General features: G+C 60.3%; 52 protein-coding genes, 2 tRNA genes and 1 pseudogene (1 of these 55 running past the window's edge). 42 read left to right on the top strand and 13 right to left on the bottom strand.

Annotated features, from left to right (window positions below):
* Positions 1–14: 14 nt before the first annotated feature.
* From AC1DX3_RS00005 to AC1DX3_RS00055, 11 genes and pseudogenes are all read left to right on the top strand, one after another.
* Positions 15–395: pseudogene (locus AC1DX3_RS00005) on the top strand (EF-Tu C-terminal domain-related protein); the annotation flags it as partial.
* Between the two features lie 218 nt (positions 396–613).
* Positions 614–1006, top strand: coding sequence for a hypothetical protein (locus AC1DX3_RS00010; protein ID WP_476987174.1), 393 nt, complete (start codon positions 614–616; stop codon positions 1004–1006).
* 210 nt (positions 1007–1216) lie between these two features.
* Positions 1217–1465: a putative signal transducing protein gene (locus tag AC1DX3_RS00015; protein ID WP_476987175.1), complete on the top strand. Its 249-nt coding sequence runs from the start codon at positions 1217–1219 to the stop codon at positions 1463–1465.
* 78 nt (positions 1466–1543) lie between these two features.
* Positions 1544–3769, top strand: a complete 2226-nt coding sequence (locus AC1DX3_RS00020) for a S9 family peptidase (RefSeq protein WP_476987176.1) — start codon at positions 1544–1546, stop codon at positions 3767–3769.
* 229 nt (positions 3770–3998) lie between these two features.
* Entirely contained in the window at positions 3999–6914 is a 2916-nt protein-coding gene (locus AC1DX3_RS00025) for a transcriptional regulator (protein WP_476987177.1), read from the top strand.
* Between the two features lie 147 nt (positions 6915–7061).
* Positions 7062–7745 carry a hypothetical protein gene (locus AC1DX3_RS00030; protein WP_476987178.1) on the top strand — a complete coding sequence of 228 codons (684 nt, stop codon included), beginning with the start codon at positions 7062–7064 and terminating at the stop codon, positions 7743–7745.
* Between the two features lie 90 nt (positions 7746–7835).
* Entirely contained in the window at positions 7836–8282 is a 447-nt protein-coding gene (locus AC1DX3_RS00035) for a hypothetical protein (RefSeq protein WP_476987179.1), read from the top strand.
* 132 nt (positions 8283–8414) lie between these two features.
* On the top strand, positions 8415–8912 hold the full coding sequence (gene ssb / locus AC1DX3_RS00040; RefSeq protein WP_476987180.1) for a single-stranded DNA-binding protein: 498 nt from the start codon (positions 8415–8417) through the stop codon (positions 8910–8912).
* 208 nt (positions 8913–9120) lie between these two features.
* Complete coding sequence (gene gyrA / locus AC1DX3_RS00045) at positions 9121–11877, top strand: DNA gyrase subunit A (protein WP_476988017.1); 2757 nt, start codon at positions 9121–9123, stop codon at positions 11875–11877.
* A 48-nt stretch (positions 11878–11925) separates the two neighbouring features.
* The gene (gene coaD / locus AC1DX3_RS00050; RefSeq protein ID WP_476987181.1) at positions 11926–12411 is read left to right on the top strand and encodes a pantetheine-phosphate adenylyltransferase; all 486 of its coding nucleotides are present in this window, start codon (positions 11926–11928) and stop codon (positions 12409–12411) included.
* Positions 12412–12511: 100 nt separating this feature from the next.
* Positions 12512–13393 carry a peptidylprolyl isomerase gene (locus AC1DX3_RS00055; RefSeq protein WP_476987182.1) on the top strand — a complete coding sequence of 294 codons (882 nt, stop codon included), beginning with the start codon at positions 12512–12514 and terminating at the stop codon, positions 13391–13393.
* Between the two features lie 377 nt (positions 13394–13770).
* On the opposite strand, the gene AC1DX3_RS00060 is transcribed toward AC1DX3_RS00055, so the two are convergent.
* On the bottom strand, positions 13771–14262 hold the full coding sequence (locus AC1DX3_RS00060; RefSeq protein ID WP_476987183.1) for a hypothetical protein: 492 nt from the start codon (positions 14260–14262) through the stop codon (positions 13771–13773).
* A 105-nt stretch (positions 14263–14367) separates the two neighbouring features.
* Positions 14368–15558 carry a Ppx/GppA phosphatase family protein gene (locus AC1DX3_RS00065; RefSeq protein ID WP_476987184.1) on the bottom strand — a complete coding sequence of 397 codons (1191 nt, stop codon included), beginning with the start codon at positions 15556–15558 and terminating at the stop codon, positions 14368–14370.
* Positions 15559–15809: 251 nt separating this feature from the next.
* Here AC1DX3_RS00065 and hspQ point away from each other — a divergent pair, with 251 nt between their 5' ends.
* Entirely contained in the window at positions 15810–16142 is a 333-nt protein-coding gene (hspQ, locus tag AC1DX3_RS00070; RefSeq protein WP_476987185.1) for a heat shock protein HspQ, read from the top strand.
* 145 nt (positions 16143–16287) lie between these two features.
* Here hspQ and AC1DX3_RS00075 read toward each other — a convergent pair.
* Positions 16288–16364: transfer RNA gene (locus tag AC1DX3_RS00075), tRNA-Lys, on the bottom strand.
* A gap of 213 nt (positions 16365–16577) precedes the next feature.
* Between AC1DX3_RS00075 and AC1DX3_RS00080 the strand changes: the two genes are divergently transcribed.
* The 7 genes from AC1DX3_RS00080 to nusG all read left to right on the top strand — a co-directional run bounded on the left by AC1DX3_RS00080 (position 16578) and on the right by nusG (position 22946).
* Positions 16578–17327 carry a hypothetical protein gene (locus AC1DX3_RS00080; RefSeq protein ID WP_476987186.1) on the top strand — a complete coding sequence of 250 codons (750 nt, stop codon included), beginning with the start codon at positions 16578–16580 and terminating at the stop codon, positions 17325–17327.
* A 111-nt stretch (positions 17328–17438) separates the two neighbouring features.
* Positions 17439–18278, top strand: coding sequence for a GIN domain-containing protein (locus AC1DX3_RS00085; RefSeq protein ID WP_476987187.1), 840 nt, complete (start codon positions 17439–17441; stop codon positions 18276–18278).
* Between the two features lie 156 nt (positions 18279–18434).
* The gene (locus tag AC1DX3_RS00090; RefSeq protein WP_476987188.1) at positions 18435–20423 is read left to right on the top strand and encodes a DUF3857 domain-containing protein; all 1989 of its coding nucleotides are present in this window, start codon (positions 18435–18437) and stop codon (positions 20421–20423) included.
* Between the two features lie 119 nt (positions 20424–20542).
* Positions 20543–21745: an endo-1,4-beta-xylanase gene (locus AC1DX3_RS00095; protein ID WP_476987189.1), complete on the top strand. Its 1203-nt coding sequence runs from the start codon at positions 20543–20545 to the stop codon at positions 21743–21745.
* Positions 21746–21873: 128 nt separating this feature from the next.
* A tRNA-Trp gene (locus tag AC1DX3_RS00100) sits at positions 21874–21949 on the top strand.
* 96 nt (positions 21950–22045) lie between these two features.
* A complete protein-coding gene (gene secE, locus AC1DX3_RS00105) occupies positions 22046–22357 on the top strand; it encodes a preprotein translocase subunit SecE (protein ID WP_476987190.1) in 312 nt (103 codons plus the stop codon).
* A 10-nt stretch (positions 22358–22367) separates the two neighbouring features.
* The gene (gene nusG / locus AC1DX3_RS00110) at positions 22368–22946 is read left to right on the top strand and encodes a transcription termination/antitermination protein NusG (protein WP_476987191.1); all 579 of its coding nucleotides are present in this window, start codon (positions 22368–22370) and stop codon (positions 22944–22946) included.
* Between the two features lie 57 nt (positions 22947–23003).
* On the opposite strand, the gene AC1DX3_RS00115 is transcribed toward nusG, so the two are convergent.
* Positions 23004–25199 (bottom strand): copper-transporting P-type ATPase, encoded by a 2196-nt coding sequence (locus AC1DX3_RS00115; protein WP_476987192.1) that lies wholly within the window; start codon positions 25197–25199, stop codon positions 23004–23006.
* Between the two features lie 5 nt (positions 25200–25204).
* Positions 25205–25477 (bottom strand): metal-sensitive transcriptional regulator, encoded by a 273-nt coding sequence (locus tag AC1DX3_RS00120; RefSeq protein WP_476987193.1) that lies wholly within the window; start codon positions 25475–25477, stop codon positions 25205–25207.
* Positions 25478–25689: 212 nt separating this feature from the next.
* On the opposite strand from AC1DX3_RS00120, the gene rplK reads away from it, so the two are divergent.
* Entirely contained in the window at positions 25690–26118 is a 429-nt protein-coding gene (gene rplK, locus AC1DX3_RS00125) for a 50S ribosomal protein L11 (RefSeq protein ID WP_476987194.1), read from the top strand.
* A gap of 1 nt (position 26119) precedes the next feature.
* Positions 26120–26809 (top strand): 50S ribosomal protein L1, encoded by a 690-nt coding sequence (gene rplA / locus AC1DX3_RS00130; RefSeq protein WP_476987195.1) that lies wholly within the window; start codon positions 26120–26122, stop codon positions 26807–26809.
* A 100-nt stretch (positions 26810–26909) separates the two neighbouring features.
* On the opposite strand, the gene AC1DX3_RS00135 is transcribed toward rplA, so the two are convergent.
* Both AC1DX3_RS00135 and ftrA read right to left on the bottom strand, forming a co-directional pair.
* Entirely contained in the window at positions 26910–27509 is a 600-nt protein-coding gene (locus tag AC1DX3_RS00135; RefSeq protein ID WP_476987196.1) for a MiaE family protein, read from the bottom strand.
* Between the two features lie 551 nt (positions 27510–28060).
* A complete protein-coding gene (gene ftrA / locus AC1DX3_RS00140; RefSeq protein ID WP_476987197.1) occupies positions 28061–29041 on the bottom strand; it encodes a transcriptional regulator FtrA in 981 nt (326 codons plus the stop codon).
* Between the two features lie 90 nt (positions 29042–29131).
* Between ftrA and AC1DX3_RS00145 the strand changes: the two genes are divergently transcribed.
* The 14 genes from AC1DX3_RS00145 (at position 29132) to AC1DX3_RS00210 (ending at position 46293) form a co-directional block, all read left to right on the top strand.
* Complete coding sequence (locus AC1DX3_RS00145; protein ID WP_476987198.1) at positions 29132–29542, top strand: rhodanese-like domain-containing protein; 411 nt, start codon at positions 29132–29134, stop codon at positions 29540–29542.
* The gene (locus AC1DX3_RS00150; protein WP_476987199.1) at positions 29542–29778 is read left to right on the top strand and encodes a DUF1272 domain-containing protein; all 237 of its coding nucleotides are present in this window, start codon (positions 29542–29544) and stop codon (positions 29776–29778) included. Before AC1DX3_RS00145 ends, AC1DX3_RS00150 begins: the two co-directional genes overlap by 1 nt.
* 355 nt (positions 29779–30133) lie before the next feature.
* Positions 30134–30646, top strand: a complete 513-nt coding sequence (gene rplJ, locus AC1DX3_RS00155; RefSeq protein WP_476987200.1) for a 50S ribosomal protein L10 — start codon at positions 30134–30136, stop codon at positions 30644–30646.
* 49 nt (positions 30647–30695) lie between these two features.
* On the top strand, positions 30696–31079 hold the full coding sequence (rplL, locus tag AC1DX3_RS00160; RefSeq protein ID WP_476987201.1) for a 50S ribosomal protein L7/L12: 384 nt from the start codon (positions 30696–30698) through the stop codon (positions 31077–31079).
* 212 nt (positions 31080–31291) lie between these two features.
* Positions 31292–32077 (top strand): hypothetical protein, encoded by a 786-nt coding sequence (locus AC1DX3_RS00165; RefSeq protein ID WP_476987202.1) that lies wholly within the window; start codon positions 31292–31294, stop codon positions 32075–32077.
* A 7-nt stretch (positions 32078–32084) separates the two neighbouring features.
* The gene (locus AC1DX3_RS00170; RefSeq protein ID WP_476987203.1) at positions 32085–32969 is read left to right on the top strand and encodes a hypothetical protein; all 885 of its coding nucleotides are present in this window, start codon (positions 32085–32087) and stop codon (positions 32967–32969) included.
* Positions 32970–33072: 103 nt separating this feature from the next.
* Positions 33073–33813, top strand: a complete 741-nt coding sequence (locus AC1DX3_RS00175; protein WP_476987204.1) for a formylglycine-generating enzyme family protein — start codon at positions 33073–33075, stop codon at positions 33811–33813.
* A 49-nt stretch (positions 33814–33862) separates the two neighbouring features.
* Positions 33863–34624, top strand: a complete 762-nt coding sequence (locus tag AC1DX3_RS00180) for a rhomboid family intramembrane serine protease (RefSeq protein WP_476987205.1) — start codon at positions 33863–33865, stop codon at positions 34622–34624.
* Between the two features lie 100 nt (positions 34625–34724).
* On the top strand, positions 34725–35396 hold the full coding sequence (locus AC1DX3_RS00185) for a hypothetical protein (protein ID WP_476987206.1): 672 nt from the start codon (positions 34725–34727) through the stop codon (positions 35394–35396).
* 331 nt (positions 35397–35727) lie between these two features.
* A complete protein-coding gene (gene rpoB / locus AC1DX3_RS00190) occupies positions 35728–39804 on the top strand; it encodes a DNA-directed RNA polymerase subunit beta (protein ID WP_476987207.1) in 4077 nt (1358 codons plus the stop codon).
* 96 nt (positions 39805–39900) lie between these two features.
* A complete protein-coding gene (gene rpoC / locus AC1DX3_RS00195) occupies positions 39901–44088 on the top strand; it encodes a DNA-directed RNA polymerase subunit beta' (RefSeq protein WP_476987208.1) in 4188 nt (1395 codons plus the stop codon).
* A 217-nt stretch (positions 44089–44305) separates the two neighbouring features.
* A complete protein-coding gene (locus AC1DX3_RS00200) occupies positions 44306–45223 on the top strand; it encodes a hypothetical protein (RefSeq protein ID WP_476987209.1) in 918 nt (305 codons plus the stop codon).
* A gap of 90 nt (positions 45224–45313) precedes the next feature.
* Complete coding sequence (locus AC1DX3_RS00205) at positions 45314–45853, top strand: TetR/AcrR family transcriptional regulator (protein WP_476987210.1); 540 nt, start codon at positions 45314–45316, stop codon at positions 45851–45853.
* Positions 45854–45864: 11 nt separating this feature from the next.
* Entirely contained in the window at positions 45865–46293 is a 429-nt protein-coding gene (locus AC1DX3_RS00210; protein WP_476987211.1) for a GFA family protein, read from the top strand.
* A 24-nt stretch (positions 46294–46317) separates the two neighbouring features.
* Here AC1DX3_RS00210 and AC1DX3_RS00215 read toward each other — a convergent pair whose 3' ends face one another.
* Positions 46318–47538, bottom strand: coding sequence for a glycoside hydrolase family 172 protein (locus AC1DX3_RS00215; RefSeq protein WP_476987212.1), 1221 nt, complete (start codon positions 47536–47538; stop codon positions 46318–46320).
* Positions 47539–47664: 126 nt separating this feature from the next.
* On the opposite strand from AC1DX3_RS00215, the gene AC1DX3_RS00220 reads away from it, so the two are divergent.
* The 3 genes from AC1DX3_RS00220 to AC1DX3_RS00230 are packed head-to-tail and all read left to right on the top strand — an operon-like array spanning position 47665 to position 48452.
* Positions 47665–48114, top strand: coding sequence for a hypothetical protein (locus AC1DX3_RS00220; RefSeq protein WP_476987213.1), 450 nt, complete (start codon positions 47665–47667; stop codon positions 48112–48114).
* Complete coding sequence (locus AC1DX3_RS00225; protein ID WP_476987214.1) at positions 48115–48324, top strand: helix-turn-helix transcriptional regulator; 210 nt, start codon at positions 48115–48117, stop codon at positions 48322–48324.
* Positions 48321–48452 (top strand): hypothetical protein, encoded by a 132-nt coding sequence (locus AC1DX3_RS00230; RefSeq protein ID WP_476987215.1) that lies wholly within the window; start codon positions 48321–48323, stop codon positions 48450–48452. The genes AC1DX3_RS00225 and AC1DX3_RS00230 overlap by 4 nt, the downstream gene beginning before the upstream one ends.
* Here the strand turns inward: AC1DX3_RS00230 and AC1DX3_RS00235 are convergent.
* On the bottom strand, positions 48449–49633 hold the full coding sequence (locus tag AC1DX3_RS00235; protein WP_476987216.1) for a BaiN/RdsA family NAD(P)/FAD-dependent oxidoreductase: 1185 nt from the start codon (positions 49631–49633) through the stop codon (positions 48449–48451). The two genes, AC1DX3_RS00230 and AC1DX3_RS00235, sit on opposite strands and share 4 nt — an antisense overlap.
* 84 nt (positions 49634–49717) lie before the next feature.
* Here AC1DX3_RS00235 and AC1DX3_RS00240 point away from each other — a divergent pair, with 84 nt between their 5' ends.
* A complete protein-coding gene (locus AC1DX3_RS00240; RefSeq protein WP_476987217.1) occupies positions 49718–50023 on the top strand; it encodes an SCP2 sterol-binding domain-containing protein in 306 nt (101 codons plus the stop codon).
* A gap of 102 nt (positions 50024–50125) precedes the next feature.
* Here the strand turns inward: AC1DX3_RS00240 and AC1DX3_RS00245 are convergent, their stop codons facing one another.
* Together AC1DX3_RS00245 and AC1DX3_RS00250 are read right to left on the bottom strand one after the other, a co-directional pair.
* Positions 50126–50812, bottom strand: a complete 687-nt coding sequence (locus AC1DX3_RS00245; RefSeq protein ID WP_476987218.1) for an MBL fold metallo-hydrolase — start codon at positions 50810–50812, stop codon at positions 50126–50128.
* Positions 50813–50903: 91 nt separating this feature from the next.
* On the bottom strand, positions 50904–52541 hold the full coding sequence (locus AC1DX3_RS00250) for an amino acid permease (RefSeq protein ID WP_476987219.1): 1638 nt from the start codon (positions 52539–52541) through the stop codon (positions 50904–50906).
* Positions 52542–52711: 170 nt separating this feature from the next.
* On the opposite strand from AC1DX3_RS00250, the gene AC1DX3_RS00255 reads away from it, so the two are divergent.
* The 3 genes from AC1DX3_RS00255 (at position 52712) to AC1DX3_RS00265 (ending at position 56491) form a co-directional block, all read left to right on the top strand.
* Positions 52712–53227 carry a hypothetical protein gene (locus AC1DX3_RS00255; RefSeq protein WP_476987220.1) on the top strand — a complete coding sequence of 172 codons (516 nt, stop codon included), beginning with the start codon at positions 52712–52714 and terminating at the stop codon, positions 53225–53227.
* A gap of 67 nt (positions 53228–53294) precedes the next feature.
* Entirely contained in the window at positions 53295–55754 is a 2460-nt protein-coding gene (hrpB, locus tag AC1DX3_RS00260) for an ATP-dependent helicase HrpB (RefSeq protein ID WP_476987221.1), read from the top strand.
* Positions 55755–55831: 77 nt separating this feature from the next.
* Entirely contained in the window at positions 55832–56491 is a 660-nt protein-coding gene (locus AC1DX3_RS00265) for a glutathione S-transferase (RefSeq protein WP_476987222.1), read from the top strand.
* 329 nt (positions 56492–56820) lie between these two features.
* Here AC1DX3_RS00265 and AC1DX3_RS00270 read toward each other — a convergent pair whose 3' ends face one another.
* The gene (locus AC1DX3_RS00270; protein WP_476987223.1) at positions 56821–56982 is read right to left on the bottom strand and encodes a hypothetical protein; all 162 of its coding nucleotides are present in this window, start codon (positions 56980–56982) and stop codon (positions 56821–56823) included.
* A 242-nt stretch (positions 56983–57224) separates the two neighbouring features.
* Positions 57225–57671 carry the 3' portion of a bile acid:sodium symporter family protein gene (locus tag AC1DX3_RS00275; RefSeq protein ID WP_476987224.1) on the bottom strand. It continues 534 nt past the right edge of the window, so only the last 447 of its 981 coding nucleotides appear in the window; its start codon lies off the right edge, out of view; the stop codon is at positions 57225–57227.

Below are 57671 nucleotides of genomic sequence, written 5' to 3' on the forward strand. Positions count from 1 at the left end.
GGTCAAGCCGGTGAGGTCAAGCCGGTGACAACGTCGGCGTTCTGCTGCGCGGCACCAAGCGTGAAGACGTCGAGCGCGGCCAAGTTCTGTGCAAGCCCGGCTCGATCACGCCGCACACCAAGTTCGTGGCCGAAGCCTACATCCTGACCAAGGAAGAAGGCGGCCGCCATACGCCGTTCTTCACCAACTACCGTCCGCAATTCTACTTCCGCACCACCGACGTGACAGGCATCATCCGCCTGCGCGAAGGCGTGGAAATGATCATGCCGGGCGATAACGCCGAGCTTGACGTGGAACTGATCACCCCGATCGCCATGGAAGAAAAGCTGCGTTTCGCTATTCGTGAAGGCGGCCGTACCGTCGGCGCCGGCGTTGTGGCCAAGATCGTCGAGTAGTTTGAAGGCGAGGGGCCTCGGGCCCCTCGACCCCGAAACGCGACGGTGTTTGAGACACAGTCTGAAATACTAAAAACCCTTCGGCCTTTTGGGGCCGAAGGGTTTTTAGTATTTCAGACTATTGCTTAATCGCCCTTCGGTTATGGGGTCCAGGGGTCTGCGACCCCTGGCCTTAGACCTTCTCGGTGACTTGTGTTAGGCTCACTCATGGAGGCACCATGAAACACGCGGCAACTATCTTGGCATCACTCATCGGTCTCATTTTCTGCCTGCCATCCCATGGGCAGGGCTCGTCATCTCTGTCGCAATACGAAGGCAAGGCCTTGAGCGATAGCGACATGGCTGACGCCGTAACCTATATCGAAGCGCACGCAAAAATGCCGGAAGGCGCGAGCGACATAGGCGCCTACGGGCGTTACTACGCTCAAGACAAAGGCATCGTATATGGTGAATATGTGAAGCTATGGCCGGGCGAACACTACGCGTCTGGGACTCATATCGTCGCCTATGACAAGCTACCCGGCATTTTAGACGGCGGCTGTGACGTCATCGACATCATTTATATCCCGTCAAATCACGCCATCGGTGCCGATTGTCATGGATACGGTTGACCTGGACCGATCGTGCGTGAGGATAATTGGGTCGCGATCCGGCCTATATAGGCAATAGACACCCGCCTTCGCGCCAATCAATATAGCCTTGTTTTCAAAGAGCTATACTGAAAGCCATACTGTAAACCTTTAACGCTACGCATTTCAGAAAAGGTCTCTTTTCCAACGGGGGACCTTTTTTATTGCCTGCCATCCGGCTAAGGTCCCGCCATGAAAGACCTGATCCGCACCAATAACCCGGCCCTGATCTCCTTCGTCGAATCCCTGCTCAAGGAGCTCGATATCCACTATTTCATCGCCGACCAGGCCATGAGCGCCGCCGAGGGCTCGATCGGCATGTTCCCCAAGCGCGTCATGGTCAGCGACGAACACTTCGCCAAGGCGCGCGAACTGCTGATCGACGCCGGCCTGGAAAACGAACTCCGTCCGTTGAAAAACGACGGCCTATGGGCAGATTGATGGTTACACGCGCAACAGGCTTGACGCGTAGCCAAGCCGCGGGCTAGCGTCCACTATATTATAACAGGGGCGCCCCTCATGAAATTCACTCGACTTCCTCTTATGCTGCTGGGCTCCTTCCTGATGACGACGATGGCTATTGCGCAAACGACTCCCCTCACGCCAGAGCGCGTTTTCGCCGACCCGGACCTGTCCGGCCCAAAGGCCGTCGGCGCCAAGCTGTCGCCTGACGGCACGCTCTTGACCTTCCTGAAGCCCAAGACCGACAATCACGACATCCAGGACCTGTGGGCCGTCCCGGTCAAGGGCGGCGAGCCTTATGTCCTGGTCGATGCCAACAGCCTGTCCTCGTCCGACAAGGCCCTGTCAGAAGCCGAAAAGTCGCGCCGCGAGCGCATGCGCGTCTCGGCCCGCGGCGTCGTCGACTATGGCTGGTCCGACAACAGCCAGTCGATCCTGGTGCCGCTGGACGGCGACGTCTATCTGGTCGACCGCACCACCAAGGCCATCAAGCGCATCACCGACACCCCGGGCGACGAGGTCGACGCCAAGCTGTCGCCATCCGGCGATGCCGTCGCCTATGTCCGCGACCAGACGCTCTATCTGCAGGACATCAAGTCCGGCAGCGAAACGCAATTGTCGCCAAAGGGCGCCGACACGGTCTCCTACGCCACCGCCGAATTCATCGCCCAGGAAGAGATGGACCGCTATACCGGCTATTGGTGGAACCCGAAGGGCGGCCAGATCGCCTACGAAAAGTTCGACGAAAGCAATGTCCCCATCGCCGAACGCGTCGAAATCGGCGGTGAGGGCGTCAATATCGTCCACCAACGCTATCCCTTCGCCGGTAAGGCCAATGCCGTCGTGGAGCTCTACGTCAAAAGCCTCGCCGGCGGAGATCCGGTTAAGGTCGATCTCGGCGCCAATCCCGACATCTACCTGGCTCGCGTCAACTGGTCGCCCGACGGCAAAACCCTTTACGTGCAACGCCTCAGCCGCGACCAAAAGACCCTCGACCTGTTGCAGGTCGATCCGGCCACCGGCGCATCGAAGATCCTGCTCAGCGAAACTTCGGACACCTGGGTCGAGCTCAACCTCGATTTCAAACTGCTCTCCGACGGCAGCTTCATCTGGTCGTCCGAACGCGACGGCAACAAGCACTTCTATTATTACGGCGCCGACGGCAAGCTGATCCGCCAGGTGACGCACGGGGACTGGCCGGTCGATGCCTTGAAGGATGTCAACGAAAAGACCGGCGAACTCTATTTCGAAGCCTCCAAGGACACCCCGCTCGAGCACAACCTTTACAAGGTCAGCTTCAAGACGGCCGGCGAACCCGTCGCCTTGACGCCTGCCGGCGGCTGGTGGACGACGGCCGTTTCCGGCGGCGGCAGCGCCTTTATCGGCAGCTATTCCGACCCGGCGACACCGCCGCAAACCGCGCTGTACGACGGCAAGGGCCAACGCCTGCGCTGGATCGAGGAAAACAAGCTCGACGCCTCGCACCCTTATTTCCCGTATAAGGACGAATACAGCGCGCCGGAATTCGGCGAATTGACCGCGGCCGACGGCGAAAAACTCGAATACTTCATGCTCAAGCCGAGGGGCTTCGATCCGGCCAAAAAATACCCCGTCATCGTCTCCATTTATGGCGGGCCGGCCTCGGCGACCGTCAAGCGCAACTGGGTGACGCCAGCGACGCGCCTGTGGCAGGAAGCCGGCTATATCGTCTTTTCGCTCGACAACCGCGGCACGCCCGGCCGCAGCGTCAAATTCAGCCGCGCCATCTACAAACAATTCGGCGGTCCCGACATCGACGACCAGGTCATGGCCGGCAAGTGGCTGCAAACCTTGCCCTATGTCGACGCAGCCCATATCGGCATGATGGGCTGGAGCCAGGGCGGCTTTGTTACTTTGATGTCGCTGACAGCCAAGGATTCACCGTTTGCCGCCGGTAACGCCGGCGCGCCGCCGACCCAATGGGCGCTTTACGATACGGCCTATACCGAACGCTACATGTCGACCCCGGACGGCAACCCGACCGGTTACGCCAATTCCGACGTGCTCAACCGCCTCGACAATCTGAAGCCTGGCTCCCTGCTGCTGATGCAGGGCATGGCCGACGACAACGTCCAGTTGGCCAATTCGACGCGCGTCATGCTGGCCCTGCAGAAGAAGTCGATACCGTTTGAACTGATGCTCTATCCCGGCGAGCGCCACGGTCTGAAGGGCAATGAGCGCGGCCTGCAACGGTTCCGCATGCAACTCGACTTCTTCAACCGGAAACTCAAGCCCCAGGGCTAAATAGAACAAGGCTAAACCAACGGCCGATGAGATATCATGGGCCGTTGGCAGCGGGCAAGTGCCCGCCCGAGCTGTTGCGAGGAGCCATGCGGCGATTGAGCTGGAGAAGGCAAACCTTGCCGTGCGCGGCCTTAACAGCCGTAAACCTATAAAAGTTTACGCTTCTTAAGGATTGTTGCGCCATACTGAGAGACGATAACTGTCATCACTCAGAAGAGTTCCCGTTCACTTGATCTCGTTCGATTCATCATTGCTGACGAGCTACTATAATTCGAAGCTGGGTATCAGCTCGGGTTCGGGGACGGATTCCGGCTCGTCGGCCCTGGCGGCCGCGACCAAAACCTACTCGCCCACCGGCGCCACGGTCGCCCCCAAAGCGCCCTGGGGTTACAGTTCCGGCATGTTGCAGGAAAACGACCTGGTCACCAAGGTCCTGGGCGGTCAGCACTTCATCAATCCCAACGCCATTGTCTCCAATGTCACCGGGGCTTCGCCCGACTACACCAAGCTGTTCACCCTGTATCAGGGCCTCAACGCCCTGGAAGGCCTGGCGACCAAGGCCCAGGACACGCACCTCAGCGACATTGCCATGGCCGCCGTCAAACGCCGCTTTGCCGCGGGCATGGCCGAGGTAGGCTCCTATATCAGTGACACTAAATTCGATCACGTCTCGCTGACCGAAGGCACCCTGACCCAGGAACTGAAGAACACGGTCGGCGTCGCCCGCACGGACACCACCTATACCGGCCCCGCCATCCATACCGGCACGGCCGACACCTCGGTCAAGGCCTTCGAAGGCGACGTGAAATTCGCCGTTTCGGTCAAGAAGATCGGTACCGCCACGCCGTTCAATGTCGATATCGACCTGTCGCAAATGGGCACCCAGACCCGCAGCATGTCCAATGTCGTCAGCTTCATCAATTCGAAGCTGAAAGAGCAGGGGCTGCAGTCGAAATTCGTTGTCAACCGCACGCCGGCCGTTCCCACGACCATGGTCGCCGGCGGCAAGACCATCACCACCTCGAAGGGCGTCGACAGCTTCGGCCTGCAAATCAAAGGCGTCACTACCGAATCCCTGACCTTCAGCGCGCCGTCGACCGCCGACGCCGTCTTTGTCGTGCAAACGACCGGCGATCCGGACAAGAAGGTCACCACCCGCGATCCGAAAGACAAGACCAAGACGGTCACGACCACCGGCGCCGGCGTGTCGTCGCAACTGATGAAGTTCCAGACCGACGTCACCGCCACGGGCACGGCGCTCGATCCCGCCATTTCCAAGGTCGGCGACAAATATTGGGCAGCCGGCGAATCCCAACAGGAAGCCCTGCCGGATACTGTGAAAAATGTCCGCCAGACGGTGTCCGGTCCAGACGGCTCGGTCTATGTCCTGGCCGATATCGAAGGGTCGACCTCGGGCCAGGATATCAAGGGCAGTCAGGACGTCGCCCTGATGAAGTACGACTCCGCCGGCAAACTGGTCTTTACCCGTACGCTCGGCGCCGCCGACACCGCTTCCGGCTACAATATGGCCGTGTCGAGCGACGGCAAGGTCGCCATCACCGGTTCCGTCACCGGCGCCCTGGATATCAGCAAGACCACGGTCAAGACGATCGGCACCGGCGTCAATGCCACGACGACGACCTCGACCGAGACGACCAATCTCAACGGTGTCGATAACGCGAAGTCCGACAGCTTCGTCACCGTCTTCGATTCCGCCGGCGTCGAACAATGGACGCAACGCCGCGGCGGTTCCCTGGCCGACGAAGCGACCTCCGTCACATTCGGCACCGATGGCTCTGTCTATGTTGGCGGCCGCACCATGTCGCAAATGACCGGCGCGACCGACAAACAGGTCGGCGGCTGGGACAGCTATGTCATGGGCTTCGACGCCACCGGCAAGTCGACCTTTACCCAGCAGGGCGGCACGGCTCAAACCGACGCGACGTCGCAAATGGCGGTCAGCGGCAACACGCTTTACGTCGCCTCGATCGAAAACAACGAAGCCGTCCTGAAATCCTACGATGTCAGCTCCGGCAAACCCGTCCTGTCGGCCAGCCGTAACCTGGGTGGGATCGGCGGCGGTAATATCAGCGGTCTCGAAGTCTATAACGGCAAGGTCTATGTCGGCGGCAGCAGCGGTTCGGGCAATCTGCTCAGCGCCGGCGCGGTCACCCATGCCTATTCCGGCGCCTATGACGCCTTTGCCATGTCGGTCGATACCGACCTGACCAAGACGGCCAGCGACAAGGTCGCCTATTACGGTGGCACCGGTATCGAAAAGAACGCCCAGGTGAAATTCTCCGACGGCAAAGCATGGATATCCGGTCAAACCACCGGCGACATCACGGGCACGACCAAGCTGCAAAAGGACGACGCCTTCCTGGCGCGTGTCAATATCGATACCGGCGCGACGGAATATCAGACGCGCTATACCGGCACGGACGGCGTGGTGTCGCCCAACGCCATTGCCGTGTCGAAAGGTTCGTCCAGCGTCCTCGACCGTCTCGGCCTGCCGCAAGGCAAGATCATGACGACCGATTCGAACCTCCTGACCTCGGGCACCAGCGTCCGTGTCGGCGACCAGTTCTCCTTGGTTGACCCCGGCACCGGCGCGAAAAAGACCATCACCATCGAAGCCACCGACACCATGGACAGCCTGGCCAAGAAGATCGTCCGCGCGTCGAGCTACAAGCTGAAGGTCGACGTCAGCAAGGTCCTGGGTAAACAACTGAATCAGCTGGACATCAAGCCATCCAACGGCACCAGCAAGATGGAATTCGTCGCCGGTCCGGCCGGCAAGGACGCCTTGGCTGGACTGGGCCTCGACGCCGGCCTGGTATCGTCGGACGCCACCAAGATCATCGACGCCTCGACATCCAACTATCAAAAGACGCAAAAGCCGATGGGTTTGAGCTTCGATCCGGCGCTGAATCTCAATTCCGACGCCAATATCAAATCGGCCATGGATTCGCTGCAAAAGACGATGAAGAACGTCCAGAAGGTCTATAACTACCTGAAATACGGCGATCCGCAGGACACGTCCAAGGACAAAAAGGGTAACACGTCCGGCCAGGCGCCGGCCTATCTCACCGACCAGATCGCCAATTACCAGGCGGCGCTCAGTCGTCTGACGGGCGGCGCATAAGGCCAGCTTTGGGCTTTCCGGGTAACGGCGCCTAAAAAACCGCATCGCCACAATCTGAGGCCTTTGCATGGCCACGATTTGTGGTTAAGACTTCCCCACAAGACTTGAGCCCGTCGCCAAGACTTGAGCCCGTCGAAGGGGGAAACCATGGCCGTAAAAGACAACAAGCGCTGGATCGGCGTCGCCATCGGGGCGGCTGTCGCAATCGGTGTTGGGATCGCATTGGCGGTCTTCATGTCGCGCGGCCACAAAGACGAAAAGAAGATGAACGACCTGCCGACCGGCCTGACCTTCAATGTCAGCGAGTCGGTGTCGTCGCTCGACGCCAAGAAGCCTTTGCGTTGCTATGTCGATGGAGCCTATGTCGGCGACCTGACCCTGGGCGATTGCGCCAAGAAAAACGGCGTCGCGGCGCAAAAACTCGATGTCGGCGTCGACGACAGCGGTAATCTGACCGCGGCGCCGACGGCGTCACTCGTGCCCGTGCCCGGCGCTCCGGCCAGCACGGTGGCGCCCGACACCAAAGCGCCCGTGCCGGATCAAACCGCCGAAATCGTCCCTGACGCCCGCCCGGTCTCCGGCCCGACCGCGGCCTGCCTGCGCTACAACAGCAATACCTGGAACAAGCTGTCGGACAGCCTGACGCTCGGCCAGTGCGTCGTGCTGCTGTACGATGGCCGTTGTGTCTCGCCCGGCTCGGCCTCCTACGGCCGCTGGGGTGGCAAGACCCTGCGCCTGGTGCCGCGCCGGGTCGAACAATCGGACGATAACACCAATTTCCGTCCGCTGGTCGATCAGGGCCAGGGCTGTTCCGTGCCTTTGGTGCGTTAAAAACCGAAGCCAGCCTTTCTGCCTTCCCCCCGCACACGGTTCATGATTAAATCCCGTTCCAAACAGGGCGGCTGCAATAAGGATATGACCATGCGTTTGAACGCACTCTTGCTGATGGGACTGGCCGGAACGGCCGTGGCGCTGGGCGGTTGCGTCAAGCACGTCAAGCCGCCGATGGAGCCCAATGTCTGCTATTTTATCGGCCATCCCGCCGGCGGTGAACTCAAGTTCAACGTCGTCGCCAAGGACGATCCGGACATCGAACATTGCGCCGTTCACCTCTATAATCTGCGCATGGACATGCTCAAGACCGGTACGGCCGGCGAGCAGACGGAAGGCAGCTATGGCGGCAGCTTCCTGTTCGTCGAAAATACCGAAGTCTATTTCGCCCAGCGCTACGAGGATCCGCCATTCCCGTTGTTGGTAAAAGCGCCGGACGGCCGTCTGGTGGCGCCGGGCTCGATCGTCCAGGAAGACGACGCACCGACCGGCCCGCAGACCGTCGAGATCCCCAAGAACCTGCCCACCAAGCCCTAAAGCGTTAACAAACTGTGGACGAGCGGGGCGCTAAGCTTGGCTTGCGCGCGTAAAGCTTCTAAAGTCGTTTCTTTAGATTCGCGCGCGCACGCGTGAGAGCGATCGTGCGACAGAAAAACAAAAGGTGTTTCGATGGCAGGCAGTGTCAATAAGGTCATTCTGGTCGGTAATCTCGGCAAGGACCCGGAAATCCGTACGCTCGCCTCGGGCGACCGCGTCGCCAACCTGACGATCGCGACGTCAGAATCATGGCGCGACAAGATGAGCGGCGAACGCAAGGAAAAGACCGAGTGGCACCGCGTCGTCATCTTCAACGACAATCTGGCCAAGATCGCCGAGCAGTATCTGAAGAAGGGCTCTTCGGTCTATCTCGAAGGCAGCCTGCAAACGCGCAAGTGGACCGACAATGCCGGCGTCGAAAAGTATTCGACCGAAGTCGTGCTGCAAAAGTTCAACGGTAACCTGACCCTGCTGGGCGGTCGCGGCGATGGCGGCGGTGCCTCGTCGGGCGGCGGCGGTTACGACCAATATGAAGATTCCTACGGCGGCGCTCCGGCCTCCAGCGGCCCCAAGGCCAAGCCGCAGGGCGCGCCGCAAAACTTCGACCTGGACGATGAAATCCCGTTCTAAGACTATCCGAGCTTTGGCGGGGGCGGCGGACTTAAGTCCCGCCACCCGGCAGGCCACCCTTCGCGGGCTTTGGTCTGCCACTCTCTGCCCAAGCCGGGTCAGAGGGGAAAACAGGTAAAACGGTAACAAGTAGACATAGATGAGCGATATCACTTCGGACGACGATTTGGGTAATGACGGCGAAGCCCCGCGCGGTGGCGGCGGGGGTATGCTGCCCGGCATCAGTACCGTCACCATCGAAGACGAACTGAAGCGTTCCTATCTCGACTACGCCATGAGCGTCATCGTCTCGCGCGCCTTGCCGGACGCCCGCGACGGCCTGAAGCCCGTTCACCGCCGCATCATGTATTCGATGCATAAGGAAGGGCATACGCCCGACCGGTCCTACGTCAAATGTTCGCGTATCGTCGGCGACGTCATGGGTAAGTATCACCCGCACGGCGATCTGGCGATCTATAACTCCCTTGTCCGTATGGCGCAGCCCTTCTCGATGGGTATGCTGCTGGTCGACGGCCAGGGCAATTTCGGTTCGGTCGACGGCGACGCTCCGGCCGCCATGCGTTATACCGAATCGCGTCTCTCGAAGCCGGCCATGTCGCTGCTGGCCGATATCGACAAGAACACGGTCGACTTCCAGCCCAACTACGACGGCAAGGAAGACGAACCGACCGTCCTGCCGTCGCGTATTCCGAACCTCTTGGTCAATGGCGCCGGCGGTATCGCCGTCGGCATGGCGACCAATATTCCGCCGCATAATCTCGGCGAAGTCATCGATGCCTGCGTCGCCCTGCTCGACAATCCGCATGTGACCTTGGAAGAACTGCTCGATATCGTCCCCGGGCCGGATTATCCAACCGGCGGCGAGATCCTCGGCCGTTCCGGCGCCCGTCAAGCCTTGCTGACCGGCCGCGGCTCGGTCGTGACGCGCGGCAAGGCCAGCGTCGAAACCATCCGCAAGGACCGCGAAGCCATCGTCATCACCGAGATCCCGTATCAGGTGAACAAGGTCTCGCTGATCGAATATATTGCCGACATGGTGCGCGAGAAGCGCATCGAAGGCATTTCCGACATCCGAGACGAATCCGACCGCCAGGGCATGCGCATCGTCGTTGAGCTCAAGCGCGAAGCCTCGGGCGACGTCCTCCTGAACCAGCTCTATCGTTACACGGCCCTGCAATCCAGCTTCGGCGTTAACATGCTGGCCCTCAACCACGGCCGGCCGCAGCAGATGGGCCTGCGCAAGCTGCTCGACATCTTCCTCGATTTCCGCGAAGAAGTCGTCGTCCGCCGCACGCGATTCGAACTGAACAAGGCGCGCGACCGCGGCCACGTCCTGGTCGGCCTGACCATTGCCGTCGCCAATATCGACGAAGTCATCCATATTATCCGCTCCTCGGCCGACCCGGCGGAAGCGCGCGAACGTTTGTGCGGCCGCGTTTGGCCGTCGGGCGACATGGCGCCCCTGATCGACCTGATCGCCGACCCGCGTTCGATCGTCCTCGAAGACGCCAATGTCCGCCTGACCGACGAACAGGCCCGCGCCATCCTTGCGCTCACCCTGTCCCGTTTGACCGGCCTCGGTCGCGACGAAATCGGCAGCGAAGCCCGCGCCCTGGCTGACGCCATCGCCGGCTATCTCGCCATCCTCGGTTCGCGCGAACGCATCATGGCGATCGTGCGCGAGGAACTGGTCGAAGTCCGCGACCTCTATGCCGTTCCACGGCGCACCACCATTGTCGATGGCGAAGGCGACCTCGAAGACGAGGACCTGATCCCGCGCGAAGACATGATCATCACGGTCACCCATTCGGGCTACGTCAAGCGCACGGCGCTGGCTGCCTATCGCGAGCAGCATCGTGGCGGCAAGGGCCGTTCCGGTATGGCGATGAAGGACGAGGATGCCATTATCGGCGTCTATTCGGCTACGACGCACCAGCCGATGCTGTTCTTCTCGTCGACCGGCAAGGCTTATAAACTCAAGGTTTGGCGCCTGCCGCTCGGCAATCCGCAATCCAAGGGCAAGGCCTTCGTTAACCTGCTGCCGCTCGATGGCGGCGAAACCATCACCAATATCCTGGCCCTGCCGGAGGACGAAGCCGCCTGGGAACGTCAGGACATCATCTTCGCCACGCGCTCGGGCGATATTCGCCGCAACAAGCTGAGCGACTTCGTCAATGTTAACCGCGCCGGCAAGATCGCCATGAAGCTGGAAGACGGCGACGCCATTGTCGGCGTGGCCATCTGCACCGACGACCAGGACGTCCTGCTGTCGACCGCCGGCGGTCGTTCGATCCGCTTTGCCGTCGACGAGGTCCGCGTCTTCAAGGGCCGCGACTCGACCGGCGTTCGCGGTGTTCGGTTGAACGGTGACGACAAGGTTATCTCCATGGCCATCCTGCGCCGCGTCGCCGCGTCGCCGGCCGAACGTGCCGCCTATCTAAAGGAAGCGTCCAAACGCCGCGCCGCAGCGTCCGCCGACGAGTCCGAGGACGCGACCGTTGCCGTCGAAGAGGATGCCGAAGAGGCCGTGGGCGACATCGAAGCCTTGAGCGAAGAGCGCATCACCGAACTGGCTGCGGCTGAAGAGTTCATTCTGACGGTCGCCGATACCGGCTTCGGCAAGCGCACCTCGTCCTACGACTACCGCCGAACCGGACGGGGCGGGCAGGGGATTGTCGCCATCGACCTGTCGAAGCGCGGCGGGCAGTTAGTCGCCTCCTTCCCGATCGACATCAATGACGGCCTGCTGCTGGTCACCTCGGGCGGGCAACTGATCCGCACCAATGTCACGACGGTCCGTGTCGCCAGCCGCAACACGCAAGGCGTCACCATCTTCCGTACCTCGGGCGGTGAAAAGGTCGTCTCGGTCGAACGCATCATCGACTCCGGCGATGACGACACCGACACACCAACGCCCGATACCTCGGTCGTCGACACGGCGCCTTCGGGCGGCGACGAAACCTGATCCACCTCACAGGGGGCGCTGGCCATGATGACTGGCATGACAACTGGTATGAGAATAGGCCTGTATCCGGGGACGTTCGATCCCATCACCAATGGCCACAGCGACATCATCGGCCGCGCCGTCAAACTGGTCGATAAACTTGTGATCGGCGTGGCGCGCAATATCGGCAAGTCACCGATGTTCACCATCGATGAGCGCGTCGACATGGTCCGCGAACAGGTCGCCTATCTTGGCGATCGCGTCGAGGTCCTGCCGTTTTCCAGCCTCCTGATGCACTTCGCCCAGGAGGTCGGCGCCGGGGTCATTATCCGCGGTTTGCGCGCCGTCGCCGACTTCGAATACGAATTTCAGATGACAGCGATGAATCAACAGCTTAATCGTGATCTGGAGACGGTGTTTTTGATGGCCGACCCGCGTCATCAGGCGATAGCGTCGCGTTTGGTCAAAGAAATAGCCCAATTGGGCGGCAATATCGCGCCGTTTGTGGCTCCCAGTGTGGCGGAACGCTTACTGGCAAAAGTAAAAATCGTTTAAAAAACGCTTTTCACTTTTGATGATTGCGGTGTCGCGCAATTTAACCGAAAAGTGGGGGCCACTTTTCGGATTGCGCTTAGGTTAGGGATTAGGACGGACTATGTCAGGATTGAAGAAACAAGCGCTGTTCGCAGGCGCCATGGCGGCCCTTTTGGCCGCGACCTCTGCATTTGCGCTTGATCCTGGCTATCGCGCCCCAGACCCCAACAACACCATCGTGGTCGACACCACCAAGGGCCGGATCGTGTTCGAGCTCTACCCGGTGATGGCGCCGGCCAACGCCGAACGCCTCCTCACCCTGACGCATCAACATTTCTATGACGGCCTGATTTTCCATCGCGTCATCGAAGATTTCATGGATCAGACTGGCGACCCCAAGGGTACCGGTGAAGGCGGTTCAGACCTGCCCAATGTCAAGGGCGAGTTCACCATGCGCCATGACGCCAGCTTCCCGATGACGGTGGCATCGCGTCCCAAGGGCTCTTTGATCGGTTTCGTCGGCGCCATGCCAGTGCAAAGCCAGGTCAACGAACTGCTGCCCATGTCGGTCGACGGCAAGATCAGCGCCTGGCCGCTCTACTGCCAGGGCGTGATCGGCATTGCCCGCGACAGCGATCCGGACTCGGCCAACAGTCAGTTCTTCTTCATGCGCGGCGCCAATGCGAACCTCGAAAAGCGCTATACCGCCGTCGGCGTGGTCATCAGCGGCCTCGATGTCGTGCGCAAGATCAAGATCGGCGAGCCCGCGGTCAATCCCGATAAGATGCTGAAGGTCCAGGTCCTGGCCGATATGCCCGAAGCCGATCGGCCGCAGATCGAGGTCATGGATACGGCTTCGACGCAGTTCCAGGCCATTATCGATCAGACCCGCAAGGACAAGGGCGCTGACTTCTCGGCCTGCGACATCACGGTACCGAGCAAGAACCTCGCCGCTCCGGTGGCGTCCGTCGACCCGACGGCCCCGGCCGCGCCAGCGAAATAGGCATAGAACGTCGAGGCCGGTGGATACCGGTATAATGCCTCCGAAACCTGTCAACAGCGCACGCGTAGAGGTCGTCGCCGTCAGCCCCGGTATGGCTGCGCGCGTGATTCGGAGTAGCCGTGGCCCTATTCCAGGAAAACCGACACTCCGAATGGAGAACGGCTGATTGTTAGCAGTAACTAATTACCGTTTAAATTTAGAGTGGGGAGATGCTGGCTGCCTGCGAAATCGCTATTTTGCTACCATTTAAAGTTGACCATCCGAGATTCGGAGCGTCGGTTTACCGTTAATAGCGCCACAGCCACTCCGAATCTCGCCAGCCGCTGTTTTTGTGCATGAAGGCGATGCGCCAAATTCATGTGAAAGCCTTGGATGCTCTACGGTATCTTCATCACGTCCGGCTTGGCGCCATCGGTGATAAATTCGCCCGTCCAGGCGGCTGTGTCGGTCTTGGCGATGCAGGATATCTTCGCCACCCCGGCCGCCGGATCGAAGAAGGTGCAGGTGCCGGTCGCCGGATGATCGGTCATGTTTTGCGGCGTACTGCCCGAGATCAGCAAGTCTATGGTCCTGGTGACCGAACCGTCCGGCTGAGTCACGTCGTCATGGCTGTTACCCGAAAAGGTAACCGTCATCTGGGTGTCCTGGCTCGTCAGACTGCCATTGGAGAAGATGAAACTCTGACGGCCGTCGTCATAGGTAAAACTGGCCACAACATTCTTGCACGGTTTCAATTCTTCGCCGTTCATCGTCATATGCCGGCACACACCCTTCATGAAGGTCATGGCGGTCATGCGGCGCGGCGCGTCCTCCGCGTGGGCGCCTGTACCGGCCGCCATCAGCAACACTGCGGGAATTAGATATTTCATCGGCGGCGCCTCTAATGCGGGGTGACGGAGTTTTACGCGAAATTGCAGTCACCGTCGCCTTACATTTGCGGTTAGGCGGAAGTTGGGCCGCTACGAGACGTAGCACTATTCCGCCGGACTGGCCGCCATGGCCGGCCTGGGTCCGCCGCGGCGCCGCCGGCGCCGGGTCTTCTTCTTGGCCATCGACAATAACAGGCCTTCGCGCAGGCCGCGGTCGGCGACACGCAATCTATGGCACGGCCACAGTTTTTGCACGGCTTCCAGGATGGCCGCGCCCGCCAGCACCAGGTCGGCGCGGTCGCGGCCGATGCACGGCTCCAACTCACGGCCCGAACGGCCGAGGTCGAGCAGACGGCGGATCACGGTCCGGCAATGATCCTGGTTCATCCACAGACCGTCGACCTGCGAGCGATCATAGCGTTCGAGCCCCAGATGCATGCCGGCCAGCGAGGTGATGGCGCCGGATGTGCCGACAATATAGGCCTCGCCGGAGTCGAAATGCGGCCGCAGCGGTTCGGGATCGGCAAAGCCGCGGATCTTGTGAGCGACGTCCTCGACCATGGAATCGAACCAGGCCTGGGTGTCGCCGTTCTCCGGCTCCGGGAAGCGTTCAGCCAGGTTGACGACGCCGACCGGCAGCGAAATCCAGTAACGCGGGCGCGGCATGCGCCGGCCCATATGCAGGGCGGTGCGCTGGGCGCTGGCCTGAACATCGGCCAAGGTCCCGGCCGTCTCGGTACCGGACGGGGCGCCTCCGAGATCGACCCAGCTCAATTCGGTCGACCCGCCGCCGACATCCATGACCAGGGCGGTGCGTGCCGATGGCGTCACCTCGCGTCCGTCCAGCAGCGAAGCGCACCCCATAACCGACAGGTGGGCTTCTTCTTCCGGCGTGATGATGGTCAGTTTCAGGCCCGTCTCGCGTTCGACCCGGGCGATGAAGGCGCGGCCATTACCGGCGATGCGGCAGGCCTGGGTCGCCACGGCGCGAACCCTTACCGCGCCGCGCTTTTCGATCTTTTCGGCGCAAATTTTCAGCGCCTTCAGGGCGCGTTCCATGGCGCGTTCATGCAATTGCCCGGAATGACTGAGGCCTTCCCCCAGGCGAACGATGCGCGAAAAGGCTTCGATGATCTTGAATTGCGAATTGGCGTAGGTGGCGATCATCAATCGGCAATTATTGGTGCCGAGATCCAGCGCCGCATAGACATATGTGGAATCGCGACCGGAATCGCGCCCAGAGTCACGTCTTGTTGCGCCTTGCGGGCGCCGGTCGTCTGAGGGAGCCCGTTGCATCGGCTCATACCCCGCTAATGTCAGTGGACGCCCGAACAGGGTATCCTTTCGCCGATACCTTAGGATGTGATCACGGCCCTGCCAACTGCTTTCTTTGTTTCCCGATAAGTTTCAAACCTGTAGGTGCCGCCACAAAAATGCACCAGAATCGCCGCTCGTGAAAAAGCAGGAAATTCGACAACCGCATGGGGAAGGGCGGTGCCTTCGCTACGGCACCCGGTGCATGATGCGATTCAGAGGAATACCGAGTCATGCCGCAACACAGATCCGCCAAGTTCGATATCGGTCAGGTCGTCAAACATAACCTGTTTGACTTCCGCGGCGTCGTCTTCGACGTCGATCCCGAGTTTTCCAATACCGAGGAGTGGTGGCAGGCCATCCCCGAAGCCGTACGCCCGGATAAACATCAGCCATTTTACCATCTGTTGGCGGTCAATGGCGAAAGCCACTATGTCGCCTATGCCTCCGAAGGCAATCTGTGCGCGGACGATACCGGTGAGCCCCTGCGTCATCCGCAGACCGGTCTGTTGTTCGACAAGTTCGAGAACGGTCGCTACTTGCCCAAGCCGCGCATGGCAAACTGAACCGGACCAGTCAAGCCGCCGGCAAACTTCATTCTATTTTTGTGAGTGGACGGCAATCTATTGACGTCACGCGCGTCACATTTGCCGCAATAAAACTCTATCTGTCGCCATGATATGGTCACGCAAGCCCTGCAAGATGAGGACTTGGTAAGCGCGCTGGGACTCGAACCCAGGACCCCCTGATTAAAAGTCAGGTGCTCTAGCCGGCTGAGCTACGCGCTCACGAAGACAGATAGCTTGACCCGGAAGCAAAAAGGGTGGATCAAACGTGCAGACGACATAGAGGGGATTTTTTGATTTCGCAAGCGCGCCTTGGCGAATTCAAGGGGTTATTTTGTATATTGTTTTTTTATGCCGCGGAAATGCAGTTAAAAATGATGAGTGGGTGGAGGCTGGTGTATGAGCTTATGGCCTGAGGCGACAAGGGGGACATGCGTGACGATAAGGCGAAAACGCTCGGTCGCAGTGGGTATCCTCTATGCCGGTCTGAGCCTGACGGCCCTGACCCTGACCGGCTGCGCGCACGATTCGCCGCAATATTCCATCGATGCCGGCGCTGCGCCCAAGGACAATCGCGCCAGCCGCGAACCGGAACGCGACGATCAGGAAATGCGTTCCAGCACCGACAAGAACAACAGCTGGGGTGACGCTTTTACGGCCCCGCTGGAAGACTTCAACCTGAAGCGTCAGGAAATTCCGGATATCCTCGAGTCCGCCATTACCAAGCCCTATGACCTGACCGGCCTCGACCACTGCGAATCTATCGCTGCCGAAGTCAGTCAGCTGGATAGTCTTTTGGGCAAGGATTTCGACGAGCCACCGCCACCGCCTGACCAACGCACCAATACCGAAAAGGGGCGGCAGTTCGCCAACAATTCCGCCGTCGGCGCCGTCCGCAACGCCACCCGCAGCATCATTCCGTTCCGCGGCCTGGTCCGTCAGGTCACCGGTGCCGATCGCCATCAGAAGGAAATGGATAACGCTATTCAGGCCGGCAAGGTGCGCCGCGCCTATCTGAAAGGCGTCGGCATGAACAAGAACTGTGCCCCCCCGGCGGCGCCCTCCTGGTTCAAGCCGCGTGTCTATGTTGAAAACTATGTGCAACAGCCGGCGGTGCCGCCTCCGGCCAGCAATAACAAAACACCGCCCCCGCCGCGCGGCCGCACGGGCAACAAGCACCGGTAACCAGCGTTACAAACACTTCATGACAGAAACTTAAGTTGCCATACCAAGGCCACACGGCCAAACTGCACCCATGGTCCCGGACTAAGGGACGGCAAAATGGGAATATGCGCCATGAAGAATATGCTTTTGATCGCCTCGGTATCGGCTATCGCCCTGGCCTTGATCGGCGCCTCGGCTGCCTCGGCCGCCACGGAAGTCGAACTGAAGGACGTCGCTGCCAAGGTCATTGTCAGCCCTGAAAACCGCAGCGATGTCGAGCTGAAGGTCGCCTATGCCAATGGCAACAAGCTGCCGGTCATTATGGTTCACACCGAAGGCAGCCGCTTCGTCGCCGATGGCAAGCTGCGCGGCAAGCACCTGAATTGCCAGGATGGCAATGGCGTCAGCGTCATGGGCATCGGCAATCTCGGCAATGCCGACCTGCCGACCATCTATATCCGCGTGCCGATGGACGCCAAGGTATCAGCCGGCGGCGCCACCTTCGGCCAGTTGGGCGCCAGCAGCAGCCTGGAATTGAACCACGGCGGTTGCGGCAGCTGGACGGTCGGCAACGTCGCCGGCAAGGCGGAAATCAACATCGGCGGCTCCGGCGATGTCGTCGCCGCCAATACGGGCGACGCCGAGGTCAATATCGGCGGTTCCGGCAATTTCAAGGGCGGCACGGTCAATCACCTCGAAGCCAATATCGGCGGTAACGGCGACGTCTCGGTCGATCAGGTCACCGGCCCGATCGAAGTCAATATCGGCGGCTCCGGCAATGTTGCCGTCGCCGGCGGCAATTCCGATAATCTCGAGGTCAATATCGCTGGCTCCGGCGACGTCCGTCACGGCGGCGGCGTCAAGAACCTGGAAGTCAACATCGTCGGCTCGGGCGATGTCCGCGTCAAATCGGTGTCCGGCAATATCAGTAAGTCGGTCATGGGCTCCGGCCACATCATCGTCGGCGAATAAACCCGAAACATACTGTAAGCTTAAGGCCCGCCGGCCCATACCGGCGGTCCTTGTCGTGTCCGCATCATTCCGTCTTCACCTGTGGCGCTTTCGCCCTTTTGCGCCGCGAAACCTTATGTTAACGATTAGGGTCAGGTAACGGTCGAGGGGTGGGACGTGTTCGAAGAAGAGGTCAGACGGCATATTTCCTTCGCGCCGGCCCCGGCGTGGGTCAAGGAACAACCGTTTCAGCGTCCCGATCTGCTCGATCAATCCAAAGCGCCGTGGGGGCTATACACCTGGCTGGTCGACGACCAGGCCAAGCTCGATAACAGGCCCCAGCGTTATAACCGCACGGTCGAGGAAGTCGTCAATCTGTCGGCGCTCGACTATCTGGCCAATGTCACCCTGCCGTTCAATCCGTTCTTTGACGACCTCTGCATCCACCATATCCGCATCCTGCGCGGCGTTGAGGTCATCGAGGTCGACGTCGAGAAGCGTTATTTCGTCATGCGCCGCGAACGCAGCTTCGAGCGCTTGGTCCTCGACGGCCGCTGGACCCTGGCCGTGACCTTGCCGGACGTCCGCGTCGGCGACATTATCGACACGGCCATGACCATGACCGGCGACCCGGCCTGTTTCCAGGGCGAAGTCACCATGCCGATGCCGCTGCAAAGCTACATCTATTGGGACAAGCGCCACGTCCGCCTGCTGGTGCCGCCGGAGCGCAAGCTGACCATGCAGCCGTTTCCCATGGGTTGGTATGAACCTCGCGTCACCAAGCTCGATGACGGCTATAACGAGATCGAATTCAATGCCGCCAAGGTCGGCGAATGCGACTACGAAAGCGATATGCCGGGCTGGGTCATTCCCTCCAAAGGTTTTTTCGCCACCAGTATCGATAGTTGGGAGCGCGTCGGCGACCTGATGCGCGCCGGCTTCGAAGGCGATATCGACTACCCCCAAGGCTTGCTCGACGTCATTGCCGATATCGAGGCCGCCCACGACAACGCCCCAGACCGCATCGTCGCCACGGTGCGCTGGGTCCAGGAGCATATCCGTTATTTTGCCTTTTCTTTCGGCGAGGGCGGCTTCGTCCCGCGTTCCCTGAAAGAGATTTTCACCGACCGCATCGGCGACTGCAAGGACGTGTCGAAGATGATCGCGGCCATGCTGACGCGCATGGGTATTGAATCCTGGCCTGCCCTGGTCGACACCAAGCGCGGCCACGACCTGATGAACCAGCCGCCGCGGCTGGGCGCCTTCAACCACTGTATCGCCATGTGCCTCCACAATGGCAAGACCTACTGGTTCGAAGGTACGTCCGACGTGGCGCAAGGCGGGGATCTCGACCACCTGGCGCAGAACGACCTGGGTTATGCCCTGATCCTGAAGCCCGGCACCGACCTGGTCCGCATGATGGAGAAGGTACCGGAGCTCGATTACGAGGTTCGCGAAGTCATCCACCTGCCCAAGAAGGCTGGGCAGGAGACGCTGATCGAGATCGATTACATCTATCGTGGCGCCCGTGCCGACGGTGTCCGCCGTGAACTGCGCTACCAGAGCCTGACCGCCTATGTCGAGGATCGCTGCGCCTTGTTCAGCTATATCTACGGCATGAACATGTGCGCCATCCCGCAGATGATCGACAACCGGACGCTCAACGAAATCACCATCACCACCCATGTCACCACCGACAATCCATGGCATTCGGCCGGCGGCACGCGGATATTCTTCAGTCCGGAATCCGGTTTCGACTATGTGCTGGACGATCCGGAAGGCCGCCGCCGCTTCCCTTATAGCCTCGGCGATGTCCGCGAAGGCCGGATCACCACCCTGATCAAGACAGACTATCAGCTGGAATGGCCAACTAAGGCCAAGACATGGAACTTCGGTGGTCTGGTTCTGGGTTTCACCCCGCGTCAAACGGCCCAGGGCTATGAGGCCGTACGCGATTACAGCGTCAATCGTCCGTGGCTGACGGCGAATGAGAAAATGGACCTCGACCGCGCCTATAATGAGATCAGTTCATACGATCGCTTGAATGTCCGTGTCACCGGCCAGCCGAAGGCCAAATGGCTGCCGTCCTTTATAACACGCGCCGTCATCTGGGGCGGTTTGCCGGTCATAGGTTTTGTCGCCTGGTGGCTCATGGGCCACCACTGAGCGCCCTTCCTCCGACATCGCCAACAAAGCCCCTCGCTTGACCGAGGTCAAAAAACGCCGTTAAATAAAACAAAGACGCGAATGCAATCGCGTCATAAAAAGTGTCTGGGAGTAACGTCATGTCCAATCTCAACCGTCGTAACCTGCTGCTCGCAGCAGGTGCATCCTCGCTGGTGGCCGCTTGTGGCGGCGGAGGCGGGGGAAGCGGATCTTCGGGGGGAGGCGGTTCCTCATCCTCATCCAGCTCGTCATCGTCGTCCTCGTCGTCCAGCAGCACCTTGCCGGACCCGTCGACGGCGCCGGCGCTGAAGACCCATTTCGCCGCCAATTTCAAGATCGGCATGGCCGTCGATCCCGGCGTCGCGACCGAAGCGATCGCCAATGCCATCCTGTTGAAACACGTCAATTCCATCACCGCCGAGAGCGTGATGAAGGCCAATCCGATAGGTGTCAGCGAAGGCGTCTATGACTTTACCCAGGCCGACGCCCTGGTCACCTTCGCCCAGGCCAACGGCATTGAGGTACGCGGCCACGCCCTCAACTGGTATCAGACATCTCCGGCCTGGTTCTTCGCCGGCGATCAGACGGACATGACGGCCTATAAGGCCCTGGTGCGCGGCCGCCTGGAAACCTATGTCACCGACGTCGTCAACCATTTCAAGGGCAAGGTCTATGCCTGGGACGTTGTCAACGAGGTGACCAGTGACGACGCCTCCGTGACCTACCGCAATTCGCAGTGGTATCAGATATTCGGCCCCGACTTCATCGACTACGCCTTCAATGCCGCTCACGCCGCCGATCCCACCATTCCCCTGTTTATCAACGAATATGGCACCGAGGATCCGGGCAAGCGCGCCCGCCTCCTGACTATTCTCGACGGTATGATCGCGCGCGGCGTCCCGGTCGGCGGCGTCGGTCATCAGATGCACATCAATACCGGCTACCCGGCGGCCTCGGAGGTCGACGCGGCCCTGACCGCCGTTGAGGCGAGGGGGCTGATCAACCACATCACCGAGATGGACGTGTCGCTCTATGCCGATCCCGGCAGTTGCTTCAGCGGCACAGGCTGTCTGCCCGAAGCCACCGGCGCTGCCCTGACCACGGCCCTGCATGCCCAGGCGCTGAAATACCGCGAACTCTATGCCGTCTATGTCGCGCACGCTTCGGTCAAGTCGGTGACCACCTGGGGCATAGCCGACAATCATACCTGGCTCGACAGTTTCCCGGTGGTGCGCAAGAATCACCCGCTTCTGTTCGACGAGACCGGTAATCCGAAGTCGGCCTTCTGGGCGATCGTCGATCCGACCTTCGTCGTTCCATAGGATTCGCGCTGCGGACCAGGTCTTACAATTTTTTTTGGCCGATTAGCTGTTGCCCTTTGCCGAAAGCGCTGATAAACCGCACGGCTCCCACGACATGTCAGACTCAATCGACAGGCCGTGGGACCTACAGGGGTATAGCTCAGCTGGTAGAGCGCCGGTCTCCAAAACCGGAAGTCGTGGGTTCGAGTCCCTCTGCCCCTGCCATTCTTTCTGCAAAGGCTTGAAAATTCGTTTTCCAGCCTCATTTCTGTTGTTCGGAAGCCGCGACCCGCGGCACACACTTAGACAGGCGTTTTGACGGTGAAGAAACCCGATACGAAGACCAAGACCGTTGAACCGGGGCGCAAGCTGGCGCTCGGCAAGATCGAGCCCGTGAAGGCGCCCGCAGCGGCCGCCGCCGTGGCGAAAGCGCCGAAGAAGCCGTTCAACCCGATGAAGTTCTTCGCCGAAGTCCGTCAGGAAGCCAAGCGTATCACATGGACGACGCGCAAGGAAACCTGGATCACCACCGTCATGGTCCTGATCATGGTTGTCCTGGCCGGTATCTTCTTCTACGTCGTCGACGCCGGTCTCGGTTTCGTTGTCACCTATATTACCAAAATCGGCCAATAGGACTTCAATCATGGCTAATCCTGCAACCGCCGAATCCCCTGTCGTTTCCAACCCGAACCACAAGTGGTACATCGTCCACGCCTATTCGAACTTCGAAAAGAAGGTCGCCGAGGCTCTGCGCGATCAGGCCAAGAGCCAGGGTCTGGAAGACAAGTTCTCGGAAATCCTGGTGCCGACCGAAGAGGTCGTCGAAGTGCGCCGCGGCCGCAAGTTCAATTCGGAACGCAAATTCTTCCCCGGCTATGTCCTGGTGAAGATGGAACTGACTGACGACGCTTACCACCTGGTCAAGAACACGCCCAAGGTCACTGGTTTCCTCGGCTCGGCCTCCAAGCCCATGCCAGTGTCGGAAAAGGAAGTTCAGCGCATCGTCGGTAATGTCGACGCCGCGGTCGAACGTCCGAAGCCCGTCCTCAGCTTCGATATCGGTGAGAAGGTCAAGATCACGTCCGGACACTTTGCCTCCTTCGACGGCGTCGTCGAAAGCGTCGATCAGGATCACGCTCGCCTGCGCGTTTCGGTCTCGATCTTCGGCCGCGCCACGCCGGTCGAGTTGGAATATGCCCAGGTCGAAAAGACGGGCAGCTAAATTTTCCGATATTCTGGAATTAAAAAGCGCTTCGGGCAACCGGAGCGCTTTTTTGTCTTACAGTCTGGCCGATCGAATCCGCAGGGCGTTGGCGATCACCGAAACGGAACTCAGGGCCATGGCGGCCGACGCGATGATCGGTGACAGCAGCAGGCCGAACGCCGGATAAAGGACGCCGGCGGCTACCGGAATGCCCACGGCATTATAGGCAAAAGCAAAAACCAGGTTCTGGCGGATATTGCGCATGACCAGCTTGCTCAAGCCCCGGGCACGCAGCAATCCGGTCAGGTCGCCCTTGATCAGGGTGACGCCGGCGCTTTCCATGGCGATGTCGGTGCCGTTGCCCATGGCGATGCCGACGGTTGCGGCGGCTAGCGCTGGGGCGTCGTTGACGCCATCGCCGGCCATGGCGACCTTGCGGCCCTGGCGGATCAGCTCTTCGATGACGTCCGCCTTGCCGTCCGGAAGGATACCGGCGCGTACCTCATCCAGCCCGATCGATTTGGCGACGGCCCGGGCCGTCGCTTCATTGTCGCCGGTCAACATGACCAGCCGCAAACCATCGGCCTTGAGGCTTTTCAACACCGCCACGGTCGACTCCTTGACCGGATCGGCAACGACCAGGATACCGGCAGGCTTCCCGTCAAGCGTGGCATAGACTGCGGTCTGGCCCTGGTCGCGGAACGGCTGGGCCAGGGCCGCCAGCTCCGACACGTCACCCGTCAAGGCTTCATTGCCCAACACAACAGCAACGCCGTCGACGCGGCCGATGACCCCCTTGCCGGACGGTGCGGCAAAGTCGGCCACCGTGTAGGCGGGCAAGCCCTTGGCCTTGGCGCCCGCGACGATGGCGCTGGCGATCGGGTGTTCGCTGGCGGCCTCAAGCGCTGCCGCCAGGCTCAGCAGCCGGTCGCGGTCAACGCCGCCAACCGTCTGAACGTCGACCAACCGTGGCTTGCCTTCGGTCAGCGTGCCGGTCTTGTCGAAAACCAGAGTGTCGACGCTCTCGAAAGCTTCGAGTACGGCGGCGTCGCGCACCAATATGCCTTCGCGGGCGGCGCGCCCGGTACCGGCCATGATCGACATCGGCGTGGCGAGGCCGAGGGCGCACGGACAGGCGATAATCAGGACGGCAATGGCATTGAGCAGTGCGTGACCCAGATGCGGCGCCGGCCCCCAGATCATCCAGGCGGCGAAGGTGAGGGCGGCGCACACCATCACAGCCGGGACGAACCAGGCCGAGACCGTGTCCGCCACGCGTTGGATCGGCGCGCGCGAACGCTGGGCGCGGCCGACCCGAGCCACGATCTGAGCCAGGACGGTGTCATTGCCGACGCGGGTCGCCGTCATGACCAGCGCACCCGACTGATTGACCGTAGCGCCAGTGACCTTGTCGCCGGCGGCCTTGGCGACCGGCATGGCTTCGCCGGTCAGCATAGATTCATCGACATGGCTGGCGCCTTCGGTGACCTCGCCGTCCGTAGGTATTTTTTCGCCGGGACGGATGCGTAGGCTGTCGCCGACCCGGACTTGATCGAGCGGGATCGTTTCTTCCTCACCCTCATGCAGGCGATGTGCGGTCGCCGGCGCCAGCTTCAGCAGGGCGCGGATGGCGTTGCCGGTCTGGGCGCGCGCCGTCAGTTCAAGGACCTGGCCGACCAGGACCAGGGCGGTGATGACGGCGGCGGCTTCGAAATAGACGTCGGGCCCCATGCCGGCCATGTGCGGGAAGGCGTCAGGCACCACGACGGCGACCACAGAATAACCCCAGGCGATCAGAACACCCAGGGCAATCAGGGTGAACATGTTGAACCGGCGGGAAAGCAGCGACTCCCAGCCGCGCACCAGGAACGGCCAGCCGCACCACAGGGCGACCGGTGTCGCCAGGATCATCTGCAGCCAGATCGAGATGCGATCCGGCACCAGGGCTGACAATCCGACATGTGCCCCCATGACCAGGATCGCGACCGGGACAGACAGGACCACGGCGATCCACAGCCGGCGCGTCATCTCCTTCAATTCGTGATTTTCGGGCTCGTCCAGAGTGACGACTTCCGGCTCCAGCGCCATGCCGCAGATACGGCAGGCGCCCGGACCGTGCCGGCGGATCTCCGGATGCATGGGGCAGGTGTAGATAACGGATTCACCCGCCTTGGCGGTGGGAGCGGGCGGGTGCTCGTGATGACCCGAATGATCATGGGGCCCTGCCGAATGGCAACAGGCCTTGGTTTCGTCTGATGTGGGCTTGTCCATCTCGGCTACTCGTACTTCTTCAACAGGGCCATGATCTCGGCGATCTGGGCCTTCTGGCGCCCCTCGTCCTCGCGAGCTGAGCGTTTCAGGCACGACCCCATGTGGGTTTCCAGCACCCCGAGCTCGACAGCCTTCAAGGCGCTGCGGGCAGCCCGCAACTGGGTCAGGATATCGACGCAGTACTGGCCCTCGGATATCATGCGTTTGACTGCCTCGATCTGGCCGGTGGCGCGATTGAGGCGCGGCAATTGTTCGACATGGGAGGGGTGGTGGGACATCGTGACCTCTTATACCGGGGTGGGGTATAATGCCAATATACCCTATGGGGGTATACGTCAAGGCAATGCTTTATGGTGCCTCGGGGCTTGCCACCGAACGCCAAAACCGCTATAGCGCCCGCTCTTCGCTTTATTGCGTCGAAAATCCGTGGGAGGGGTGACCCAGACCACGGCTCACATTGTTCCCATTCGGGGAACTACAGGAGATATCAATGGCTAAAAAAATCCTGGGCTATATCAAGCTCCAGGTGAAGGCCGGCTCTGCCACGCCTTCGCCCCCCATCGGTCCTGCACTGGGCCAACGCGGCGTCAACATCATGGGTTTCTGTAAGGAATTCAACGCCCGTACCGAAAACGTCGAAAAAGGCACGCCGCTCCCGACCATCATCACGGTGTATCAGGACAAGTCGTTCACCTTCGTCACCAAGACGCCGCCGGCCACCTTCTTCATCAAGCAGGCGCTGAACCTGAAGTCCGGTTCGAAGCTGCCGGGCCGCGAGTCCGCCGGTTCGATCACCCGCGCCCAACTGCGCGGCATCGCCGAAAAGAAGATGAAGGATTTGAGCGCAATCGACCTGGACGCCGCCACCTTGATTATCGAGGGTTCCGCGCGTTCCATGGGCCTGAAGGTGGTGGACTAATATGACAATCGCAAAACGCATCAAGGCTTGGGACGTCGAAACGACCAAGCTGTACGGTCTGACCGAAGCCCTCGGCGTCGTGAAGGCCAATGCCAAGGCCAAGTTCGACGAAACCGTCGAAATCGCCATCAATCTGGGTGTTGACCCGCGTCACGCCGACCAACAGGTCCGCGGCGTCGTCAACCTTCCGTCCGGCACCGGTAAGGACGTTCGCGTCGCCGTTTTCGCCAAGGACAAGAAGGCTGAAGAAGCTCTCGCCGCCGGCGCTGAAGTCGTTGGTGCCGAAGACCTAGTCGAAAAGATCATGGGCGGCTTCATGGACTTCGATCGCGTCATTGCGTCTCCGGACATGATGGCCCTGGTCGGTCGCCTCGGTAAGGTCCTGGGCCCGCGCGGCCTGATGCCGAACCCGAAGGTCGGCACCGTGACTCCGAACGTCGCGCAAGCGGTTAAGGACGCCAAGGGCGGCGCGGTCGAGTTCCGCGTTGAAAAGTCCGGTATCGTCCATGTCGGCGTCGGCAAGATCTCGTTCACCACCGAAGCGTTGGAAATCAACGTCAAGGCTCTGGTCGACGCTCTGGTCAAGGCCCGTCCGTCCGGCGCCAAGGGTCTCTATGTCAAGAAGATCTCGTTGTCTTCGACCATGGGCCCGGGCGTGAAGGTCGATACCTCCAGCGCAACGGCTGCCTAAGCTACTCTGATCCATTGACGAAAAAGCCTTCCCGCCGTCTTGGTGGGAAGGCTTTTTTGTTATGGGTCAAGGGGCCTCGGCCCCTTGCCGCCGGAGGCCCTTACACCGGCACGCCCGAGTGAAACCGGAACTCCGTATCCGGGTCGCCGATCAGCGCCTGTTCGACCGGCCGGATGACCTCAATCCGCCGAGCGATATCGCCGGCATCGCCATAGAGATGCGCCAGCTTGATATAGCCCTGGAAATGCCGCGCCTCGCTTTTCAGCAGGCCGCTATAAAACGCCCCTAATTCCGCGTCGAGATGTGGCGCCACCGCGCCGAAGCGTTCGCATGACCGCGCCTCGATAAAGGCGCTGATCAGCAGGATATCGGTCATCATGCCGGGTTCGCTGCGGCGGACCAGTTTGCGCAGTCCGGCGGCATAGCGGCTGGCCGACAGCGGCAGCAGCGGGATATGCCGCTTCCTGATGATCTTCATGACGCGCTCGTAGTGCGCCAGTTCTTCGCGCGCCAGGCGCGACATGGCGTTGGCGATCGCCTCGCGGTCCTGGTACTTGGCCATCAGATTGATGGCGTTGCTGGCGGCTTTGTATTCGCAGTTCTTGTGGTCGATCAGGAGGATGTCCTGATGGCGCAGGGCGGCCGCGACCCAGGCATCGGGAGTCGTTGTTCCGAGAAAGGCGTGGATGGCGCTGAGCATGCTCCCTCCTTGACCAAAACCGTCGACAAAATCAAGGCCGCAACATTACGCCGAGTTCACTGGACAGGGCGCGCTGACAGGCGTTTTGTCCGATTATTCGAGGAGAGACTCGTGGCCGGAGCGGCGTGGCGCGTTATCCGACCATCAAAACCTTTTATGTGCCCCAAAATGAGGGCTCGCGGCCGGATCGATCATCGTATGAAAGCGATTACAGTGTAACGATAGTGTCAATTGTAATAAACTTTAGGACGAGGTTTCAATATTGCAGTTGTGTAATAAAACTAAACCTAACATTACTTATAATTCACTCGACATACGAAGGCTTTCGTTTATTGTGTCCCTAACGGTACTGAGTAGGGTCAGTGTTTTCGCGTTATAACGCGTGGCATTTTGAGAAATCTACTCAGGCTATCAAGTTAATATCGAAACCGTTTCTCGATATACCAATTTTATCTGAGTGAACTTCCTCTCCGGGTTGCCGCAGCTCAGGTAATAAGGGGGAGATGTAGGCGCGTCTCCCCCAACCCCACATCTCCAAAACATGAAGACGATCAGGCAGACGCGCGGCTGAAGGTCTGACGATAGGCGGTCGGCGTCGTGTTCAACTGTTCGCGGAAATGATGGCGCAGATTGGTCGTCGTGCCGAAACCGGTCCGCTCGGCAACCTGTTCGATACTGATATCGCTGGCTTCCAGATGATCGCGCGCCTCGTTCAAACGCATACGCAGCAACCATTTCGCCGGTGTCGTTCCGGTCGCTTCGGCGAAGCGGCGCAGAAAGGTGCGTTCGCTCATGCCGGCGCGGCGGGCCAGGTCGGGCACGCGATGTTCGGCATGCAGGGATTTTCTCATATGGTCGAGCAGGGGGCCTAACCGATCGCTCTCATAGTCGCTGGGCACGGCGCGTTCGATATATTGCGCCTGGCCGCCGTCGCGGTGTGGCGGAATGACCAGCCGACGTGCGACCTTGTTGGCGGCCTCGGGCCCGAAGTCGCGACGGATCAAATGCAGGCACAGATCGATGCCGGCGGCGCTACCGGCCGAGGTCAGGATCTGGCCCTCATCGACATAGAGGACATCGGGAACGATCTCGATGTCGGGATAATGGGCCAGCATATGGGCGGTATATTGCCAGTGCGTCGTGGCGCGCCGGCCCTTCAGCAGGCCCGAGGCTGCCAGGACCACAACCCCGGAGCAGATGGTCAGGATACGGGCGCCGCGGGCGTGGGCGCGCAGCAGTAATTCGGTCAAGCGAGGCGGCACCGGCTTCAATATAGGCCAGCCGGGAATGATGACCGTGCCGGCATCTTCCAGAGCCTCGATCGGGGCAGGGGCGATGATATGAATGCCCGCGGTCGACCGCGCCGGGCCGTCCTCAAAACGCGCCACCTGGAATTGATACCAGTCCGGACCCATTTCCGGCCGTTCCAGTCCGAACAACTCGACGGCGATGCTGAATTCGAACAAGGGCATGCCGTCGAAAGCGAGGACGCAGACCTTACGGTTGGGGAGGGGCTTGACGAGCTTTGGCATAATATCTTCTATATATGTCATTTCCGCCATCTACAAGGCGAAAACGGACGCGGTTATGGTTCGGATGTCTTCTTCGCAAAGGAACCCACCATGACGACCACTGCCTCGTACGTCACTGCCTATCCCGCCACCGCGCCGGAAACCGTCATCAGCCATTTCACCGCCAGGCTCTCGATGGAAACCGACTGCGCCGATGTCCACGACGCCCTGCAATCCGGCGAGCCCGATTTCGTGTTGCTCCATGCGGTCGGCAGCCCGGAAGCCTTTGCCCGCCGCCATATCCCCGGCGCCCATCATCTGCCGCATCGTCGCCTATCCGAGGACGCCCTTCAGGCCTGGCCGCGTGATGTCCTTTTCGTCGTCTATTGCGCCGGGCCGCACTGCAATGGCGCCGACCAGGCGGCTCTGAAGCTGGCACGGCTCGGCCGCAAGGTTAAGGTCATGATCGGCGGATTGACCGGCTGGGACGATGAAGGCTTCGCCTTTGCCGGAGAGGCCTGATGCTGGACCTGCGGCCCAACTGCGAATGTTGCGACAAGGATCTCCAGCCCGATGCTACCGACGCCATGATCTGCACCTTCGAATGTACCTTCTGCGCAAATTGCGTCGCGAACATCTTGCGCGGTGTCTGTCCCAACTGCGGTGGCAACCTGGTAAGGCGTCCCGTTCGACCGGCGGACAAACTGATCAAATATCCGGCGTCAACGGTGCGGATCTTCAAGCCGCGCCCGGCTTAGCCTACTTTTCCACGCGCGAGCCCTTGATTTATCAGCGGCTTGCCTGTAAGGAGCGCACCTCGGCTTGGGAGAGGTCACTCTCCCGTGTCGTTCTGTCCGAGACTTTCGGGGATGAAGGGCCGCTTCATCCATAATGCCGGGGAGCCCCCAGGCGTCGAAATTAGACGGGACGCGAAACGCCATCAAGGATTACTGACACATTTCCTGAATTTGGGAAATGCGCGCAGGCCTTGGGTGATCAGCATCTCATCTCGACAGCGATTTTGCCGTTTCGGGTTTTCCCGGAGCGTTAAAGTCATTGGCTAACTTTCAGGCGGGCTGTCCGCTTGGAAACATCACCCCATGGAGGCCAGCAATGGACCGCGCAAAAAAGGCCGAGTCGATCGAAGAGCTCAAGAGCGTCTTCGCCGATAACGCCACCGTGGTTGTTACCCAGTATACGGGTATGACCTTTGTGGAAATGTCTGACCTTCGCACTCGTCTTCGCAAAGAAGGCGCCGTGCTGAAGGTGTTTAAGAACCGTCTGGCTCAAAAGGCCCTGAACGGCTCGGTCGGTGAAGCGGGCGACGCCCTCTTCAAGGGCCCGGTCGCTCTGGTCTATTCGGCCGATCCGGTCACCGCTGCGAAAATCTCTGCCCAATACGCCAAGGAAAATGACAAGCTCAAGATCATTGGCGGTCTGATGGGGACGGACGTTCTCAACGAAGCCGGTGTCAAGGCGCTCGCCACCCTGCCGTCGCTCGACGAACTGCGTGGCAAGCTTGTCGGCCTGCTTCAGGCGCCCGCGACCAAGATCGCCGGCATCCTCGTCGCGCCGGCCGGTCAATTGGCCCGCGTGGTCAAGGCCTATTCCGACAAAGCCGCTTAAACAACACACATTATCACATCAACTCTCCCAAACCTTTTAAGGAAATAACATGTCCAAGTTAGATCAATTGGTCGCCGACCTGTCGGCCCTGTCGGTTCTCGAAGCCGCCGAACTGTCCAAGATGCTTGAAGAAAAGTGGGGCGTCTCCGCCGCCGCTCCGGTCGCCGTTGCCGCCGCTGGTGGCGCTGCCGCTGCCCCGGCTGAAGCCGTCGAAGAGCAAACCGAGTTCACCGTTGTCCTCACCGACGGCGGCGACAAGAAGATCAACGTGATTAAGGAAATCCGTTCGATCCGTTCGGACCTCGGTCTGAAGGAAGCCAAGGACCTGGTCGAAGGCGCTCCGCAGAACGTCAAGGAAAACATCTCCAAGCAAGAAGCTGCCGACATCAAGAAGAAGCTTGAAGACGCCGGCGCCAAGGTCGAAGTGAAGTAAATTCCGCAAGGAAATTTACCTAACGGGACCCGCGTTTTTGTCAAAACAGGAACGCAGATCGCGGAAATAATAAGAGACAGGCTCGGAAGCTCGCTTCCGGGCCTGTTTTGTTATGCCCGGTGGCGCAGGCCGAAATCTTCCTCTTGCGTTTACGTTATAACAGTTCTAAGGAGCGCGACCTTTCCGAACCGCTCCTTAGGGGGACGCCGCCCGTGCACGATCCGATTACGTCATTTGTTGTCCTGGTATTTTCGACACCGGGCGTCGCCTTGATGATGGCTGGCGCGCTGCTGGTCTTCGCCGTATTCCTGATCGCCTTGTCGGAATTCGGCGAATACCGGCCGCTGCTGAAGGAACTGATGGAACGCTGGAATATGCTGTCGACGGTGCGCGCCGCCAACGGCCGTAAGGACTTCTTCAAGCGTTTCGCCGAATTTGACTTGCGTTTCGCCAATGCCCGCTCGGTCGCCTCGGCGCCCGCCGCGCTGGTCCTCGGCTGGGCCAATTACCGCAGCCTGCTGGTCGAGACCGACGATAAGGAATTCGCCACCTCGGTGCGCGCGTCGGAATCCTTCGACAAGCTGGATGAGCCGGCGCGTTCGCTGGAATGGTGGGCCAATATCCTGGTCGCCATCGGCTTGGTCGTCACCTTCCTCGGTATCGTCGCCGCCCTGACCGAAGCCACCAGCGCTATGGGCCAGGCCGGCGGCGCCGATAGCGGTGGCATGGAGACGGCCCTGATGGGCCTGCTCTCCATCGCCGCCACCAAGTTCTGGACCTCGATCGCCGGGGTTCTTGCGTCGGTCATCCTGCGCGTCGTCGCCCGTTTCCGCCGCAAACGCATCGAGCGCCTGGAAGCGAGCCTGTTCGAAAGCCTGGATGCCGCGGTCGAATTCAACCCGCCGGAAAAAGTCATGCTGGAGCAGCTGAAAAGCCTGCGCCGCGTCGAAATCGCACTAAAGCCCCAACTCACTGAAGCCGAGCCGACGGCAGCGTGACAGTCCGATGAGGTTCAATCACCGACGTTCGCACGACAGCGAAGAGGGCGAAAGCTACTACGTCTCGATGACCGACATGATGGTCGGCGTCCTGTTTATCTTCATCATCATGCTGAGCTACTTCGCCCTGCAATATCGCGCCAGCACGGCGGCGATAACGACCGCCAAGGACAGAGCGACCGTAGCTCTCATTCAGGTCGCTGGCCCTATGCAAGCGAAGGCGGCCCAGATCGAAGTCAATCCCACCAAGATGATCGTCTGTATCCCCGGCGATGTCCTGGTTGCCGGCGAGGCGCCGGGCGACGCCAACCGCCACTGTTTCTCCTATTCGAACACGGTGGCCGCCGATGAACAGGCCGCGGCTGCCCAGGCCGCCCTGGTCAGCGCCATGTCGACCGACCTCGGCAGCGCGCCGATCGCCAATTCGGCCAATAACGGCAAGGGCACCTTGACCTTCCCGGCCAGCCAGCTTTTCGTCGACGGGACGAGTGAGTTGACGCCCGAAGGGCAAAAGACGGTCGCGGAAGTGGCGGCCGAATTGATGAAAAACCTGCCCTGTTACGGCTACGGCACGCCAGCGGCCGGCGCCTGTCCTGGTACGGGCAAGCTGGCGGCCATCTTCGTCCTGGCCCAGGTACGCTTCAACGCCTTTACCCCCGATGGCCGCGCCACGGAAGACCTGGCGGTTACGCGAGCTGTCGCCTTCCACGACGCCGTGGCCAAGGCGCGGCCGGAACTGGGCGATATGCGCACCATCGGCAGCGACAAGGCGCTGCTCCGCGTCGCGACGTCCGCCCTGTCGACCGAAAGCGGCAGTGGCAACAATGGTGGCACGATCTCTATCCGCTTCCAGATGGAAAAGGGCCAACCTCCGGCGATGACGGCTAAGTAGCGATTGGCAAGTAACGATTGGCAAGTCGCGGTCTAACAGGCCTTGTAACTAGGTTCCGGTTTCGCCCCCGCCTAAGATGGGGCCTGAAGACGGAGAACAGGTCATGAGGATAATCTATATCGCGGCTATTGTAGCCGTTCTGGCAGGCCCGGCCTTCACTGCCGAATCCTTGGCGGCGGAAAACGCACCGTCCATGGCCGGCACGATCTTTGCCGATTGCGTGGATGCCTGCCCGGACATGGTCGTCATCCCGCCCGGCAGCTTCAAGATGGGGATGAAGGATTACGACGCCAGCCAAAAGCCGGTGCATAAGGTGAACTTCGCCAAACCCTTCGCCGTAAGCCGTAACGAAGTCACGGTAGCGCAGTGGAACGCTTGCTTCGACGCGGGCGGCTGCAAAGCGGCAAGGGACGGCGAGGGCGCCGTGACACACGTCTCCTGGGCAGCTGCCCAAACCTATATCGGCTGGCTTTCGGCCAAAACCGGACATACCTACCGATTGTTGAGCGAGGCTGAGTGGGAGTATGTCGCGCGCATAGGCTTAGGTGCCGATGGCATGGGCACCGGCGCGGAAGCCATGGATGCCACGACGCCGAACCGTTTGGGGATTGCGGGTCTTTATGCCCCACCGAACGAATGGGTCGAGGACTGTTATCACGACGATTACAGCGATGCCCCGAACGACGGCAGCGCCATCGAGGACGACATCTGCCCTGAGCGTTCCCTGCGCGGCGGCCTTGTACGCTTTCAACAATCACCCTTGCCACGGGCGACCTTCCGGCAAAACGGCCCGGACGACTATGGCAATGACAGTATTGGCTTTCGTATCGCAAGGGATATCTAACGTAGCCGGCGTGCTTTCATAATACTGTTGCACGCCCTATATAGTGGCCATGACCACAGACATTCCCGCGCGCGCGAAACCCAGGCGCGTAACGACCTTCAGCCTGATGACCGACCTCCGGAACTGGCCGATGTGGCTGGTGGTCGTGGCCTGCGCGATCGTTTTCGTCGCCCAAGTACTGTCGCCGAATCTACTGTCTATAGGCTTCTTTTCCAGTCAGGCGGTGCGTGAAGGGCGTTGGTGGACCATTTTCGCCTCTATCTTCATGCATGGTGGATGGCTTCACATCCTTTCGAACATGTGGGGTTATTTGGTCATTTCGCCTTTTGTCATCGCGCGCTTCGGCCAGGGCTGGCGCGGCGTGGTGCCGTACCATGTCTTTTATCTGTTGTGCGGTCTGGCAGGCAATTTTGTGTTTTGGGCCTTACATCCGAACGGCGTAAATCAAGTCGTTGGCGCGTCCGGCGCCATCTACGGTGTCTATGCCGCCAGCACACGTCTCGATCTCCTCGGTGAAAAGTTGTCGCCGATATGGAGCCGTCGCTCCCTCGATGCCATTTGGTTCTTTATCTGGAGCAACCTCCTGGTCATTGCTCTGTTTGGCGGCCCGGACGTAGTCTTGCAAATCCTTAGCGGGCAGGGGGCGAACGTCGCGATCCCCGTCGCCTGGGAGGCCCATCTCGGCGGCTTCATCGCCGGCTTTTTCCTCATCCAGTTGATGGGCGGCAAGGGCTGGAAGAACGATTGGAAAGCCGGTGTGGCGGTCATCCCGGCCTATAGACCCATGCCGCCTCAGGATTTCAAGGCCTGAAGGAGAGGGTGGACTCGGCGTCTATATGGCCTAATATACCATGGCGAGTGTCTGGGGTGTGGAACGATATCCAGCACGGGATCGCAGGCGGGGGACTTCGATGGCGTCAGTGACGAAAAAACAAGCAAGCCTGGCCGAGTTCGCAACGGCGACCGCAAGGATGTGGCCGGTTCTGATAATCGTCGTCGGGCTAATAGTGGTGTGGCTCTGGCTACCCGACAAGGTTTTGACGCAGCGCTATTTTCACAATATCTATATTCAGGCCTATCCTAGGGGGTCGTTTAACACCTGGCCTTTTTTCCTGCTGATATACTTTCAATATAGTCCGCAGCGCTGGTCATCCCTGGTGTACGTAGCAGCGCTGCTGGCCGGCCTGCTGGTGGCCGCAACGGTTGTCAATTTGCTTTGCTCCGAATTCATTGGCGCCTTCTACATCCAGTACGCTTTTTGGGCCGTACTGGCCGGTGCAGTAGTGGGGATGGTATGGAAGCAGAAAGTGATCTCCGGCATCGTCCGACATGCTTTTGACCCAGGCGTGGATATCGCTAACAGGGTTTTTCGATTGGGTGTCATTCTAATCTCCGCGACCTTCCTGCTGCTTGTCGCCGCAGGTCTGGCGTGGCCGACGCTGGAAAGCGGGGCCTGGCGTCAGATGGAGAGTCCGTTGTGGCAGGGCTGGCCCTATGTGGCGTGTTTTGGGTGGGGGTTGATCTACTCCTGTCTGATTAACCCGAAGCTCGACACGAAGACGCCAGACGCCACCGTCACCTGATCCGTCGACAACCCAAAATTTCTCCTCTTGACATTTTCAAAATAATTAACATTTGCCCCTTTACGCCGGGGGACAAGTGCGCTATGTGACGCTCCCCTTGCGGGCGTATTGCGCCTGCGAATGGGCCCGAATGCCGGTCTTATGCTCTTTCAACCGGCGAAGGGATGATCCAATCGGATCAAAACTCACAGCGTCTTTGGTGTCGCCACCAAAAAAGAGCAGGCGCAAGGCAATTTTTAGCTCCGTAGAGCCAAACCACACCTTGAAGCCCCGCAGTTCACCTGCACACCGACCACCATATAAAGCGTCTGTCGACGCCTAAGGAACAACGATGGCCTTATCGTTCACCCAAAAGAAGCGGATCCGCAAGTCTTTCGGACGCATCCCCGAAGCTATCCGCATGCCCAACCTCATCGAGGTGCAGCGCTCGTCCTACGAGCAGTTCCTGCAGCGCGATGTCCGCCCGGCCAACCGTATCGATGACGGTCTGGAAGCGGTGTTCAAGTCGGTCTTCCCGGTGAAGGACTTCAATGAACGCGCGACGCTCGAATACGTGTCGTACGAATTCGAAGAGCCCAAATACGATGTCGAAGAGTGCATCCAGCGCGACATCACCTATGCCGCGCCGCTGAAGGTCAAGCTGCGCCTGATCGTGTTCGAAAGCGACGAAGAAACCGGCGCCCGCTCGGTCAAGGACATCAAGGAACAAGACGTCTATATGGGCGATATCCCGCTCATGACCGACAAGGGTACCTTCGTCGTCAACGGCACCGAGCGCGTCATCGTCTCCCAGATGCACCGTTCACCCGGCGTCTTCTTCGACCACGACAAGGGCAAGACCCACTCCTCGGGCAAGCTCCTGTTCGGCGCCCGAATCATTCCGTACCGCGGCTCCTGGCTCGACTTCGAATTCGACGCCAAGGACATCGTCTATGTCCGTATCGACCGCCGCCGCAAGCTGCCGGCCTCGTCCTTCCTGTTCGCGCTCGGCATGGACGGCGAAGAAATCCTGACGACCTTCTATGATGTCGTGCCGTACGAAAAGCGCGAAACCGGCTGGGTCACCCCCTACAAGCCGGAACGCTGGCGCGGCGTGAAGCCGGAATCCGACCTGATCGACGCCGACAGCGGCGAAGTCATCGCCCAGGCCGGTATCAAGATCTCGGCCCGTACCGCCAAGAAGCTGGCCGACGGCGGCGTCAAGGCGCTGCTTCTGGCGGCCGACGCCCTGGCCGGCAAGTACCTGGCCCGCGACGCCGTCAACTTCACGACCGGTGAAATCTACGCCGAAGCCGGCGACGAACTCGACGCCGTCTCGATCAAGGCGTTGGAAGAACAAGGCTTCACGACCGTCGACGTCCTCGACATCGACCACGTCACCGTCGGGCCATACATGCGTTCGACCCTGCGCGTTGACAAGAACAGCAGCCGTGAAGACGCGCTGTTCGACATCTACCGGGTCATGCGTCCGGGCGAGCCGCCCACCATCGAAGCGGCCGAAGCCATGTTCAACTCGCTGTTCTTCGACCTGGAACGCTACGACCTGTCCAGCGTCGGCCGCGTCAAGATGAACATGCGCCTTGAAGAAAATGTCGCCGACGACGTGCGCGTCCTGCGCAAGGACGACATTCTCAACATCCTGAAGATCCTGGTCGGCCTGCGCGACGGCCGCGGTGAAATCGACGACATCGACAATCTCGGCAACCGCCGCGTCCGCTCCGTCGGCGAATTGCTGGAAAACCAGTACCGCGTCGGCTTGCTGCGCATGGAACGCGCCATCAAGGAACGCATGTCGTCGGTCGATATCGACACCGTCATGCCGCACGACCTGATCAATGCGAAACCGGCTGCCGCCGCCGTGCGCGAATTCTTCGGTTCGTCGCAGCTGTCGCAGTTCATGGACCAAACCAACCCGCTGTCGGAAATCACCCACAAGCGCCGCCTTTCGGCCTTGGGACCTGGCGGTTTGACCCGTGAGCGCGCCGGCTTCGAAGTCCGCGACGTTCACCCGACCCACTACGGCCGTATTTGTCCGATTGAAACGCCGGAAGGTCCGAACATCGGCCTGATCAACTCGCTGGCCACTCACGCTCGCGTCAACAAGTACGGCTTTATCGAAAGCCCGTACCGCAAGGTGATCAATGGCGCCGTTCAGGAAGACGTCGTCTACATGTCGGCCATGGAAGAGTCCAAGCACACGATCGCCCAGGCGAACGTGGCGATCAAGGACGGCCATTTCTCCGACGATCTGATCACCGTCCGTATCAATGGCGACGTAACCCTGGCCGCCAAGGACCAGGTCGATTACATGGACGTCTCGCCGAAGCAGGTTGTTTCGGTCGCTGCCGCCCTGATCCCCTTCCTTGAAAACGACGACGCCAACCGCGCCCTCATGGGTTCGAACATGCAACGTCAGGCCGTGCCGCTCGTCAAGTCGGATGCCCCCTTCGTCGGCACCGGCATGGAAGAGGTCGTGGCCCGCGATTCCGGCGCCACCGTCGCCGCCAAGCGTACGGGTGTCGTTGAACAAATCGACGGTACGCGTATCGTTATCCGCGCCACTGAAGAAGCCGATCCGAACAAGCCGGGGGTCGACATCTATCGCCTGTCGAAGTTCCAACGCTCCAACCAGAACACCTGTATCAACCAGCGTCCGCTGGTGCGTGTCGGTGACAAGGTGGCCACCGGCGACATCATCGCCGACGGCCCGTCGACCGACATGGGCGATCTGGCCCTCGGCCGTAACGTCCTCGTCGCCTTCATGCCGTGGAACGGTTACAACTTCGAAGACTCCATCCTGATCTCGGAACGCATCGTCCGTGACGACATCTTCACCTCTATCCACCTGGAAGAGTTCGAAGTCATGGCCCGTGATACGAAGTTGGGCCCTGAAGAAATCACTCGCGACATCCCGAACGTCGGCGAAGAAGCCCTGCGCAACCTCGACGAAGCCGGCATTGTCGCCATCGGCGCCGAAGTCCAGCCGGGCGATATCCTGGTCGGCAAGGTGACCCCGAAGGGCGAAAGCCCGATGACGCCGGAAGAAAAGCTCCTGCGCGCCATCTTCGGTGAAAAGGCCTCCGACGTCCGCGACACCTCGCTCCGCCTGCCGCCCGGCGTTGCCGGCACGGTCGTCGAAGTCCGTGTCTTCAACCGTCACGGCGTCGAAAAGGACGAACGCGCTCAAGCTATCGAACGCGCCGAAATCGAACGTCTCGGTAAGGACCGCGACGACGAACTGTCGATCCTGGAACGCAACATCTATGGCCGTCTCAAGGACATGTTGTTGGGCAAGGTCGCCGTCTCGGGTCCCAAGGGTATGGGCCGCGGTGAAGTGACCGAAGAAAAGCTGGGCGAAGTCTCGCGCGGCCTGTGGTGGCAGATCGCCCTCGAAGACGAGAAGATCATGTCCGAGCAGGAAGCCATGAAGCGCCAGTTCGAAGACGCCCGCAAGCGCCTCGACCGCCGCTTCGAAGACAAGGTCGAAAAGCTGCAACGCGGCGACGAACTGCCCCCGGGCGTCATGAAGATGGTCAAGGTGTTCGTGGCGGTGAAGCGCAAGCTGCAACCGGGCGACAAGATGGCCGGCCGTCACGGCAATAAGGGGGTCATCTCCAAGATCCTCCCGGTCGAAGACATGCCCTTCCTCGCCGATGGCGAACATGTCGACATCGTCCTGAACCCGCTGGGCGTGCCGTCGCGCATGAACGTCGGTCAGATCTTCGAAACCCACCTGGGTTGGGCCTGCGCCAATATCGGCAAGCAGATCGCCGGCCTTCTCGAAGATTGGCAGAACGGCGGCCAGAAGCAGGCCCTGATCGATCACCTGCGCGGCGTCTACGGTCCCGACCAGGAGCTTCCCGACACGGAAGAAGACCTGATCGAACTGGCCAAGAACCTGTCGCGCGGCGTGCCGATCGCGACCCCGGTCTTCGACGGCGCCCACATCAACGACATCGAAGACATGCTGGAATATGCCGGTCTCGATCGTTCGGGCCAATCGATCCTGTACGACGGTCAAACGGGTGAGCAGTTCAAGCGCCCGGTCACGGTCGGCATCATCTATATGCTGAAACTGCACCACCTGGTCGACGACAAGATCCACGCCCGCTCCATCGGGCCATACTCGCTCGTTACCCAGCAACCGCTGGGCGGCAAGGCGCAGTTCGGTGGTCAGCGCTTTGGGGAAATGGAAGTCTGGGCGCTCGAAGCCTATGGCGCCGCCTACACCTTGCAGGAAATGCTCACCGTCAAGTCCGACGACGTGGCGGGCCGCACCAAGGTTTACGAAGCCATCGTCCGTGGCGACGACAGCTTCGAAGCCGGTATCCCGGAAAGCTTCAACGTTCTGATCAAGGAAATGCGTTCCTTGGGTCTGAATGTCGAACTTGAAAACGGGCAGACGTAAAAGAAAAAGGCGAGGGGCCGGAAGGCCCCTCGACCCCATAACTTTCACGCCTAATTGAATTTTTTACGTGCCCCAGGCACAGTTGGAGTCACTGGAATGAACCAGGAAGTCCTGAATATCTTTAATCCGGTCCAGGTCGCGCCGACCTTCGATCAGATCCGTATCACGCTGGCCAGCCCCGAGAAGATCCTCTCGTGGTCGTTCGGCGAAATCAAGAAGCCTGAAACGATCAACTACCGTACGTTTAAGCCGGAACGTGACGGCCTGTTCTGCGCCCGTATCTTTGGCCCGACCAAGGATTACGAATGCCTGTGTGGCAAGTACAAGCGCATGAAGTACAAGGGCATTATCTGCGAAAAGTGCGGCGTTGAAGTGACCCTCAGCCGCGTTCGCCGGGAACGCATGGGCCACATCGAACTGGCCTCGCCGGTCGCCCATATCTGGTTCCTGAAGTCGCTGCCGTCGCGTATCTCGATGATCCTCGACATGGCGCTGAAGGACGTGGAACGCGTTCTCTACTTCGAAAACTACATCGTCACCGAACCCGGCCTGACCGCCCTGAAGCTGAACCAGCTTCTGTCGGAAGACGACTACTACCGCTATCAGGAAGAATTCGGCGACGACAGCTTCACCGCTGAAATCGGCGCCGAAGCCATCCGCAACATGCTCATGGGCATGAACCTGGCCGAAATCGCCGACAAGCTGCGCGCCGACCTCGTCGACCAGACCTCGGAAATGAAGGCCAAAAAGTATTCGAAGCGCCTCAAGCTCATCGAATCCTTCATGGAATCCGGCAACCGCCCGGAATGGATGATCCTGACCGTCGTGCCGGTCATTCCGCCGGAACTGCGTCCGCTGGTGCCGCTGGACGGTGGCCGTTTCGCCACCTCCGACCTCAACGACCTCTATCGCCGCGTCATCAACCGTAACAATCGCTTGAAGCGGCTTATGGAACTGCGCGCGCCCGACATCATCATCCGCAACGAAAAGCGCATGCTGCAAGAGTCGGTCGACGCCCTGTTCGACAACGGCCGCCGCGGCCGCGTCATCACCGGCGCCAACAAGCGTCCGCTGAAGTCGCTGGCCGACATGCTGAAGGGCAAGCAAGGCCGCTTCCGCCAGAACCTGCTCGGCAAGCGCGTCGACTATTCCGGCCGTTCGGTCATCACCGTTGGTCCGGAACTGAAGCTGCACGAGTGCGGCATCCCGAAGAAGATGGCTCTGGAACTGTTCAAGCCGTTCATCTATGCCCGCCTCGACGCCAAGGGCCTGTCCGGCACCGTCAAGCAATCGAAGCGCATGGTCGAACGCGAGCAACCGCAAGTTTGGGATATCCTCGAAGAGGTCATTCGCGAACACCCGGTCATGCTCAACCGCGCCCCCACGCTCCACCGCCTCGGCATCCAGGCTTTCGAACCCAAGCTGATCGAAGGCAAGGCGATCCAACTGCACCCGCTCGTCTGTTCGGCCTTCAACGCCGACTTCGACGGTGACCAGATGGCCGTCCACGTCCCGCTGTCGCTCGAAGCCCAGCTGGAAGCGCGCGTCCTGATGATGTCGACCAACAACATCCTGTCGCCCGCCAACGGCCGCCCGATCATCGTGCCGTCGCAAGATATCGTGCTCGGTCTCTACTACCTGTCGCTCGTCAAGACGGGCGAGCAGGGCGAAGGCATGATCTTCGGCGATCTGAACGAAATCCAGCAAGCCCTGGACAACGGTTCGGTATCGATGCACGCCAAGATCAAGTGCCGCTTTACGCAAAAGGACGCCGACGGTGTCGTGCGCACCAAGGTCGTCGACACGACGCCCGGTCGCATGAAGATCGCTGCCCTCCTGCCGCAGAACGAAAACATCGGCCTCAAGGTCCTCGACAAGACCCTGACCAAGAAGGAAATCGGCAATCTGATCGACGTGGTCTACCGCCACTGCGGCCAGAAGGCGACGGTGATCTTCGCCGACCAGATGATGGCACTCGGCTTCAAGGAAGCCGCCCGCGCCGGTATCTCCTTCGGCAAGGACGACATCGTCATTCCGGAATCCAAGATCGGGATCGTTAATGAGACCCGTACTCTGGTCGAGGAATACGAGCAGCAATATGCCGACGGTCTGATCACCAAGGGTGAAAAGTACAACAAGGTGGTCGATGCCTGGTCCAAGGCGACTGACCGCGTGTCGGACGAAATGATGAAGGAAATCAGCCGCAAGCACATGACTGCTGACGGCCGTGAAGCTGAAATCAACTCGATCTACATGATGGCCAACTCCGGCGCCCGCGGTTCGCAGGCTCAGATGAAGCAGTTGGGCGGTATGCGCGGCCTGATGGCCAAGCCGTCCGGTGAAATCATCGAAACGCCGATCATCTCGAACTTCAAGGAAGGCCTGTCCGTCCTCGAATACTTCAACTCGACCCACGGCGCCCGTAAGGGTCTGGCCGACACCGCCTTGAAGACGGCCAACTCCGGCTACCTGACCCGTCGTCTCGTCGACGTCGCCCAGGACTGTATCATCATGGAAACCGACTGTGGCACGACCCGCGGCATCACGCTGCGCGCCGTCGTCGAAGGCGGTGACGTGCTGGTATCCCTCGGCCAACGTGTCCTCGGCCGTACGACCGCCGAAGACATCAAGGACGTCGCGACCCACGAAGTCGTCGTCGAAGCCGATACCTATATCGACGAAAACATCGTCGACGTCATCGACGCTTCGGGCGTTCAGTCGGTCAAGGTCCGCTCGGTCCTGACCTGTGAAGCCGACCTCGGCACATGCGCGGCCTGCTACGGCCGTGACCTGGCCCGCGGTACGCGCGTCAATATGGGCGAAGCCGTCGGCGTCATCGCGGCGCAATCGATCGGCGAACCCGGCACCCAGCTGACCATGCGTACCTTCCACATCGGCGGTACCGCTCAGGTCGCCGAAGCCTCGTTCTACGAAACGACCTCGGACGGCACCATCAAGCTGTCGGCTGCGCCTACCGTTCGCGGGACGCACGGCCGCCTGATCTCGATGTCGCGTAACCTGATCATCACCGTCAATCACGACGGCAAGGACCGCGAGACCTACAAGGTCCCGTACGGCTCCATGCTGCGCGTCGAAGACGGTGCCACGGTCAAGAAGGGCCAGCGCCTGGTCGAGTGGGATCCGTACACCACGCCGATCATCACCGAAATCGGCGGCAAGATCCGCTACGAAGACCTGAACGACGGCACCACGGTGCGTGAAGAAACCGACGAAGCCACGGGTATTTCGAACCGCGTCGTCGTCGACTTCCGCTCGACATCGAAGGGCGCCGAAATCCGTCCGACCATGGCGATCACCGATGACACCGGCGCTTACAAGAAGTTGGCCAGTGGTGCCGACGGCCGCTACATGCTGCCGGTCGGGGCCATTCTGTCGGTCGGCAACGGCGACGAGGTCAAGCCGGGCGACATTCTCGCTCGTATCCCGACCGAAGGCGCCAAGACCCGCGACATCACCGGCGGTCTGCCGCGCGTCGCCGAACTGTTCGAAGCCCGCCGTCCGAAGGATTGCGCCGTCATCGCCGAAATGGATGGCCGCGTCGAATTCGGTCGCGACTACAAGAACAAGCGCCGCATCAAGATCACCCCGGACGGTGAGGGCGAAGCGGTCGAGTTCCTGATCCCGAAGGGCAAGCACATCTCGGTCCACGACGGCGACTACATCCAAAAGGGTGACTACATCATCGACGGCAACCCCGATCCGCACGATCTGCTGCGTATTCAGGGCGTCGAAGCTTTGGCCGAATACCTGGTCAACGAAGTGCAGGAAGTCTATCGCCTGCAAGGCGTGCCGATCAACGACAAGCACATCGAAGTCATCGTGCGTCAGATGCTGCAAAAGGTCGAAATCCTCGATGCCGGCGACACCGGTCTGATCAAGGGCGACCATCTCGACAAGGCGGAAGCCGACATCGAGAATGCCAAGGCTGAAAAGCGTGGCGGCCGAGCGGCCCTGATGCAACCGATCCTCTTGGGTATCACCAAGGCTTCGCTGCAAACCAAGTCGTTCATCTCGGCGGCTTCGTTCCAGGAAACGACCCGCGTTCTGACCGAGGCTTCGGTTCAGGGCAAGATCGATACCCTGGACGGCCTGAAGGAAAACGTCATCGTCGGCCGTCTGATCCCGGCCGGTACCGGTGCGTACCTGCGTTCGCTGCAACGCGTGGCGATGAAGCGCGACGAAATGCTGTCCAACCAGCGCGAAGAAGCGATGGAGCCGCTGCCGGCGGAAGTCCTGCTCGAAGCGCCGGTGGCCGGCGAGTAATCCTTTTCGCGAAACCCCCGGGCCTTTTGGCCCGGAGATTTTCGCGAACGGACACAATTGAAGCCCCTGACTTAACCGTCAGGGGCTTTCTTTGTTTCGGGGTCAAGGGGCCTGCAGGCCCCTTGCCTTAACCTTTCCCCTCATTGGTACCTTTAGTTGCCGATGGTTATTAATAATGGTTAATATGCGTTCCAAATTCGCTGGAGGAGCGCCGACCATGTCCCCAATCAAAACCGGTCTTTCCGTCCTGGCCTTATTGGCCGGCATGTCCCTGGTTGCCGGCGCGCCTGCCATGGCCGGCGCCAAGGCCCACTGCAAAACCAAGGTCGTCATGGTGAAAAAGGTCGTCTGCGACTGTGGCCCCAGCCATCACCACGCCTCGGCACCCGCGCACCACGCCCATCACGCAGTCGCCCCAGCGGTCTACCGCGAACCCGTCTACACCCGGCCGTCGAACGTGACCTATGTCGATGAAGTCGACAGCGCGCCGGTGGCGTCCTATGGCCAATCCGTTTATCTCGGTCAGTCGTCCTATTCGAGCACGACCTATAGCAGCCAGAGCTATTCATCCAGTTCCCACTCGGGTTTTGCGGATAATGGCTGCCAAACCGTCTGCACCTATACCCCGCCGGTAGCCACCTATAGTGACTCCTGCGGCGACAGCTGCGCCTATCCGCAGGACGACAACGTTGCTTATGACGACGACAGCTATCAGGACGACGGCCTGTATCCCAATGACGGTCCCTATCGCTATCAGGACACATCGACCTATACCGGTGGGGTCGGCTATGCGGATACCAGCTATGGCGGCGGCGGCTACTACAGTGACGGCTATGCCGCGCCGGCCTATGGTTACGGCGGCACCGTTGTCTATATGAACGGCAACAGCCATTATGGCCACAGCGGCGGTGGTTATCACCACAGTGGTGGCCACGGCCAAGGCGGTATGAACCATGGTGGCCAAGGCGGTGGCGGTATGCACCCCGGTGGGGGCTACGGTCATAATGGCGGCGGTATGCATCAAGGCGGCGGTATGCATGGCGGCCATATGGGCGGCGGTATGAACCACGGCGGTGGGGGCATGCACCACGGCGGTGGCACGCATTCGGGTGGTCATTATGGCGTGCACCACTAACAATCACGACATTTAGGGCGCAAAATACGCCCTTGCCTTCGACATTGTACTGGGCTTGACTTATCTACCTACTAGTAGGTAGATAGTTCTATGACGACGCGCGATCTCATCCTCCACGAAGCCGAACGCTTAATTCGCACGCGCGGCTATGCGGCCTTCAGCTATGCCGACTTGGCCGAAACCGCAGCTATCACCAAGGCCAGCGTGCATTACCACTTTCCGACCAAGGAAGATCTGATCGGCGTCCTGCTGGAAGCCTATATGGTTCGCTTCCATGCCGCCCTGGCTGCCATCCGCGCAGACTACACCGGACTGCGCGACCGGCTCAATGCCTATGCCAACCTGTTTCTCGACGGTTTCGAACAGGGCATGCTGCCACTGTGCGGTGCTTTGTCGGCCGAGCGCGCCGCCTTGCCGCCGGCCTTGCACCCGAAAATCCACCACTTCTTCCAGGTTCATCTCGACTGGCTGCACACCGTCCTCGAAGACGGTGGCGTCCGTCCGCCGCAAGCCTCGGCGCTTCTTCTGCTCAGTACCCTTGAAGGCGGCAGTTTTGTCGGCTGGGCGATGAGCGACAAGGCGCCGGTTCTCGCCGCTTTCAGTACCGCGTTGCGTACCTTGCCATCTTAAAGGAGCACATCATGACGGATATTTACACCGGCGCTTGTTTTTGCGGCGCCGTCGAACTCGAAGTTTCAGGCAGCCCGGAAGCCATGGGTTATTGCCATTGCCGGTCATGCCGGTCGTGGTCGGCCGGACCGGTCAACGCCTTCACCCTGTGGAAGCCGGAAACCGTCAAGGTTACCAAGGGCGCCGACAAGCTGGCGACCTTCGAAGGCAGCGCCACCACTCACCGCCAATTCTGCGTGAACTGCGGCGGCCATTTGATGTCCCAGCATCCGACCTTCGGCCTGACGGATGTTTATGCCGCGACTCTTCCCACCCTGCCTTTCGCGGCCATGCTTCACGTCAACTATGCCGAGACCGTCCTGCCCATGAAGGATGGCCTTCCCAAGATGAAGGACTTCCCGGCGGACCTGGGCGGTTCGGGTGAAATGCTGCCGGAATAGGCCTTCGGTGACGATGAGGCGATCCTAAGGCTTAGGCGCTCGCAGCGCAGCTGTGCGTTCCGCCACCGGCGCGATCGCAGGCAGGCCGTTTTCCGGGCGGTCTAGATAGAAGTAGGCGACCGCCGAAACATCGTCGCTGCGGTAAAAATTCGTCCAGCCGTCGGGCAGGGAAGGGTCGGTCACCGCCATCGGCTTGGCGCTACCCAAAAGGTGTTTGAAACTGGCACGTGAGCCGCCGTCGACCGTCACGGGGATCACCGGCGCACCGGCGGCCTGCAATTTGGCGACATCGGCCTTGGACCAGCCGCCGATCTGCTGCAAGGTCACATGGACGCCGCTACCGAACACCACCGGATCCGGCACATGAAAGCGGTAAAAAGCCCAACGGCCGGTGCCTTCATCCGCGACCGGCGCGCCCTGGTACCGCCCGGTGTAGGCGCCTTCACCCCAGCCGGTGCCGATATAGTCTTCGGTGCCGGTGCCGCTTAGCGACGGATGACCCGTATCGCCGTCGAGAAAGATGCGAACCTCGCCTTCGCCCCACCACGACTTGCCGTAGATCGGATTGGTCTCGACCCCGACGCTGGCACCGAGAAACCGTCCACGGCCAGTGATCGTCGGCAGGATGTCGAAATCCTTACCCGGTGTGGTGGCGCGATTGCGGCTCCACCAGGCGTGAAAATACAGTGCGTCGTCGGGCAGGTCCTTCACGGTGCGATAGTCGATGTCGTAATAAATATTGTTCAGTGGCGTGCCGGACTCATTGGTAAGAACGACTCGCGCCCCCTTGCGAAATGGCATCGGKATATAAGAAACAAACGACCGCGCTTCCGGGCTGGCGAACAGGGCGTTATCCATCCTGACCATCTCGCCGACATTTTGCGCGAAGAAATCACCCAAGGGCACCGATACGGCCGGCGTCTTCGCGCCGTCCCAAAAGATATCCAGCCGCAAGGCCCGCAACCGTTCAGGCGAGCGGTCGTTGATCGTCATCCACATGCGGTCGATCATGCCCTGGCCCTGGATGTCGGCCAGGACCAGCGAATCATGGGCGGCGATGGTGTCGTAGGGATGACCCTTGGCGCCCTTGTTTTCCACACCGGCCGCCCCGTGGGCGCCGGTCGGGTTTTCCGGACTGATCCAGTGGCTTTCGCCGGGGGGCAGGCGATAGAGCTCGGTTTGCGCCAGGGCAGGGCCAGCCGCCAACGACCACAGGCCCGTCATCAATAATAATGTCCGCATCATGAGCCGTTTCCTTCTTTGCCCTGCATCCAGCCTAACCGGTGATGAAGATCGGCGCAATCTCGCCCCTTGACGCCGTGTCACCTTTGGGTTACATGTAACCTATAGGTGATAGAGGAGGCTGCTGCCATGTCGGATACCCAGAACCTGATGAAGAAGGCGGAGGGCTATGTGCAATGGCGCCGCGCCTTATTGGTGATAAATGCCCTGGCCTATATCGGCTGGATCGGCGCCACGGGGTTGGCGTATCTGCCGGCCGTCGCAATCGATCCGGGCATGCTCAACCTCATCTCCGCCGTCTGTTGGCCCGTGTGGCTGCTCAGTCTGCTGGGGATATTTGCCCAGGTAGCCTATGCGCGCAAACACCGCGATATCAGTGCTCTCGCCGACGACGAACGTACCGTAGGCTACACCAAGACGGCGTTTCAGACCGGCTACTGGTTGTTGCTGACAGGATTGGCGCTTGTCTATTCCGCGTCCTACTTTACCCAACTCGATGTCAAGGCGGTCATCCCGTTCATGCTGGCCTTGGGCGTCGCCGCGCCGTCCCTGACCTATGCCGTCCTGGATCGCGGCTGAATGGGTGAGCTGCGTAACCGACTGAAGGACTATCGCGCCGCCCGCAACCTGACCCAGGCCGATTTGGCCGTCATGGCGCAGGTGTCACGCAAGACGATTAACACCATCGAAAATGAGGTCTTCGTGCCGTCGACGACCCTGGCCCTGCGCCTCGCGCGCGTGCTGGACGTCAAGGTCGAGGATCTGTTCTATCTGGAGGATACGATATGAAACTACGCCATTATCAGCTTAAACCCCGTTCCACCAAAGCTTGGCGCCGTGCCGTATTGTTCAATACGATCTTCGGCGGCTTGGGCGGCACGGTCATGATGATCGCCGCGGCTTTGACTTTACGTTAGACCGCTTGCCCGGCGGCCCAGCCCGACGACCACGCCCATTGGAAATTATAACCGCCCAGCCAGCCGGTGACGTCGAGACATTCGCCGACGAAATACAGACCGGGGCATAGCTGGCTTTCCAGGGTCTGGGACGACAGGTCTTTCGTATCGACGCCACCGACCGTGACTTCGGCCGTACGATAGCCCTCGGTTCCATCCGGGATAAAGGTCCAGCGATTAATGGCATTCGACAAGTCATTTAAGCTTGCATTTGGCAAGTCAGCCATTTTGCTTTCGAGTTGCAAGTTTTGCCATTCGAGAACGCGATCGCTCAGCCGGCGCGGCAAAAGCTCGGCCAACACCGTACCGATGGTTTGCTTCGGACGGTCTTTTTTCTTGGCGAGCAAGGCTTTCATCATGTCGGTGCCTGGCAACAGATCGATCTCAACGGATTGGCCAGGCCGCCAATAGCTCGATATTTGCAACACGGACGGGCCCGACAAACCGCGATGGGTGAACAAAAAGCCGTCCGTGAAACTGATCTTGCCCACTGTGACGCGCGCGGTCAGCGACACGCCTGACAGGCCCTCAATGGCGGCCAGCTTGTCGCCGCCCAGTGTGAACGGCACCAGGCCGGCGCGTGTGTCGGTGATCGCGTGGCCGAACTGACGGGCGAGGTCGTAGGCCCAGCCGGTGGCGCCCATTTTCGGGATCGACAGGGCGCCGGTCGCTACGACCAACTTCTCACAGGCGATGCGTCCGCCCGACGTTTTTAGCTCGAAGCCAGCCGCCGTCTTTTGGACATCCTCCACGCTGGTGCTCAGCCACAATTCCCCACCGGCGTCGCGCAAGTCGTCCAACAACATGTCGATAATATCGCCGGCCGAGGTTTCGCAGAACAGCTGGCCCTCGGTCTTCTCATAATAGGGAATGCCGCGGGCGATGACGCGATCGAGGAAGTCCCACGGCGTAAAACGCTTGAGCGCCGAAATGCAGAAATGCGGATTGTTCGACAGGAAGTTCTTCGGCGTCGCCTGCAAATGGGTGAAGTTACACTTGCCCCCGCCGGAAATGCGAATTTTTTCGGCGGGCTTCCTGGCATGGTCGATAACGACGACCCGCCGGCCGCGTCGAGCGGCTTCGATCGCGCACATCAAACCCGCCGCACCGGCGCCGACAACGACCACATCCCAAGACTTCATTTTTTCTTCCAACTTGACGCAAGGGACGTATTGCCCGGCGCAAAACTTCCGTTAAGGTCAGGTAACACACTTTAGGAGTCGATCATGACCGATCTGGAAACCATCACGCAAAAAATCGCTTCGGCTGTCGGTGAAAACTCCGGCCTGGGCAAGATCGTCAAGGTCGACTTCGGCGATGACGGTAAGATCCTGATCAATGGCGCCAGCGTGCCGAACACGGTCACTAATGACGACGGCGCCGCCGACACCACCATCCAGATTTCCATCGAAGACCTGAAGGCCATGGCGACCGGCTCGCTCGATCCGATGATGGCCTTCATGATGGGCAAGATGAAGATCCAGGGCGATATGAGCGTGGCGCAGAAGCTGGCGCCTTTGCTCAAGGGGTAAGACAAGAAAAAGGCAAGGGGTCACGGACCCCTTGACCCCAACACTGTCAGAGTCAATTTTCACCGTACGGTTATGGGGTCAAGGGGTCTGAGACCCCTTGCCTTATCCTGGCCCTTGCTGGTTTGGTACCATTTTCGACACGACCCTATCTCCCACGAACGGATTGCTCAGTCGTTCCTGGTTAAAGCTCGACATAGGCCCGTGTCCGGGCACGAATCGCACGTCGCCCAACGGCCAAAGTTTTTTCGTAATCGCGTTGATCAGATCGGCATGGTTGCCGCGCGGAAAGTCCGTGCGCCCGATCGATCCGGCGAACAGAACGTCTCCGACCTGAGCGAACTGCGAAAGCGCGTGATAAAACACGACATGCCCCGGCGTATGGCCCGGGCAGTGAATGACATCCCATTCCGTTTCGCCCAAGGTGACCTTGTCGCCATCATGCAGCCAGCGGTCGGTCGTAAAGCTGCGCATGTCGGGAATGCCGTAACGCGCACCCATGCTGGGAATCTGGTCGATCCAGAACTGGTCATCTTCATGCGGCCCCTCGATCGGCACGCCGGTACGTTCTTTCAACTCCGCTGCCCCGCCGGCGTGATCCGCATGACCGTGAGTGATCCAGATCTTTTCGACAGTCAGCCCGCGCCGGGCGATTTCGTCCAGAATCGGATCGAGGTCGCCGCCCGGATCGATGATCGCCGCCTTGTTGGTCTTGGTGCACCAGACGATCGTGCAGTTCTGCTGCAGCGGCGTGACGGGGGCAATAAACAAACGGATCGGTGGTTCGGACATGGGATACTCATAAGGAAAAGGCTCCGGCGCATATAAGCACCGGAGCCTGATTTGTCACTAAGTCTCAATTCGCGCGGCTTGAGCGCGAAATCTAATGCTTCTTGTCGTCGACGCCATGAATGAAGGCTTCGCCGACCGACTCGAGGTCTTGCTCTTCGGCAACATCGATGCCCTTGGCCAGCTTCGAGTTCCAGAAGCCGTAGAAGACATAGACGAGCACACCGACGATGCAGTAACCGCCCAGAATATTGATCGGCAGCATGTCGCCCTTCATAGCGCTGATGACCATAGGGGCAAAGTTGAAGCCGGCCAAAGCGAGACACAGCACAATACCGAGCACGGCGGTCGGGATGCCGCCAGGCACCTTAAACGGACGCTCGATTTCAGGGTGCTTGACGCGCATATAGATGACGGACAGGCAGACAATCGAGAAGGCGACGGCGGTGCCGAGGCTGACCAGGTCGCCCAGCAGCGAGATCGGCAAGAAGGCCGCGGAGATCGAGATCACAATGCCCAGGAAGATCGTGCCAATCCAAGGCGTGCGGAACTTGGGATGAATGGTGGCCAGCGACTTCGGCAACAGGCCATCTTTCGACATGTTGTAGAAAACGCGGGTCTGCGCGTAGGTCAGGACCAGCATGACCGAGAACAGGCCGGTAATGGCGCCGATCTTGACCAGCAGGCTGACAATATTGAGCTTGCCGCCTTCGCCTGCGGCAAAGGGAACGTCGGCCCAATGGAGGCCCATATGGTCGATGGCGACGGCGACAGGCGCCGGCGAAGCCAGTTCCTTATAGGGCACAACGCCAGTCATGACAGCAGCCACCAACATGTAGATGATGGTACAGATGATCAGCGAACCCAGGATGCCGATTGGCACGTCGCGCGACGGCTTCTTGGCTTCGGCGGCAGCGGTCGAAACGGCTTCGAAGCCGACATAGGCGAAGAAGATGATGGCGGCGCCACGCAGGATACCGGACCAGCCGAACTGACCGAAGGTGTGGGTATCGTTGACCGGGATAAACGGGTGCCAGTTGGCGGGGTTGATGTAGGCGAAACCGACGGCGACGAAGGTTACCAGGACCAGCACCTTGATCACGACGATGACATTGTTGACCTTGGCCGATTCGGAAACCCCTAGGACCAGCAGGCCGGTGACCGCCAGAATACCCAGAGCGGCGACGAGGTTGAAGGTGCCGGTCATTGGGAAGCTTGTGTGGCCGCCTTCAGTGACGGACTGCACCAAAGGTGTTGCCCACATAGGCTGGTGCGTGCCGTTCACTATGATGTCGGGTAGATTGATCCCCAACATGTGCAAGGTGCTGACGATATAGCCGGAAAAGCTGACGGCCACGGTCGAGGCGGCAATGCCGTATTCGAGAACCAGCAACCACCCCATGACCCAGGCGCCGACTTCACCGAGCGTGCCGTAGGCATAGGTATAGGCCGAACCCGACACCGGCAGGATCGACGCCAACTCGGCGTAGCACAGCCCGGCCAGCGCGCAGACTACACCGGCGACGACAAAGGACAGCATGATGGCGGGACCGGCATTGGCCGAAGCCACCGTACCCGTCAAAGAAAAAATACCGGCGCCAATGATGGCGCCGATACCAAGGAAGGTCAGATTGAGTGCACCCAGCGAACGCTTCAGCGGGCTTCGCGCCGCCTCGTTCTGGATGTTGAGGATCGACTTTTTCAGTACGAGCCGTTCGAAGAAATTGGCCATAAGACCCCTCGCAAAATGTGTACTTATATGGCGCCGCGCTTGGTGCCGGCGCTTTGAGCCTTAAGGTACAGGCCCCCTGATGGTCACGCTATCGCCATATTGTCGCTTTGGCAACGGGTTATTGAGGACGGGAGAATCCGCCGTCGCCCCTTCTTCCGGAGTTAGAACCCATGATCGCTTCCCTGGCCTTCGCCGCCCTGCTGCAAGCCACGCCTGTCGCCGCCGATCCCCTGGCGCCCGCCGCGTCGGGCCAGGTTCAATGCTATAAGCCCGACACGGTGCGCAAGACCTGTCATTCCATCGCTGAATATAGGCCCTTGGGCGACGGCATCTATACCAATACGGCCACCGTCCTGGTGTCGAAAATGCCCTTGGTCGTGCTGCGCTCGGCGACGCCCGTCCATGAAGTCGGTGGCGCTGTTTGCGGCAATATCAGTGAAGGCGACATCTCGGCTTCGACCCTGATCGTCAACGGCCAGGAACTGCCGGCCGAACAGGCCGGACCCTTGTTGTCCATGGGCGTCTCGGCCCTAGACAAGGTCATCGGTCACGACATCTGCACCACCTATAGCGGTCCGAACAACGATCTGACGGCTACCGCTACGCTCGATGGTGAGGCGCGCCCCGACCTGACCCAGCACGTCATGTGGGTCTCGCCGGCCGACGGCTATCGCGTGGCGCCATAGTTTTAAGAGGAAACTGCGGTCTCCCTTCTTCCTTGGCCACAGCACCGCCATCTGTTAGTGACGCGCTATGTTGCCCGTCGCCGAAATATACCCCGCGCTTAAAACCTGGCTTGTCGATCAAACCACGGCCGTGATCATCGCGCCGCCGGGCGCCGGCAAGACGACCGGCGTCCCGTTGGCCTTGCTCGACGAGCCCTGGCTCAAAAACCAGACCATAACCCTTCTCGAACCGCGCCGTTTGGCCGCCCGGGCAGCAGCGGCGCGCATGGCCGAGACCCTCGGTGAACCCATCGGCCAAACCGTTGGCTTCCGCGTTCGCGGCGAATCCAAAGTCTCAGCTAAAACCCGCATCCATGTTGTAACCGAAGGCATTTTCTCGCGTCAAATCCTCGACGACCCGTCGCTCGACGGCGTCGGCCTGGTCATCTTCGATGAATTCCACGAACGCAGCCTGGACGCCGATCTTGGCCTGGCCTTCGCCCGCGATGCCCAAACCGTCCTGCGTGACGATCTGCGCCTACTGGTCATGTCGGCAACCCTCGACGGCGACCGCGTCCTATCGCTACTGCCGGAGGCGCAGCGTTTCGAATCACAGGGCCGGACCTTTCCGATTGACACCCATTATCTCGGCCGCGACCAGACGAAACATATGGAAGCCGATATCGCCCGCCATGTCGCCCGGCTCTCCACCAAACTAACGGCCGACAAGGCCGAGACCATGCTGGTCTTCCTGCCGGGCCAAGGCGAGATCCACCGCGTCGCTCGCCATCTCGACGAGATCGGTATCGCTTCCTTTATCGACGTCCACAAACTATTCGGCGCCATGGATTATCGCGACCAGCAACGCGTCCTCGGCCGCAACGATGCCGGCCACCCCAAGATCGTCCTGGCCACCGCCATCGCCGAAACCTCCTTGACCCTCGACAAGGTCGCCATCGTCGTCGATTGCGGCCTGTCGCGCCTCGGCCGCTACGATCCGGCGCGCGGCGTCACCCGCTTCGTCACCGAACGCGTGTCGAAGGCCTCGGCCGATCAGCGCCGCGGCCGCGCCGGCCGTACCCAGGCCGGCGACGCCTACCGCCTGTGGGACGCCGAGCAGGACCGCTCGCTGATCCCCTTCGCCAAGCCCGAAATCCTCGAGACCGACCTGTCGCAACTGGCCCTGTCACTGCGCCTGTGGGGCGCCAAATCGACCGACGGCCTGGCCTTGCTCGACCATCCGCCCAAGGCGGCCATGGACGAGGCGGTCAAACTTCTGCAAGCCTTGGGCGGGCTCGACGCCAACGGCGACCTGACGCCCCACGGCCGCATGATGGCGCAATTGCCGATGGCGCCGCGACTGGCACACATGCTGCTGAAGGCCGCCGAAAGCGGCGCGGCCGAGCAGGGCGCCAATCTCGCCGTCTTGCTCTCCGAAAGCGGCCTGGGCGGCAAGTCGACCGACCTCGACAACCGGCTGGAAGGCCTGGCTCGCGACCGCACGCCCAAGACGTCCCAGGCGCGCACCCTGGCGCAAAACTGGGCCCGTCAGGCGCAATCACTAATCAAGCAAAAACAACAGGCTGGCGCGAAGTTCTCGCACCATCTCTTAGCCGAGTGCTTCCCGGAACGCATCGCCAAGGCCCGCGGTAAACCCGGCGAATTTGTCATGGCCAATGGCCGCGGCATCTATGTCGATGAGCACGACGCCCTGGCGCGTGAAACCTTCCTCGCCGTCGGCGACCTCGGCGGCGGCAGCAACCGCGATCGCGTTCTCCTGGCCGCGGCCCTGAACGAGAACGATATTCTCAGCCTGTTCAACGACCGCCTGACGCGCGAAACCGTCCTCGAAAAGACCAGTGGCCGTTTCCGTGCCTTCGATCAAACGCGTCTCGGCGCCCTTATCCTGTCCAGCAAACCGCTCGACAAGATACCGTCGCACCTCCTGCTTCACGCCGAGGCCGAAGAAATCCAGGCCAAGGGTTTGAAAGCGCTCAATCTTTCGGAAGCAACCCAAACCCTGCGCGCCCGTGTGGCCTTCCTGCGCAGTCAGGATGACACCTGGCCCGACCTGAGCGACGAAGCTCTGCTGGCAACACTCGAAGCCTGGCTCGGACCCTATGCTGGCGGCAAATCCATGCTCAGCCTCGGCGGCGGCGTTATCCACGATGCCGTCCGCGCCATCCTCGATTACGATCAGCAGCGCAGTCTCGATCGCCTCGCGCCCGAAACTCTGAAAATGGCGACTGGCTCGAATATTCGCATCGACTACGACGCTGAAGGCGGTCCTCGCCTCGAAGTCCGCGTCCAGGAACTCTATGGCACCACGGTTCACCCAACCGTCGGCCCCAACAAGACGCCGCTGACCCTGTCCCTGACCTCGCCGGCCCACCGGCCGATCCAGATTACCAAGGATCTGCCCGCCTTTTGGGATGGTTCGTGGTCTGAAGTCCGCAGCGACATGAAGGGGCGCTATCCCCGCCATGTCTGGCCCGAAAACCCGCGCGAAGCCGCGGCGACCACGCGAGCGAAGCCAAGGGGAACGTAAAAAGGCAAGGGGGCACAGCCCCCTTGACCCCATAACCGAAGTATCAGCGTATAAGAGGCTAAAGCCAGGAGCTGCACATGATTACCGTCCACCATCTCGACAATTCGCGCTCGCAACGGATCCTGTGGCTGCTTGAGGAACTCAGTCTGCCTTATGAGATCAAGCACTATAAGCGCGACCAGAAGATGCTGGCGCCGCCCGAGCTCAAGGCCGTCCATCCGCTCGGTAAATCACCCGTCATCACCGACGGTCTGCGGACGATCGCCGAAACCGGCGCCATTATCGACTATATCGTTTCAACCTACGGCGCCGGCCGCCTCATCCCGCCCACCGGTACCGAGGATCGCTTCAGTTATACCTACTGGATGTACTATGCCGAAGGCTCGGCCATGACGCCGCTGTTGCTGCGCCTGATCACCACCCAGATCAAGAAACGCGCGCCCTTCCTCATCAAGCCGATCGCCGCCGGCATCGCCAATACACTGGAAAAAAGTCTGGTCGCGCCCAATCTCAAGGCCAATATTGATTTTTGGGAAGCAAGCCTGTCCAAGTCGCCATGGTTCGCCGGCGGTGCCTTCACGGCGGCCGATATCATGATGAGCTTTCCCTTGGAAACCGCGGCCACACGGGCAGGCGCGGGCTCACAACCGCATATCAAGGCCTGGCTTGAAGCCATTCACGCGCGCTCGGCCTATAAGACGGCTCTGGAACGCGGCGGGCCCTATGCCTACGCCTAAATCGTAACGCAGCCGGCGCAGGCGATGGCGACCAGGGGCAGAACGATCAGTTTGACAAACAGTGATTTCATAGCGGACTCTCCTTAACATCCCACCAAACTTAGCGGCGACGAAATAAGGGAGATATACCGAAAAGGCGCCGTTTTAGCGGCGCCTTACGTCAGAGCTGCAAAGACTCACAGGAAATTAGCGGCTACTCGTCTGAGCGAAGTCTTCGCCGCTGCGGTCGATGATGATGCAGCCGGACAGGGCCGAGGCGATCAGGGCGACACCGATGAGCTTGATGACGATGGATTTCATATTGGGGTCCTCAGAATACAGGTTACAGATCAGGTGGAGGGAACGGTATCGGCAGGCTTTTCGTCTGCGCGGGGCGACGAATCATGGTGCCAATGATGATGTTCGTCGTCGGGACTGACATACATGATGCAGCCCGACAGCGCCGAAGCGGCGACGGCGAGGCAGATGAGCTTGAGAGCGAGCGATTTCACGGTGATATCCCCTGGTTTGGCGGTCCAACACCGCCGGCATGGTCGAGACTAATGATCCGACTATGAACGCTATATGAACCAAGGCCACCTTAATTCTTTTTAATAATCAGCCTGTTGGTCGGCGTAATGTGCATATGACCCATGCGCCCAGCGCATCGGTCATTGCCAGCGGCCAAGGGGCCGCCGCCGCTTATGCGGCGAGCCATGCGGCGCATGAGCTCAGATAAAGCGAAGAGCGATGGTCATTCATGACCGTCACTCTTCGCCCATCGGTTAGCCAGCGGCGTGCAGATCAGCAATTGCAGCGGATGATAGATCATGATCGGCAGCAGGATCAGCCCAAGCCCCGGATTGCCGGCAAACAGGATGTGCGCCATGGGCACACCGGCGGCCAACCCCTTCTTGGTGCCGCAAAACACAACGGCCGAACGGAAGGCCGGCGCGATCTTGAAACGATCGCATAGCGTCCACAACAGATTGAGCACCAGAAAGAACAGTCCCAAGGTCGCCGCGATCACCAGGGCCAGGGTGCCGAACCCGGTGCCGCTCCAGATGTGCTTGGCGAAGGAATCGCAGAACGAGGTGTAAACCAGCATCAATATGGTGCCGCGATCGGCGATGTGCGTCAGCTTCTTGTGTTCCGCCAAAAAGGCACCGATCCACGGCCGCAGCAACTGGCCGACGATAAG

It is taken from the genome of Asticcacaulis sp. P2_B1, assembly GCF_056404915.1.

Excerpts from the sequence above, each read along its gene's own strand:
- AC1DX3_RS00010 (WP_476987174.1), top strand. The coding sequence starts at position 614 with ATGAAACACGCGGCAACTATCTTGGCATCACTCATCGGTCTCATTTTC.
- AC1DX3_RS00015 (WP_476987175.1), top strand. The coding sequence starts at position 1,217 with ATGAAAGACCTGATCCGCACCAATAACCCGGCCCTGATCTCCTTCGTC.
- AC1DX3_RS00020 (WP_476987176.1), top strand. The coding sequence starts at position 1,544 with ATGAAATTCACTCGACTTCCTCTTATGCTGCTGGGCTCCTTCCTGATG.
- AC1DX3_RS00030 (WP_476987178.1), top strand. The coding sequence starts at position 7,062 with ATGGCCGTAAAAGACAACAAGCGCTGGATCGGCGTCGCCATCGGGGCG.
- AC1DX3_RS00035 (WP_476987179.1), top strand. The coding sequence starts at position 7,836 with ATGCGTTTGAACGCACTCTTGCTGATGGGACTGGCCGGAACGGCCGTG.
- ssb (WP_476987180.1), top strand. The coding sequence starts at position 8,415 with ATGGCAGGCAGTGTCAATAAGGTCATTCTGGTCGGTAATCTCGGCAAG.
- gyrA (WP_476988017.1), top strand. The coding sequence starts at position 9,121 with ATGCTGCCCGGCATCAGTACCGTCACCATCGAAGACGAACTGAAGCGT.
- coaD (WP_476987181.1), top strand. The coding sequence starts at position 11,926 with ATGAGAATAGGCCTGTATCCGGGGACGTTCGATCCCATCACCAATGGC.
- AC1DX3_RS00055 (WP_476987182.1), top strand. The coding sequence starts at position 12,512 with ATGTCAGGATTGAAGAAACAAGCGCTGTTCGCAGGCGCCATGGCGGCC.
- AC1DX3_RS00060 (WP_476987183.1), bottom strand. The coding sequence starts at position 14,262 with ATGAAATATCTAATTCCCGCAGTGTTGCTGATGGCGGCCGGTACAGGC.
- AC1DX3_RS00065 (WP_476987184.1), bottom strand. The coding sequence starts at position 15,558 with ATGCAACGGGCTCCCTCAGACGACCGGCGCCCGCAAGGCGCAACAAGA.
- hspQ (WP_476987185.1), top strand. The coding sequence starts at position 15,810 with ATGCCGCAACACAGATCCGCCAAGTTCGATATCGGTCAGGTCGTCAAA.
- AC1DX3_RS00085 (WP_476987187.1), top strand. The coding sequence starts at position 17,439 with ATGAAGAATATGCTTTTGATCGCCTCGGTATCGGCTATCGCCCTGGCC.
- AC1DX3_RS00095 (WP_476987189.1), top strand. The coding sequence starts at position 20,543 with ATGTCCAATCTCAACCGTCGTAACCTGCTGCTCGCAGCAGGTGCATCC.
- nusG (WP_476987191.1), top strand. The coding sequence starts at position 22,368 with ATGGCTAATCCTGCAACCGCCGAATCCCCTGTCGTTTCCAACCCGAAC.
- AC1DX3_RS00115 (WP_476987192.1), bottom strand. The coding sequence starts at position 25,199 with ATGGACAAGCCCACATCAGACGAAACCAAGGCCTGTTGCCATTCGGCA.
- AC1DX3_RS00120 (WP_476987193.1), bottom strand. The coding sequence starts at position 25,477 with ATGTCCCACCACCCCTCCCATGTCGAACAATTGCCGCGCCTCAATCGC.
- rplK (WP_476987194.1), top strand. The coding sequence starts at position 25,690 with ATGGCTAAAAAAATCCTGGGCTATATCAAGCTCCAGGTGAAGGCCGGC.
- rplA (WP_476987195.1), top strand. The coding sequence starts at position 26,120 with ATGACAATCGCAAAACGCATCAAGGCTTGGGACGTCGAAACGACCAAG.
- AC1DX3_RS00135 (WP_476987196.1), bottom strand. The coding sequence starts at position 27,509 with ATGCTCAGCGCCATCCACGCCTTTCTCGGAACAACGACTCCCGATGCC.
- ftrA (WP_476987197.1), bottom strand. The coding sequence starts at position 29,041 with ATGCCAAAGCTCGTCAAGCCCCTCCCCAACCGTAAGGTCTGCGTCCTC.
- AC1DX3_RS00145 (WP_476987198.1), top strand. The coding sequence starts at position 29,132 with ATGACGACCACTGCCTCGTACGTCACTGCCTATCCCGCCACCGCGCCG.
- AC1DX3_RS00150 (WP_476987199.1), top strand. The coding sequence starts at position 29,542 with ATGCTGGACCTGCGGCCCAACTGCGAATGTTGCGACAAGGATCTCCAG.
- rplJ (WP_476987200.1), top strand. The coding sequence starts at position 30,134 with ATGGACCGCGCAAAAAAGGCCGAGTCGATCGAAGAGCTCAAGAGCGTC.
- rplL (WP_476987201.1), top strand. The coding sequence starts at position 30,696 with ATGTCCAAGTTAGATCAATTGGTCGCCGACCTGTCGGCCCTGTCGGTT.
- AC1DX3_RS00170 (WP_476987203.1), top strand. The coding sequence starts at position 32,085 with ATGAGGTTCAATCACCGACGTTCGCACGACAGCGAAGAGGGCGAAAGC.
- AC1DX3_RS00175 (WP_476987204.1), top strand. The coding sequence starts at position 33,073 with ATGAGGATAATCTATATCGCGGCTATTGTAGCCGTTCTGGCAGGCCCG.
- AC1DX3_RS00180 (WP_476987205.1), top strand. The coding sequence starts at position 33,863 with ATGACCACAGACATTCCCGCGCGCGCGAAACCCAGGCGCGTAACGACC.
- AC1DX3_RS00185 (WP_476987206.1), top strand. The coding sequence starts at position 34,725 with ATGGCGTCAGTGACGAAAAAACAAGCAAGCCTGGCCGAGTTCGCAACG.
- rpoB (WP_476987207.1), top strand. The coding sequence starts at position 35,728 with ATGGCCTTATCGTTCACCCAAAAGAAGCGGATCCGCAAGTCTTTCGGA.
- rpoC (WP_476987208.1), top strand. The coding sequence starts at position 39,901 with ATGAACCAGGAAGTCCTGAATATCTTTAATCCGGTCCAGGTCGCGCCG.
- AC1DX3_RS00200 (WP_476987209.1), top strand. The coding sequence starts at position 44,306 with ATGTCCCCAATCAAAACCGGTCTTTCCGTCCTGGCCTTATTGGCCGGC.
- AC1DX3_RS00205 (WP_476987210.1), top strand. The coding sequence starts at position 45,314 with ATGACGACGCGCGATCTCATCCTCCACGAAGCCGAACGCTTAATTCGC.
- AC1DX3_RS00210 (WP_476987211.1), top strand. The coding sequence starts at position 45,865 with ATGACGGATATTTACACCGGCGCTTGTTTTTGCGGCGCCGTCGAACTC.
- AC1DX3_RS00220 (WP_476987213.1), top strand. The coding sequence starts at position 47,665 with ATGTCGGATACCCAGAACCTGATGAAGAAGGCGGAGGGCTATGTGCAA.
- AC1DX3_RS00225 (WP_476987214.1), top strand. The coding sequence starts at position 48,115 with ATGGGTGAGCTGCGTAACCGACTGAAGGACTATCGCGCCGCCCGCAAC.
- AC1DX3_RS00230 (WP_476987215.1), top strand. The coding sequence starts at position 48,321 with ATGAAACTACGCCATTATCAGCTTAAACCCCGTTCCACCAAAGCTTGG.
- AC1DX3_RS00235 (WP_476987216.1), bottom strand. The coding sequence starts at position 49,633 with ATGAAGTCTTGGGATGTGGTCGTTGTCGGCGCCGGTGCGGCGGGTTTG.
- AC1DX3_RS00240 (WP_476987217.1), top strand. The coding sequence starts at position 49,718 with ATGACCGATCTGGAAACCATCACGCAAAAAATCGCTTCGGCTGTCGGT.
- AC1DX3_RS00245 (WP_476987218.1), bottom strand. The coding sequence starts at position 50,812 with ATGTCCGAACCACCGATCCGTTTGTTTATTGCCCCCGTCACGCCGCTG.
- AC1DX3_RS00250 (WP_476987219.1), bottom strand. The coding sequence starts at position 52,541 with ATGGCCAATTTCTTCGAACGGCTCGTACTGAAAAAGTCGATCCTCAAC.
- AC1DX3_RS00255 (WP_476987220.1), top strand. The coding sequence starts at position 52,712 with ATGATCGCTTCCCTGGCCTTCGCCGCCCTGCTGCAAGCCACGCCTGTC.
- hrpB (WP_476987221.1), top strand. The coding sequence starts at position 53,295 with ATGTTGCCCGTCGCCGAAATATACCCCGCGCTTAAAACCTGGCTTGTC.
- AC1DX3_RS00265 (WP_476987222.1), top strand. The coding sequence starts at position 55,832 with ATGATTACCGTCCACCATCTCGACAATTCGCGCTCGCAACGGATCCTG.